This window comes from Dinoroseobacter sp. S124A, assembly GCF_049801015.1.
GTDB lineage: Bacteria > Pseudomonadota > Alphaproteobacteria > Rhodobacterales > Rhodobacteraceae > Dinoroseobacter.
This window is the reverse complement of the sequence record NZ_JBNAGD010000003.1, coordinates 111,621-167,653: the sequence shown is the minus strand read 5'-3', so window position 1 is coordinate 167,653 and position 56,033 is coordinate 111,621. Positions and strand designations below refer to the sequence as shown.

54 protein-coding genes (2 of these 54 cut by a window edge) are annotated in these 56,033 nt (G+C 64.0%); 33 read left to right on the top strand and 21 right to left on the bottom strand.

The features are described from left to right. Positions 1-249 carry the 3' portion of a Dps family protein gene (locus ACP15I_RS08635; protein WP_424974737.1) on the top strand. Its footprint begins 222 nt before the window's first position, so the window shows 249 of its 471 coding nt (coding positions 223-471); its start codon lies beyond the left edge, outside the window; the stop codon is at positions 247-249. 27 nt (positions 250-276) lie between these two features. On the opposite strand, the gene ACP15I_RS08630 is transcribed toward ACP15I_RS08635, so the two are convergent. Together ACP15I_RS08630 and hemP are read right to left on the bottom strand one after the other, a co-directional pair. Further along, positions 277-534 carry a DUF1289 domain-containing protein gene (locus tag ACP15I_RS08630; RefSeq protein ID WP_424966195.1) on the bottom strand — a complete coding sequence of 86 codons (258 nt, stop codon included), beginning with the start codon at positions 532-534 and terminating at the stop codon, positions 277-279. A gap of 8 nt (positions 535-542) precedes the next feature. Beyond that, on the bottom strand, positions 543-704 hold the full coding sequence (hemP, locus tag ACP15I_RS08625; RefSeq protein WP_424966194.1) for a hemin uptake protein HemP: 162 nt from the start codon (positions 702-704) through the stop codon (positions 543-545). Between the two features lie 128 nt (positions 705-832). Between hemP and ACP15I_RS08620 the strand changes: the two genes are divergently transcribed. Continuing rightward, on the top strand, positions 833-1,411 hold the full coding sequence (locus ACP15I_RS08620; protein WP_424974736.1) for a rhodanese-like domain-containing protein: 579 nt from the start codon (positions 833-835) through the stop codon (positions 1,409-1,411). Between the two features lie 17 nt (positions 1,412-1,428). Here ACP15I_RS08620 and ACP15I_RS08615 read toward each other — a convergent pair whose 3' ends face one another. Further along, positions 1,429-2,370, bottom strand: a complete 942-nt coding sequence (locus tag ACP15I_RS08615) for a quinoprotein relay system zinc metallohydrolase 1 (protein WP_424966191.1) — start codon at positions 2,368-2,370, stop codon at positions 1,429-1,431. Further along, positions 2,370-3,152, bottom strand: coding sequence for a quinoprotein dehydrogenase-associated SoxYZ-like carrier (locus ACP15I_RS08610; protein ID WP_424974735.1), 783 nt, complete (start codon positions 3,150-3,152; stop codon positions 2,370-2,372). The genes ACP15I_RS08615 and ACP15I_RS08610 overlap by 1 nt, the downstream gene beginning before the upstream one ends. A gap of 219 nt (positions 3,153-3,371) precedes the next feature. On the opposite strand from ACP15I_RS08610, the gene ACP15I_RS08605 reads away from it, so the two are divergent. Together ACP15I_RS08605 and ACP15I_RS08600 are read left to right on the top strand one after the other, a co-directional pair. Continuing rightward, positions 3,372-5,120: a sigma-54-dependent Fis family transcriptional regulator gene (locus ACP15I_RS08605; RefSeq protein WP_424974734.1), complete on the top strand. Its 1,749-nt coding sequence runs from the start codon at positions 3,372-3,374 to the stop codon at positions 5,118-5,120. Positions 5,121-5,270: 150 nt separating this feature from the next. After that, positions 5,271-7,070 carry an NAD(P)/FAD-dependent oxidoreductase gene (locus ACP15I_RS08600; RefSeq protein ID WP_424974733.1) on the top strand — a complete coding sequence of 600 codons (1,800 nt, stop codon included), beginning with the start codon at positions 5,271-5,273 and terminating at the stop codon, positions 7,068-7,070. A gap of 60 nt (positions 7,071-7,130) precedes the next feature. Here the strand turns inward: ACP15I_RS08600 and ACP15I_RS08595 are convergent, their stop codons facing one another. Next, positions 7,131-9,569, bottom strand: a complete 2,439-nt coding sequence (locus ACP15I_RS08595) for a GcvT family protein (protein WP_424974732.1) — start codon at positions 9,567-9,569, stop codon at positions 7,131-7,133. Positions 9,570-9,738: 169 nt separating this feature from the next. On the opposite strand from ACP15I_RS08595, the gene ACP15I_RS08590 reads away from it, so the two are divergent. Next, the gene (locus ACP15I_RS08590; protein ID WP_424974731.1) at positions 9,739-11,265 is read left to right on the top strand and encodes a trimethylamine methyltransferase family protein; all 1,527 of its coding nucleotides are present in this window, start codon (positions 9,739-9,741) and stop codon (positions 11,263-11,265) included. A 3-nt stretch (positions 11,266-11,268) separates the two neighbouring features. Here the strand turns inward: ACP15I_RS08590 and ACP15I_RS08585 are convergent, their stop codons facing one another. Continuing rightward, positions 11,269-12,213, bottom strand: a complete 945-nt coding sequence (locus ACP15I_RS08585) for a LysR family transcriptional regulator (protein WP_424974730.1) — start codon at positions 12,211-12,213, stop codon at positions 11,269-11,271. Positions 12,214-12,325: 112 nt separating this feature from the next. Beyond that, positions 12,326-13,084, bottom strand: coding sequence for a DeoR/GlpR family DNA-binding transcription regulator (locus ACP15I_RS08580; protein ID WP_424974729.1), 759 nt, complete (start codon positions 13,082-13,084; stop codon positions 12,326-12,328). Positions 13,085-13,314: 230 nt separating this feature from the next. Here ACP15I_RS08580 and glpD point away from each other — a divergent pair, with 230 nt between their 5' ends. The 7 genes from glpD (at position 13,315) to ACP15I_RS08545 (ending at position 20,942) form a co-directional block, all read left to right on the top strand. Continuing rightward, positions 13,315-14,901 carry a glycerol-3-phosphate dehydrogenase gene (gene glpD / locus ACP15I_RS08575; protein ID WP_424974728.1) on the top strand — a complete coding sequence of 529 codons (1,587 nt, stop codon included), beginning with the start codon at positions 13,315-13,317 and terminating at the stop codon, positions 14,899-14,901. A 13-nt stretch (positions 14,902-14,914) separates the two neighbouring features. After that, positions 14,915-16,003, top strand: a complete 1,089-nt coding sequence (locus tag ACP15I_RS08570; protein WP_424974727.1) for an ABC transporter ATP-binding protein — start codon at positions 14,915-14,917, stop codon at positions 16,001-16,003. Positions 16,004-16,015: 12 nt separating this feature from the next. Beyond that, positions 16,016-17,092 (top strand): ABC transporter ATP-binding protein, encoded by a 1,077-nt coding sequence (locus tag ACP15I_RS08565; protein ID WP_424974726.1) that lies wholly within the window; start codon positions 16,016-16,018, stop codon positions 17,090-17,092. Next, entirely contained in the window at positions 17,092-17,961 is an 870-nt protein-coding gene (locus ACP15I_RS08560) for a carbohydrate ABC transporter permease (RefSeq protein ID WP_424966177.1), read from the top strand. The genes ACP15I_RS08565 and ACP15I_RS08560 overlap by 1 nt, the downstream gene beginning before the upstream one ends. Before the next feature lie 3 nt (positions 17,962-17,964). Next, positions 17,965-18,849, top strand: a complete 885-nt coding sequence (locus ACP15I_RS08555) for a carbohydrate ABC transporter permease (RefSeq protein ID WP_424966176.1) — start codon at positions 17,965-17,967, stop codon at positions 18,847-18,849. Positions 18,850-18,870: 21 nt separating this feature from the next. Next, complete coding sequence (locus tag ACP15I_RS08550) at positions 18,871-19,143, top strand: DUF2160 domain-containing protein (protein WP_424966175.1); 273 nt, start codon at positions 18,871-18,873, stop codon at positions 19,141-19,143. 77 nt (positions 19,144-19,220) lie between these two features. Beyond that, entirely contained in the window at positions 19,221-20,942 is a 1,722-nt protein-coding gene (locus tag ACP15I_RS08545) for an ABC transporter substrate-binding protein (RefSeq protein ID WP_424974725.1), read from the top strand. A 182-nt stretch (positions 20,943-21,124) separates the two neighbouring features. On the opposite strand, the gene ACP15I_RS08540 is transcribed toward ACP15I_RS08545, so the two are convergent. Next, a complete protein-coding gene (locus ACP15I_RS08540) occupies positions 21,125-22,450 on the bottom strand; it encodes an amidase (RefSeq protein WP_424974724.1) in 1,326 nt (441 codons plus the stop codon). Positions 22,451-22,572: 122 nt separating this feature from the next. On the opposite strand from ACP15I_RS08540, the gene glpK reads away from it, so the two are divergent. Then, entirely contained in the window at positions 22,573-24,060 is a 1,488-nt protein-coding gene (glpK, locus tag ACP15I_RS08535; protein WP_424974723.1) for a glycerol kinase GlpK, read from the top strand. 228 nt (positions 24,061-24,288) lie between these two features. Here the strand turns inward: glpK and ACP15I_RS08530 are convergent, their stop codons facing one another. The 3 genes from ACP15I_RS08530 to ahcY form a co-directional block, all read right to left on the bottom strand. After that, positions 24,289-24,630, bottom strand: a complete 342-nt coding sequence (locus tag ACP15I_RS08530) for a DUF2853 family protein (RefSeq protein WP_424966171.1) — start codon at positions 24,628-24,630, stop codon at positions 24,289-24,291. 180 nt (positions 24,631-24,810) lie between these two features. Continuing rightward, positions 24,811-25,614, bottom strand: a complete 804-nt coding sequence (locus ACP15I_RS08525) for a PRC-barrel domain-containing protein (RefSeq protein WP_424966170.1) — start codon at positions 25,612-25,614, stop codon at positions 24,811-24,813. Positions 25,615-25,710: 96 nt separating this feature from the next. Beyond that, positions 25,711-27,099 (bottom strand): adenosylhomocysteinase, encoded by a 1,389-nt coding sequence (gene ahcY / locus ACP15I_RS08520; protein WP_424974722.1) that lies wholly within the window; start codon positions 27,097-27,099, stop codon positions 25,711-25,713. Positions 27,100-27,247: 148 nt separating this feature from the next. Here ahcY and ACP15I_RS08515 point away from each other — a divergent pair, with 148 nt between their 5' ends. After that, positions 27,248-28,219: a glycosyltransferase family 8 protein gene (locus tag ACP15I_RS08515; RefSeq protein ID WP_424974721.1), complete on the top strand. Its 972-nt coding sequence runs from the start codon at positions 27,248-27,250 to the stop codon at positions 28,217-28,219. A 4-nt stretch (positions 28,220-28,223) separates the two neighbouring features. On the opposite strand, the gene ACP15I_RS08510 is transcribed toward ACP15I_RS08515, so the two are convergent. Beyond that, a complete protein-coding gene (locus ACP15I_RS08510) occupies positions 28,224-28,529 on the bottom strand; it encodes an S-adenosyl-L-homocysteine hydrolase (RefSeq protein WP_424974720.1) in 306 nt (101 codons plus the stop codon). A 252-nt stretch (positions 28,530-28,781) separates the two neighbouring features. Here ACP15I_RS08510 and ACP15I_RS08505 point away from each other — a divergent pair, with 252 nt between their 5' ends. Beyond that, positions 28,782-29,372, top strand: coding sequence for an HD domain-containing protein (locus tag ACP15I_RS08505; protein WP_424966166.1), 591 nt, complete (start codon positions 28,782-28,784; stop codon positions 29,370-29,372). Then, on the top strand, positions 29,369-29,860 hold the full coding sequence (locus ACP15I_RS08500; protein ID WP_424974718.1) for an N-acetyltransferase family protein: 492 nt from the start codon (positions 29,369-29,371) through the stop codon (positions 29,858-29,860). The genes ACP15I_RS08505 and ACP15I_RS08500 overlap by 4 nt, the downstream gene beginning before the upstream one ends. Before the next feature lie 63 nt (positions 29,861-29,923). Here the strand turns inward: ACP15I_RS08500 and ACP15I_RS08495 are convergent, their stop codons facing one another. Then, positions 29,924-30,478: an ActR/PrrA/RegA family redox response regulator transcription factor gene (locus tag ACP15I_RS08495; protein ID WP_424966164.1), complete on the bottom strand. Its 555-nt coding sequence runs from the start codon at positions 30,476-30,478 to the stop codon at positions 29,924-29,926. A gap of 82 nt (positions 30,479-30,560) precedes the next feature. Then, positions 30,561-31,181, bottom strand: a complete 621-nt coding sequence (locus tag ACP15I_RS08490; RefSeq protein ID WP_424966163.1) for an SCO family protein — start codon at positions 31,179-31,181, stop codon at positions 30,561-30,563. A 101-nt stretch (positions 31,182-31,282) separates the two neighbouring features. Here ACP15I_RS08490 and regB point away from each other — a divergent pair, with 101 nt between their 5' ends. The 11 genes from regB (at position 31,283) to ACP15I_RS08435 (ending at position 46,326) form a co-directional block, all read left to right on the top strand. Next, positions 31,283-32,674 carry a sensor histidine kinase RegB gene (regB, locus tag ACP15I_RS08485; protein ID WP_424966162.1) on the top strand — a complete coding sequence of 464 codons (1,392 nt, stop codon included), beginning with the start codon at positions 31,283-31,285 and terminating at the stop codon, positions 32,672-32,674. Positions 32,675-32,728: 54 nt separating this feature from the next. Beyond that, positions 32,729-34,039: a PAS-domain containing protein gene (locus ACP15I_RS08480; RefSeq protein ID WP_424974717.1), complete on the top strand. Its 1,311-nt coding sequence runs from the start codon at positions 32,729-32,731 to the stop codon at positions 34,037-34,039. Between the two features lie 54 nt (positions 34,040-34,093). Then, positions 34,094-34,588 carry a tRNA (adenosine(37)-N6)-threonylcarbamoyltransferase complex ATPase subunit type 1 TsaE gene (gene tsaE, locus ACP15I_RS08475; RefSeq protein WP_424974716.1) on the top strand — a complete coding sequence of 165 codons (495 nt, stop codon included), beginning with the start codon at positions 34,094-34,096 and terminating at the stop codon, positions 34,586-34,588. Next, a complete protein-coding gene (locus ACP15I_RS08470) occupies positions 34,585-35,583 on the top strand; it encodes an aminoglycoside phosphotransferase family protein (protein ID WP_424974715.1) in 999 nt (332 codons plus the stop codon). Before tsaE ends, ACP15I_RS08470 begins: the two co-directional genes overlap by 4 nt. Then, positions 35,568-36,251 (top strand): nucleotidyltransferase family protein, encoded by a 684-nt coding sequence (locus tag ACP15I_RS08465; RefSeq protein WP_424974714.1) that lies wholly within the window; start codon positions 35,568-35,570, stop codon positions 36,249-36,251. Before ACP15I_RS08470 ends, ACP15I_RS08465 begins: the two co-directional genes overlap by 16 nt. Next, complete coding sequence (addB, locus tag ACP15I_RS08460; RefSeq protein ID WP_424974713.1) at positions 36,248-39,211, top strand: double-strand break repair protein AddB; 2,964 nt, start codon at positions 36,248-36,250, stop codon at positions 39,209-39,211. Before ACP15I_RS08465 ends, addB begins: the two co-directional genes overlap by 4 nt. Continuing rightward, entirely contained in the window at positions 39,208-42,573 is a 3,366-nt protein-coding gene (gene addA, locus ACP15I_RS08455; protein ID WP_424974712.1) for a double-strand break repair helicase AddA, read from the top strand. Before addB ends, addA begins: the two co-directional genes overlap by 4 nt. Positions 42,574-42,637: 64 nt before the next feature. Further along, entirely contained in the window at positions 42,638-42,958 is a 321-nt protein-coding gene (trxA, locus tag ACP15I_RS08450; RefSeq protein WP_424966155.1) for a thioredoxin, read from the top strand. Between the two features lie 151 nt (positions 42,959-43,109). Next, positions 43,110-43,667, top strand: coding sequence for an ATP-dependent protease subunit HslV (gene hslV, locus ACP15I_RS08445; RefSeq protein WP_424966154.1), 558 nt, complete (start codon positions 43,110-43,112; stop codon positions 43,665-43,667). Between the two features lie 78 nt (positions 43,668-43,745). Further along, positions 43,746-45,059 (top strand): ATP-dependent protease ATPase subunit HslU, encoded by a 1,314-nt coding sequence (hslU, locus tag ACP15I_RS08440; protein ID WP_424974711.1) that lies wholly within the window; start codon positions 43,746-43,748, stop codon positions 45,057-45,059. A 37-nt stretch (positions 45,060-45,096) separates the two neighbouring features. Further along, entirely contained in the window at positions 45,097-46,326 is a 1,230-nt protein-coding gene (locus tag ACP15I_RS08435) for an MFS transporter (protein WP_424974710.1), read from the top strand. On the opposite strand, the gene ACP15I_RS08430 is transcribed toward ACP15I_RS08435, so the two are convergent. From ACP15I_RS08430 to ACP15I_RS08420, 3 genes are read right to left on the bottom strand one after another with little or no spacing between them, the layout of a single operon-like run. Further along, positions 46,309-46,902, bottom strand: coding sequence for a Smr/MutS family protein (locus ACP15I_RS08430; RefSeq protein WP_424974709.1), 594 nt, complete (start codon positions 46,900-46,902; stop codon positions 46,309-46,311). The genes ACP15I_RS08435 and ACP15I_RS08430 overlap by 18 nt on opposite strands. A 1-nt stretch (position 46,903) precedes the next feature. Further along, on the bottom strand, positions 46,904-47,932 hold the full coding sequence (locus tag ACP15I_RS08425; RefSeq protein ID WP_424974708.1) for a murein transglycosylase A: 1,029 nt from the start codon (positions 47,930-47,932) through the stop codon (positions 46,904-46,906). Continuing rightward, entirely contained in the window at positions 47,929-48,594 is a 666-nt protein-coding gene (locus tag ACP15I_RS08420) for a Tim44/TimA family putative adaptor protein (RefSeq protein ID WP_424966149.1), read from the bottom strand. Before ACP15I_RS08420 ends, ACP15I_RS08425 begins: the two co-directional genes overlap by 4 nt. A gap of 106 nt (positions 48,595-48,700) precedes the next feature. Here ACP15I_RS08420 and ACP15I_RS08415 point away from each other — a divergent pair, with 106 nt between their 5' ends. Both ACP15I_RS08415 and secB read left to right on the top strand, forming a co-directional pair. Next, entirely contained in the window at positions 48,701-49,192 is a 492-nt protein-coding gene (locus ACP15I_RS08415) for an FxsA family protein (RefSeq protein WP_424974707.1), read from the top strand. Between the two features lie 57 nt (positions 49,193-49,249). Beyond that, positions 49,250-49,759, top strand: a complete 510-nt coding sequence (gene secB / locus ACP15I_RS08410; protein WP_424966146.1) for a protein-export chaperone SecB — start codon at positions 49,250-49,252, stop codon at positions 49,757-49,759. Between the two features lie 4 nt (positions 49,760-49,763). On the opposite strand, the gene dnaQ is transcribed toward secB, so the two are convergent. Genes dnaQ through ACP15I_RS08390 form a run of 4 tightly spaced genes read right to left on the bottom strand, consistent with a single transcriptional unit; the run spans position 49,764 to position 52,474 of the window. Next, positions 49,764-50,456: a DNA polymerase III subunit epsilon gene (gene dnaQ, locus ACP15I_RS08405; RefSeq protein ID WP_424974706.1), complete on the bottom strand. Its 693-nt coding sequence runs from the start codon at positions 50,454-50,456 to the stop codon at positions 49,764-49,766. Next, positions 50,449-51,045, bottom strand: coding sequence for a dephospho-CoA kinase (gene coaE / locus ACP15I_RS08400; protein ID WP_424974705.1), 597 nt, complete (start codon positions 51,043-51,045; stop codon positions 50,449-50,451). The genes dnaQ and coaE overlap by 8 nt, the downstream gene beginning before the upstream one ends. After that, positions 51,042-51,878, bottom strand: coding sequence for a shikimate dehydrogenase (locus ACP15I_RS08395; protein WP_424974704.1), 837 nt, complete (start codon positions 51,876-51,878; stop codon positions 51,042-51,044). Before ACP15I_RS08395 ends, coaE begins: the two co-directional genes overlap by 4 nt. After that, on the bottom strand, positions 51,875-52,474 hold the full coding sequence (locus ACP15I_RS08390) for a Maf family protein (protein ID WP_424974703.1): 600 nt from the start codon (positions 52,472-52,474) through the stop codon (positions 51,875-51,877). The genes ACP15I_RS08395 and ACP15I_RS08390 overlap by 4 nt, the downstream gene beginning before the upstream one ends. A gap of 382 nt (positions 52,475-52,856) precedes the next feature. Here ACP15I_RS08390 and ACP15I_RS08385 point away from each other — a divergent pair, with 382 nt between their 5' ends. From ACP15I_RS08385 to mnmG, 4 genes are all read left to right on the top strand, one after another. Further along, positions 52,857-53,294, top strand: a complete 438-nt coding sequence (locus ACP15I_RS08385; RefSeq protein ID WP_424974702.1) for a CopD family protein — start codon at positions 52,857-52,859, stop codon at positions 53,292-53,294. 131 nt (positions 53,295-53,425) lie between these two features. Continuing rightward, positions 53,426-54,697 (top strand): transcription termination factor Rho, encoded by a 1,272-nt coding sequence (gene rho / locus ACP15I_RS08380; protein WP_424966140.1) that lies wholly within the window; start codon positions 53,426-53,428, stop codon positions 54,695-54,697. A gap of 19 nt (positions 54,698-54,716) precedes the next feature. Further along, positions 54,717-56,006: a tRNA uridine-5-carboxymethylaminomethyl(34) synthesis GTPase MnmE gene (mnmE, locus tag ACP15I_RS08375; protein ID WP_424974701.1), complete on the top strand. Its 1,290-nt coding sequence runs from the start codon at positions 54,717-54,719 to the stop codon at positions 56,004-56,006. Between the two features lie 13 nt (positions 56,007-56,019). Beyond that, positions 56,020-56,033, top strand: the 5' end (the start) of a protein-coding gene (mnmG, locus tag ACP15I_RS08370) for a tRNA uridine-5-carboxymethylaminomethyl(34) synthesis enzyme MnmG (RefSeq protein WP_424974700.1). It continues 1,846 nt past the right edge of the window; only the first 14 of its 1,860 coding nucleotides appear in the window; its start codon is at positions 56,020-56,022; the stop codon falls past the right edge of the window.

Sequence of the window (56,033 nt, the reverse complement as noted above, 5' to 3'; positions counted from 1 at the left end):
GACGCCCATGCCGAAGGCACGCTGGCCGGGATGATCGCCCGCTCGAAAGTCGCCGAGAATGACGGTCACGGGGATGCGAAATCCATGATCGAAGCGATGAAATCCGCTCAGGAAACCCTGGCCGCGACCCTTGCGGGCTGTGGCGAGCTGGCCGCCGAGCATGGCGATACGCTGACCGAGGATCTCTGCATCGCGCGCGGTCAGACCCACGAGAAGTTTGCCTGGTTCCTGCGCGCGCATCTGCGCTGAACCCTTACCTTCTGGCGCGACGGGGCCTCAGGCTGCGTCGCGCACGGCCTGCACGGGCTTGGCCTTTTTCTTCAGACATTTCCGCATATAGACCGGCGCCCAATGCTTGTATTTGCCAAGCATCTTCTGCTGCTGGACGAGCATGGCCACAAAGGCCTCCCGATGACTGTCCTTCTTGAGGCTCTTGAACAGAGACTTCTGCGCCTTCGTCATCGAACACCCGATGCAATGACCTTGCCGCTTGAACTTGCAGACATCAATGCAGGGGCTGGGGGTCTTGGCCATGTCCGCTCCTATTTGGTGAGGATAAGCTTGCCGTTGCGCGTGATGCGGAGGGTATAGATCTGCTCATCAAGGCGCAGATAGGCGCGCAGATCGTCGCCCAGCATCTTGCGAACATCTATTTCCGGAATCCGGACAGGGCCTTCCGCGATTGTTGTCATTTCGATTTTCATGCCGGGGCTCTTGGGTTTGGAGGTGTTGGAGTCAAAGTTGACAGGTTTAGTCGGGAAAGTCAATTCCGACTCTTTTACTCAGTTGTCAGAAGCATGGTTTTGCCAGCCCGGGCGGTCTAGTTTGGGCCATGCTTCGGATCCTGCTGTGCCTTGCCCTGTATCTCGCCCTCCCCGCCCAAGCCGCGACCTATGCCGAGGCGCGGGACAAGCGGCCCGAACTCTTTGATCCGGACACCGGTTATCGCATCGGGCGGCAGCGTGCGCCGACCCCTTCGGACATCCCGCCGCCTGCGCAGCTGGTGGATACGGACACCGCCGCGGCCCTGATCGCCGAAGGTGCCTTGGTGCTGGATGTGTTCGGCGCAGCCCAATCGCGATTCGACGAGCTGGACGGGACATGGCTGGTCTCGAAGGAGCGGCTGAGCCTGCCCGGGGCGCTCTGGCTGCCCGAGACCGGGCGCGGACGGCTGAGCCCGACCATGCAGGCCTATCTCGAGACGAATCTGGCTGCGGCGATGGACGGCCAACCGGATCGCCCGATCGTGGTCTTCTGCATTGCCGATTGCTGGATGAGCTGGAACGCCGCCCAGCGGATCTCGGATCTCGGCTACGGGGCGGTCTACTGGTTCCGGCTGGGGACAGATGGCTGGCTCGACGAGGGCCGGAGGCTGGTGCCCGCCACCCCCGTTCCTGTCAATGTGGACTGATGGACCGCCGCCCGCGCCTAGTTCGCGCGGGGCATGACCTCCAGCTCGATGCCGGGATAGAGATGGGAAACCGAGCGATAGAACTCCTCCGGTTCCGAGCCCAGCCGCGCAAATTCCGCGGGGATCTCCAGATCCATCACCTCGATCATGTCGAGCCCCGAGGCCGCGGCACCCCGAAAGGTGTCCTCCAGCCAGCGCAGATAGGCGCGGGTCTGCGGGATCGCGGCACCGCCCCGGTCGAGGGGGCCATGCCCGGGCAGGACCGCCTCCGGCCGCAGCGCCTCGAGCGCATCGAGTGAGGCATGCCAGTCCGGCAGCTCCGCCGAGGGCGTGGTCGCCGCACGTTCATAGAACACCAGATCACCGGTCACGAGGATCCCCGTCTCGCGGTCGAGCAGGGCCAGATCCGCCGCCGTATGCCCCGAGAGCGGCAGCGCCTCGAACACGCGCCCGTCGATGGTGACATCCCCGCCCGCGATCACGTTGCGCGGCATGACCGGCTCGGTCCCGCGCATCCAATCGCCAAGGATCCGGTACATGTTGTCCGCAAAGGCGTCGGCATTCGCATTGGCCTGCTGAATCGTCTCGCCCAGCGCATGGATGGGCTTGTCGGCGAAGACCTGATTGCCAAAGAAGTGGTCTGGGTGATGATGGGTGTTCACCACCGCCGAAACCCCGCGCAGATCGAGCCCATCCGCCACGGATTTGAGCGCCTCGCCATAGCGCAGGCTCGCGCCCGTATCGATCACGATCAGCCCCGTCTGCCCTTGAAACAGAGCGCAATTCACGATCGCCCCACCATTCTGCATGGTAAAGTAATCGGTGCTGCCTTCGATCATCCAGACCCCGTTCGCCACCGATTGCGGGCGCAGGTCATAACTCAGGCGGCTTGCGGCGCGCGCCGGGCGCACCAGGGCCGCCGAGGCCAGAAGGCCCAGGCTCGTCCGTCGCGTGATCATCAGTGGGTCTCGGACGCCGTGAGCAGACCTTCGATCTCGTTGCCATTGTTGTCACGCCCATCCACATGGAGCGCGGCCGGCATGGTCGCGGGATCGAAATAGAGGGTGAAGGCAGGGTCCTCGTTCACCGGCTCCTTCAGTTCGAGATGGGCGAGGGTGTCACCCGCGTCGTTCTGAATGTCGAGCTTTTCGATGATGAAGACGGGGATATCCCCGGCAAGGCCCGTATCCATCGGGTGATCCACCACCATCCGGGCGCGGCCCGAGGCCGGCCAGATCTGGCCATGGATCTCGCCCAGCTTGTCGTACCAGTCCGCATTGGCATAGGCCGCGGCGGGCGCGGTGCAGCCGCCCCCTGCCGCGTCGATATAGGTCGAGCCCACATGCCAGGCACCGTCCGCCGTGCGCACCGAAGCCCGGATCGCCGTGGCCTGATCGATCTTGAACCGCAGGGAGATCTTGGCCTCCGCCTGCCCCGGGTAATAGGTCATGATATGGGGGATCGGGCCGTAATCGGCCGAGATGACGATCTCTTCGACATCGTCAAACGCCGTCGCATCCACCAGAAGGGGCACGTTCACCGTATCCTCCGCCTCTGCCGGGCCGCGCACGATCACCCGATCATCGAAGGAAATCACCGCCGGATCGCCCAGCAGGTTCTCCTGATGATAGTCCCACATGCCCGATTTCATCGGATCCTCGAGCGGCGTCTGGGACCCCGCGAGGGCCGTGGTGGCGGTCAGAATCGCGGCGGTCGTGGCCAGCGCGGTGATACGTGTCATAGGCTCTCCTCCCAGATCGTCCGGCATCAAAGCACATCTGATGCGCCCCGAAGCTGCACGACCGTAGCAAAAATCATGTCATCTCGCTACGCGCCGAAGGTCGGAGTTCACCGTCTCGTGAGCCCGCCCCCGGCATGCAGGGCACCCGCCACCAAAGCAGTGTCGCCTTGACGCGGCGTCCTTGCTAGTCTGGCCCGGGATTGGCGAGGGGAGGACGCCATGAGCGATCTGGCACATGTCACGGAGATTGACCGTGTCGTCAGCGGCAAGGCCGTCAGCAACGGGCGCGATGCGATCGTCACCGAAAGCTGGCGCCGCTGCATTGATACCTATGGCCTGAACCCGACCAGCGCGGATGCCCCCCATATCGTCACCGATACGCAATTGCGCGCCCATCGCGAGCAATCGGAACGGCTGATCGCCGTAGCGCGGTCCGGGTTGCAGGGGCTGTTCCGGCAGGTGGCCGGGCAGAATTACGTGCTGCTTCTGGCCGATGCGCAGGGGGTTTGTGTCGATTTCTTCGGCGATCCGCGCTTCGAGGACGAGTTGCGCCGGGCCGGGCTCTATCTCGGGTCGGACTGGTCCGAGGATCTGGCCGGAACCTGCGGCGTGGGCTCCTGCATCGTGACCGGCGAGGCGGTGACGATCCATCAGGACGACCATTTCGGCATCGCGCATACGCCGCTTTCTTGCACGGCGGCGCCGATCTACGACTCGCTCGGACAGCTATCGGCGGTGCTCGACATCTCGCTTTTGCGCTCGCCCGGCCCGAAATCGAGCCAGAACCTCGCCATGAGCCTGGTAAAGTCCTCGGCCCGACGCGTCGAGATGGCCAATCTGATGACCACGGCGCGGCGCGACTGGGTGCTGCGTTTCTCGACTTCGCCGGAATTCCTCGAGGTCGATCCCGAGGCCGCCGTGGCGCTGGACGGCTCCGGCCGGATCATCGGCATGACCCATGCGGCGCAGACAGTGCTCGGGGCCGAGGACCCGGCAACCCTGATCGGAACGCGGATCGACACGGTGATGGAGGTCTCGATCGATGACCTGCCGGACCTGATGCGCGGGCGACCCACCGAGGACCGGGTGCTGCGGCTGCGCGACGGGCGCGGCGTATTCGGCCACGCCATCGCCCCGCAAGCCCCGCGGATCTCGCGCCCTGCCGCCCCGGTCGAGGCCCTGCCGGGCCCGCTGGACAGTTTCGCGGGGCCCGATCCCGTGCTGACACCTCTGCTGCGGAACCTCGCGCAGCTTGCGCGGACCCAGGTCCCCTTGCTGCTGGAGGGCGAGACCGGCACCGGGAAGGAACGGCTCGCCCGGGCGATCCATCTTTGCGGCCCTCCGGGGCAGGGTTTCTTGGTGCTGCGCTGCGCCGGGCTGGTCGAGGCAAAGCTGCCCGAGACCGCGCAGGGCACGCTGTTCCTCAAGGGCGCGGCCGATCTCGACACGGCAGGGCAGGCGGCTGTGCTGAACCTGATCGAGGCACGCTCGGACCTGCGGGTGATCGCCGCCAGCACCGAGGATCTGGCCGGGGCGGTTCGCGCCGGGCAGTTCCGCGCCGATCTCTATTTTCGCCTCGCCGGGCACCGGGTCGAGATCCCGCCCCTGCGCCTGCGCCATGATCTCGACTGGCTGATCACCCGGATGATGCGGCGCTATTGCGCGCAAGAGCTCAGCCTCTCGCCCGCCGCCAAGGCGGAGCTGGCTGCCCGCCCCTGGCCCGGCAATATCCGCGAACTTCAGGCCGCGCTCGACGTGGCCGCCGCCGTCACCGAGGGACAGGTGATCGACCTGCCGGACCTGCCCGCGCCCGGTCTGATGGCGCGCCCCGACGCCCCGGAAGAGGACCTCCAGAGCCTGCTCGATGCGTGCAACTGGAACATGTCCCAAGCCGCGCGACGACTGGGCGTGAACCGGTCCACCGTGTTGCGCCGGGTGCGCAAGGCGGGGCTGACACCCCCCTCTTGAGGCGATGCGCGCCCTGTTGCGCGGTGTTGCGCGCGCAACGCCCCTGCCCGGCGCAGGGACTTTTTTGCGCCCATCCCCGGCCCGGGCATAGCCGTGGGCGGCACTTGTCGGGCAGGCTTGCCCCCGACAGCGCACAATCGGGAGGACGTGATGCTTGATACAACCGTGACAGACCAGACAGAGGCCTTCCTCGAAAGCTTCGGCAAGGCTCTGGCAGACGAGGATATCGCCGGGGCCGTCGAGATGTTTCAGGACGATTGCTACTGGCGGGACCTTGTGACCTTCACCTGGAACATCAAGACGGTCGAGGGCAAGGCGCAGGTTGAGGACATGCTGAAACACCAGCTGGCCACGACCAAGCCGCGCAACTGGCACGTGGCCGAGGGCGAGTTTGCCACCGAGGAAGATGGCGTGACCACCGCCTGGATCACCTTTGAAACCGATGTCGCGCGCGGCTACGGCCTGATCCGTCTGAAAGAGGGCAAGATCTGGACCCTGCTCACCACCATGGTCGAGCTGAAGGGCCATGAAGAGCCCAAGGGCTTTGACCGTCCCCTCGGCGCGAAACACGGGGCGGGCCGCAACCGCACCACCTGGGCCGAAGAGCGTGAGACAGAGCTGACCGAGCTCGGCTATTCGACGCAGCCCTATTGCGTGATCATCGGCGGCGGACAGGGCGGCATCGCCATGGGGGCGCGGCTGCGCCAGCTCGGCGTGCCGACGATCATCGTCGAGAAGAACGACCGCCCCGGCGACAGCTGGCGCAACCGCTACAAGTCGCTCTGCCTGCATGACCCGGTCTGGTACGACCACCTGCCCTATCTCAAGTTCCCCGAGAACTGGCCGGTCTTCAGCCCCAAGGACAAGATCGGCGACTGGCTCGAGATGTACACCAAGGTGATGGAGCTGAACTACTGGACCCGCACCACGGCGAAATCGGCCAGCTTCGACGAGGCGGCGGGCGAATGGACCATCGTGGTGGACCGCGACGGTGAAGAGGTCACCCTCAAGCCCAAGCAGCTTGTTATGGCCACGGGCATGTCCGGCAAGGCGCGGATGCCCGACTTCCCGGGTATGGAGAAATTCAAGGGCGACCAGCACCATTCCTCCAAGCATCCGGGTCCGGACGCTTACAAGGGCAAGAAATGCGTGGTGGTCGGCTCGAACAACTCCGCCCATGACATCTGTGCGGCCCTCTGGGAAGGCGAGGCCGATGTGACCATGGTCCAGCGGTCATCAACCCATATCGTGCGCTCGGACACGCTGATGGATGTGGGCCTCGGGGCGCTCTATTCCGAGGAGGCGGTGAATGCCGGGGTCACCACCGAGAAGGCAGACCTGATCTTTGCGTCCCTGCCCTACCGGATCCTGCACGAGTTCCAGATCCCCGCCTATGCGGAGATGAAGGAGCGCGACAAGGAGTTCTATGCCGGGCTTGAGAAGGCAGGCTTCTGGCTCGACTGGGGCGATGACGAGAGCGGGCTCTTCATGAAATACCTGCGGCGCGGATCGGGCTATTACATCGATATCGGCGCGAGTCAGCTCATCATCGATGGCGAGGTCAAGCTCAAGCGCGGGCAGGTCACCGAGGTGGTCGAGGATGGCGTAATCCTCGATGACGGGACCAAGCTCGAGGCGGATCTGATCGTCTATGCGACAGGCTACAACTCGATGAATGGCTGGGTCGCGGACCTGATGGGTCAGGACAAGGCCGACCAGCTTGGTAAGGTCTGGGGGCTCGGGTCGGACACGACCAAGGACCCCGGTCCGTGGGAAGGCGAGCAGCGCAACATGTGGAAGCCGACCCAGGTGCCGAACCTCTGGATGCATGGCGGCAACCTGCACCAGTCGCGGCATTACTCCCAGTTCCTGTCGCTACAGATCAAGGCCCGGATGGAGGGTATCCCCACCCCGGTCTATGGCCTCCAGGATGTCCACCACCTGTCCTGATGGCCCCGGCCGGTCCGCAGCAGACCCCTGCGGGCCGGCACCTTTTCGCGCCACCCGGGCTCAGGCCCGAACGCGCGCCATCTGCGGATCGTAAAGCCCCCGTTCGGTGATCTCGGCCGCGACCTGTGTGCCGAGCACATCCACCGTCAGCCCGGTCTCAGGCGCGCCGGGCTTGAGGAAGGCATAGGCCAGATTGGCACCGACCCGGTGGCCATAGCCCCCGGATGTCACTGTCCCCACGACCGCATCACCGCACATGACCGAGGCTCCGGGATGAGCCGCCGCATGGGGCGCATCAGCCCCGCCGGGCAGGCGCAGGGTCACGAGCCGGTGCCGCGCGGCCCCCTCCCGTGCCAGCAACGCCGCCTTGCCGATGAAATCGGGCTTGTCCGGCGTCACGAAACGGTCGAGCCCGGTCTCATAGGGGTCGAACTCCGTCAGGATATCCGCCTTCCAGTGCAGGTAGCCTTTCTCAAGCCGCATGGAGTCCACCGCCCGCGCCCCGAAAAGGCGCAGACCATGGGCCTCCCCCGCCGCGCGGAGGGACAAGTAGGCGGTGTAGAGGGACGCATTGGGCACATGGATCTCATAGGCCAGCTCCCCCGAGAAGCTTACCGCCATAACCGTCACCGGCGCGATCCCGACAAAGGCCTCGCGGACCGAGAGCCAGGGGAACCCTTTGGCCGACCAGTTCCCGCGGCTGACGGCGCTCAGCACCTCGCGCGCCTTGGGACCGGCCAGCACGAGGATCGTCTGGTCATTGGTCAGGCTGCGCAGCTGCACATCCTCATCCTTGCGCAGATTCTGGGCCAGCCAGTCCATGTCATGGAACTCCGCCGCCGCCGCCGAGCCGTACCAGATCCGCGCCGGGCCGCGATCCGTGGCAGGCAGACGGGCCAGCGTCGCTTCGGCCTTCACCATGCCGTGGTCATTGAGCAGATAGGTCAGGCCGACCCGCCCGTCCTTGCGCGGCATCCGCCCGCAGATCATCCGGTCAAGGAAGCTCTCGGCATCTGCCCCGGTGATCTCGATCCGGTTGAACCCGTTCACCTCGCACAGCCCGACGGCGGTCTGCACCGCGGCGACCTCCTCCGCGACCAGCGCCTCTGCCTCGTCAAACCGGAAGCTGTGGGTGATCTCGAACCCGGGGTCGGGTTTGAAAAGCTCCGCGCGCTCCCACCCGTTGACCACCGTGAATTCCGCACCTTCGGCCGCCAGCACCGGGGTGAGAGGCGTGGTCTTGGCCATGCGCCCCGCCGGGCGATGCTCGTTCGGGAAGTGGAAGCGGAACTCGTTCTGGTAATCCTCGATGGCTTTCAACGCGGTCAGCTCCACATTGGCATGGCCCGTGAAACGGCGCGGATCGAGACCCCAGGTGTCATAGACCGCCTCGCCATGGACGATCTGCTGGGCGAGCAGCCAGCCATGACCGCCCCCCTCGCCCAGACCCGCGCGCAGACCGATGATGCAGAACGCATTGCGCTTGCCGGGGATCGGACCGACCAGCGGCGCGCCGTCGATGGTGTAGGTGATCGGCCCGTTGACGACGGTGTGGATCCCGGCCTCCATCAGGGCGGGCATCCGTTCGAACGCGCCTTCGAGCACATCGGTGATCCGGTCCAGATCATCCGGGCAGAGCGCGTTGACGAAATGCGGGTCGATCCCGTCCATCCCCCAGGTCTTGCAGTCCTGCTCGTAGAAGCCGACAAGCAACCCGTTCTTTTCCTGCCGGCAGTAATAGTCACTGATCGGGCAACGCAAGAGCGGCATCCGATGACCGGCCTCGCGGATCGCGGGGATCTCTTCGGTGACGAAATACTGGTGCTCCATGGACATGACCGGGTGATGCACCCCCATCATCGCCCCCACCTCGTTCACCCGGTAGCCGCAGGCATTCACCACGATCTCGCAGGCGATGTCGCCCTTGTCGGTATGGACGGTCCAGCTGTCATCGGCGTGCTGGGTGAGCCCCGTCACCGGCGTGTTCCGGTACACTTCGGCCCCGGCCTTGCGGGCGCGCCGCGCCAGTGCCTGACACAGCTGCGCCGGGTCGATATCCCCATCGCTCGGATCCCAGAGCCCGCCCAGCAGGTTCTCGGTCGAGATCAGCGGGTGCCGCCGCGCGCATTCCGCCGCATCCAGCACCTCGAACTCGACCCCCATCCCCCGCGCCATGGAGGCGAAGTGTCGGTAGCCATCCATCTGCGCCTCGGTATTGGCGAGCCGGATGCCGCCATCCCCATGCTTGTAGTCGACCGGGTAGTCCGGATCATCGCGCAGCTCCTGGTAGAGGGCGATGGAATGGGACTTGAGGCCCACCATGGTCTGGGTCTGACCGAAATTGGTGACCTGCGCCGCCGAATGCCAGGTGGTGCCCGAGGTCAGCTCGTTCCGTTCCACAAGCACGACATCGGTCCAGCCCTCGCGGGTGAGGTGATAGAGGGTCGAGCAGCCAGCGATTCCACCGCCAATAACAACGACGCGGGTCTGGGTCTTCATGGTCAGGCCTTTCCGTTTTCTGCCCCTAAAGAGGAAAAACCACGCCCAAGGGTCAATCACAGACCGCAGTTTCGCCATTTTCGCAATTCTAGTTCCCGAAAATCGCAATCTGAAAAAACCGTATTGCCAGATTTGCCGGGCTGGCGTCCCATCGCCTCTAGGAGGCGCCATGGCTGACACCCGACAGAAATCCCGCAGATCCGGGCGCTCGGCCCGACTGGCCCAACGGGCCAAGCCGGTGGCGGTCAATCCGGCCCCACCCGGCGTGCCCGGTGGCGTTTATCGCCCGCTCAGCGACAGCGACATGGTACAGATCTATGGCACCGCCCTGCGGCTTCTGTCCGAGCTTGGCATGGGCGAGGTGCCGAAACGGCTCTGGGACGATCTGTTGGCCGCCGGGGCGGAGGATCTGGGCGGCGAACGGATCGGCCTGCCCCGCGCCCTTGTCGAGCAATGTATCGATACGGCGCCCAAGACCTTCACCCTCCATGCCCGTGACCCGGAACGCTCGATCGAGGTGGGCGGCGACAAGGTCTATTTCGGCACGGGCGGCGCGGCGGTGAACACGCTGGACATGGAGACCGGGCTCTATCGCCCCTCTACCCTCGCGGATCTGCATGATTTTGCCCGGCTGCAGGACAAGCTGGAAAACGTGGCCTGGTTCACGCGCTGCTGCGTGGCAACGGATGTGCCGGACAACCGCGATCTGGACATCAACACGGTCTATGCGCTGGTGAAGAACACCACCAAACCCATCGCGACCTCCTTCACCCTGGGCGAATACGTGGCACCGGCGGTCGAGATGCTGGACATCGCCGCGGGCGGCCCGGGCAAGTTTGCCGAGCGGCCCTTCCTCACGGCGCATATCAGCCCCGTGATCTCGCCCATGCGGTTCGGCGAAGACGCGATTGATGTGATCTACGAGTGCATCGCCCACAACATCCCCGTCAACTGCATCACCGCCGCCCAGGCCGGGGCCACCGCGCCCGCGACCATGGCCGGGTTCCTCGCCCAGTCCCTCGCCGAGACCTTGGCGAGCCTCGTGGTGGTCAACGTGATCGCGCCGGGCTTTCCGATGATCTTTTCGAACTGGCCCTTCGTGATCGACCTGCGCAGCGGGGCCTTTGCCGGGGGCGGTGGCGAGACAATGCTCTTGAACGCGGCATCGGCGCAGCTGTCGAACTGGCTCGACCTGCCCTCGGGCGTGGCGAGCTCGATGACAGATGCCAAGGCGATCGACGCGCAATATGGCTACGAAAAGGGCATGACCAGCGCGGCAGCGGCCCTTGCGGGCGGCAACCTGATCTATGAGAGCGCGGGCATGACCGCCTCGCTTCTGGGGGTGAGTTTCGAAGGCTTCGTGATCGACAACGAGATGCACGCCCTGACCTACCGCACCCTGCGTGGGGTTGAGGTGACCGAGGACAATCTCGGCTATGACGAGATCGTCGGCGCGGTGATGGGCGAGGGGCATTTCCTCGGCCTCGATCACACCTATCGCGCGATGGAGCGGGATTATCACTATCCCAAGCTTGCCGACCGCGCCCAGCCCAGCGCCTGGGCAGAGGAAGGCGCGCCCGATGCCTGGAGCCGGGCCAAGCTCACGGCCCAGAGCATCCTGGCTGAGCATCACCCGGCCTATCTGACCGAGGAGCAGGACGCGGCGATCCGCGCGACGTTCAAGATCCTGGACTAAGCCTCAGCCGGCGATCAAACGATAGCTGTCCTGAAGCCAGGGATAGGCCTCGACCGTGGGGGCGATGCGGTGCCGCACCAGCAGGCTGCGCACGGCGCTCGCCACGCTGCGGGCGACCTGTTCGGCCTGTGGATCTGCGACAAAGATCGAGATCCGCCGCGCGAACCCCTTGCGCGGAAAGGGCACCAGCCGCACATCGCTCTGGAACCGGCGGGTCCGGGCATAATTGCTCGGCGTGGTGATCGCCCAGCCATCCCCCTGAGCGATAAGGGCCATGATCGACGAGGTACTGTCGAACTCGAAGCTGGTCTCCAGATCCAGCCGCAAGCGCACGAGCTGCGCCTCGATCAGGCTGCCGAGGATGTGGGCGCGGTTGTAGCGCAGAAAGGGCAGGCCCGCGCTGCCATCGAGAAAGGCCTCGGGCGGCAGGGACAGGGAGGCGGGCACGGCCAGCACGAAAGGATCGCGCAGCACGGGAAACTCGACCACATTCGGCAGGGGGGTCTGGGGTTGGGTGGCCATGCCCATGTCCAGATCCCGCGTCCGCAACAGATCGAGGATCTCGTGACTGACCCGGGTCAGGTGGATGAACTGGCATTCGGGCAGCTGCGCGGCCAGCATCCGGGTGATCTCGGGGCCGATATCGGTCTCGAAATCGTCGATCATGGCAAAGCGCAGACGCCTCAGGCTGTTCGGGCTGGCCGCGGTCATCTCGGCTTGGGCACTGTCGAGCAGGCCCAACACCTCTTCCACCGTGCGCAGATAGGCGAGGCCTTGCGCCGTGGGCACCATGGGACGGCGACCATGGTCCACGAGCGGCACGCCCAGATGCGCCTCCAGCGCCTTGAGCTGGTTCGACACCGCGCTGACGGATTGGCCTGTCGCCTCTGCCGCGCCCTGCACCGTGCCGGACTGGACCACATAGCGAAACACGCTCAGCCATTTCATGGACGGGTAAGAGGCCAGCGCGGATCCCTCCGGTCAGATCAGGTGCCGGACCAAGATGCAGGAATTGGCGCGCCACGCAACCGCGCGCAGAGAGCCAAGCGGGCCAGACCGGTCAGGTCACCACGACCCGTGTGCCCGCATCCCGGCAAAGCGCCGTGCAGGCCGATGGAATGGCCTGATCGGTGAAGACCGCGTCCATATCGGCGAGCGTACCGATCCGCACCGGGGCCTTGCGGTCGAATTTCGAGGCATCGGCCACGAGAAACACCTGATCGCTGCGCCCGATGATGGCGCGGCTGACGCCGACCTCCTGCACGTCATAGTCGAGGATCTCGCCCTCTTCATGCAGGGCCGAACAGCCGATCACCGCATAGTCAAAGCGGAAATGGGCAATCGCATCGCGCGCGCGCTCGCCGATCAGGCCACCATCCGAGCGACGCAGATGGCCGCCAGTGACCACCACCTCGATCTCGTGATTGCTGGACAGGATGGTCGCGATATTGATGTTGTTCGTGACCACCAAGAGACCCACATGGTGCGAGAGTTCAGCCGCGACCGCCTCCGTGGTGGTGCCGATATTGAGGAACACCGCGCAGTCATTCGGGATCTCGCGGGCGCAGGCCCGGGCGATGTCCACCTTGGCGGACTGGTTGAGCTGCCGCCGTTCGGAATAGCCGATATTGACCGTGGTCGATGGCAGGATCGCGCCACCATGGACCCGTTCGAGCTGTCCGCTATCGGCGAGCTCGGACAGATCCCGGCGAATCGTCTGGGGCGTCACCCCGAAATGACCGACCAGCCCTTCGACCGTCACCTTGCCTTCACGCCGCGCGATATTGATGATCTCGGGCTTTCGGATGGTTTGCGGCATGGTCGGCTTTCCAGTCTGTCTTTCCAAGTTGTAGCGCGATTTTGCGCGTTTGCGCAAATTTCATGCGCGTTCTGCCGTGAAAACGAAGATCTACGGCCCGAAAAGAATCCCGAGAACACAGAGGTTTGCGCGATAACGAGCGAAAACGAACAAAAATTTCTTCCTTTCATGATCGGTTTTTGCCAGAAACGAAGAAAGTCTCTGGAAACAGAGCTGGGGGGAGAACCAGAATGAACACGTCGTTTGACCTGCTTGTCATTGGGGGCGGCATCAATGGATGCGGCATCGCCCGGGACGCGGCGGGTCGGGGTTTGAAGGTCGGCCTGGCCGAGATGAACGACATCGGGTCGGCAACCTCTGCGGCCTCCACCAAACTGTTCCATGGCGGGTTGCGCTATCTCGAATATTTTGAAATTCGGCTGGTGCGCGAGGCGCTGATCGAGCGCGAAACGCTTCTGCGGGCGATGCCCCATATCTCCTGGCCCATGCGCTTCGTGCTGCCCTATCACAAGAGCATGCGGTTCGATTCCTCGACACCGACCTCCAAGCTTTTGGGCGTACTGATGCCCTGGATGAAGGGGCGGCGCCCGTCCTGGCTGATCCGGGTGGGGCTGTTCCTCTATGACAATCTGGGCGGTCGCAAGATCCTGCCCGGCACGCGCAGCCTCGATCTGCGCAGCGCGCCCGAGGGCAAACCGCTCGATCCGAAATTTGAGAAGGCCTACGAGTATTCCGATTGCTGGGTCGAGGATTCGCGGCTCGTGGTCCTGAACGCCCGGGATGCCGAGGCCCGGGGCGCGTCGCTCCTGCTGCGCGAGAAGGTGGTCTCGGCCCATGTGGAAGACGGCCTCTGGCATGTGGCGCTGGAAAACACCGTCACCGGTGAGAGCCGTGTGGTCCACGCCAAGATGGTCGTGAACGCTGCTGGCCCCTGGGTGAGCGATGTCCTCCATGGCGTGCTCAAGAGCAATGCAAGCGATGGCGTGCGGCTCGTGCGCGGCAGCCATATCGTGACCAAGCGCCTGTTCGAGCATGATAAATGCTACTTCTTTCAAGGCTCCGACGGGCGGATCATCTTCGCGATCCCCTATGAGACGGATTTCACCCTGATCGGGACCACGGATGCGGATCACACGGATGCCTCGCGCAAGCCCGAGATCACGCCCGAAGAGCAGAGCTATCTGATCGCCTTCATCAACAAGTACCTCGCCAACCCGATCAGCGATGCGGATATCGTCTGGACCTATTCCGGCGTGCGGCCTCTCTATGATGACGGGGCAAGCACCGCGGCGGCGGCGACCCGGGATTACGTCCTCAAGGTCGATACCAGCCGCGGCGCGCCTGCACTGAACGTGTTCGGCGGCAAGATCACCACCTATCGCTGCCTCGCCGAGAGCGCGATGGAGGAGATCGGCAAGGAGCTTTCGGTGACCAAGGGGCCCTGGACCGCTGGCGTGCCCCTGCCGGGCGGGGATTTCCCCGTGGATGGCGTGGCCGATCTGGTCGCCGGTCTGCGCGAAAGCTTTCCCTTCCTGACCGAGCGCTGGGCGCTGCGCCTTGTGCGCGCTTACGGCGTCGAGGCCCGCGAGATGCTGGGCACGGCGCAGAGTGAAGCGGATCTCGGCAAGGCGTTCGGCGCGACCCTGACAGCGCGCGAAGTGGAATGGCTCATGGACAAGGAATACGCCCGCGAGGCGGCTGATGTCGTTTGGCGGCGAAGCAAACTGGGTCTGCGTCTGGACAGCGATGCCATCGCAGGGTTGGATGCCTGGATGACCGCACGGCTCAGGTCATCGCACGCGGCAGCGGCGGAATAAGGGGGGAGGCCGAATGACACTCGAACTCAAGACCGTGTCTAAGGTCGTGAATGGGCGGACGCATATCTACCCGACGGATCTGACGCTGCAAAAGGGCACGATGAACGTGTTGCTGGGGCCGACCCTGTCGGGAAAGACCTCGCTGATGCGGCTGATGGCGGGGCTGGATGTGCCCACCGAAGGCCAGATCATCTGGGAGGGCACGGATGTCACCGGCATGCGCGTGCAGGACCGGCAGGTCGCGATGGTCTATCAGCAATTCATCAACTACCCGTCCATGACGGTCTATGACAACATCGCCTCGCCCCTGCGGCTTCTGGGCAAATCGAAATCCGAGATCGACGCGGCGGTCCGCAAATCCGCCGACCTGATGCAGCTCTCGCCTATGCTGGAACGTAAACCGCTCGAGCTCTCGGGGGGGCAGCAACAGCGCTGTGCCCTTGCCCGGGCGCTGGTCAAGGATGCGGGGCTTGTCCTGCTGGATGAGCCGCTGGCCAATCTCGACTACAAGCTGCGCGAAGAGCTTCGAGTCGAGATCCCCAAGATTTTCGAAGAGGCCGGGTCGATCTTCGTCTATGCCACGACCGAACCCGAAGAGGCGCTTTTGCTCGGCGGCAACACCGCCGCTATGTGGGAAGGGCGCGTGACACAGTTCGGCCTGACCCCGGATGTCTATCGCCAGCCGGTGGATGCGACCACGGCCCGGGTCTTCAGCGATCCGCCCATGAACTTCCTCAAGGTGCGCAAATCCGGCGACAGCATCACCTTTGGCGACGGTCAGAGCGCCCGCGCCACGGGCCAGATGACCGGCCTCGCCGATGGCAATTACCTCGCGGGCTTCCGGCCCAACCACGTGGAGATCGTCTCCCACACCGAAGGGGCGATGGAGTTTGAAACCCGGCTGATCGTGACCGAGCTCACCGGGTCGGAAACCTTCGTCCATCTCGATCACCATGGCGAGAAATGGGTCGGGCTGGTGCACGGGGTCCATGACCTCGAACTGGGCGCGGCCCTGCAGGTCTATCTCGACCCGCGCCATGTCTACATTTTCCGCGAAGACGGCGCGCTGGTGGCCCCGGCGTCCTACGCGCAAGCCGCGTGAAGGAGCAGACAGATGGCCAAAATCACCCTGGACAACCTCGCCCATTCCTACCTGTCCTCGCCCAAGAGCGAGGATGACTACGCCCTCAAGGAGCTCAACCACGCCTGGTCCGATGGTGAGGCCTATGCCCTGCTGGGCTCGTCGGGCTGCGGGAAATCCACCCTTCTCAACATCATCTCGGGCCTGTTGGAGCCGAGCCAGGGCCGCATCCTGTTCGATGACCAGGACGTGACCCATGCCAGCACGGCGGATCGCAACATCGCGCAGGTGTTCCAGTTCCCCGTGGTCTACGACACGATGACCGTGCGCGATAACCTCGCCTTCCCGCTGAAGAACCGCGGCGCCAGCCCGCAATACATCGCCGAGCGCGTGCAGCAGATCGGTGCGATGATTGGGATGGAGGCGATGCTCGACAAGCGCGCCCGGGGCCTGACGGCGGATGCCAAGCAAAAGATCTCGCTCGGGCGCGGCATGGTCCGCGAGGATGTCAACGCGCTCCTGTTTGATGAGCCGCTGACCGTGATCGACCCCCATATGAAATGGGAGCTGCGGACCCAGCTGAAATCGCTCCACCACGAGTTCGGGCACACGATGATCTACGTGACCCATGACCAGACCGAGGCGCTGACCTTCGCGGACAAGGTCGTGGTCATGTATGACGGGCGGGTCGTCCAGATCGGCACGCCGCAGGAGCTGTTCGAGAAGCCCGAGCACACTTTTGTCGGCTATTTCATCGGCTCGCCGGGCATGAATGTCATCCCCGCCGCGATCGAGCGTAACATGGCCAGTGTCCATGGCGCCGAGCTGCCCCTCGCCAAGGCCTTTGCACCGCTGTCGGGCAAGGTCGAGCTGGGCGTGCGCCCGGAATACGTCACCCTGACCGAGGGCGAGGGCCTGCCGGTGCAGGTGCGCCGGGTCGAGGATGTGGGCCGCCACAAGATCATCCGCGCGGACCTGTTCGGGACCGAGATCAACATCGTGGCGGGCGAAGACACCGCGATCTCGCCGGACATGACCCGCGTCACCTTCGATGCGGATCACGTGAACGTCTATGTGGACGATTGGCTCAAAGAGGGGGAGGCGGCCTGATGGAAAAGACAGTCAACCAAAAGGCCTGGTTCCTGATCATCCCGGTGCTGCTGCTGGTGGCCTTCTCGGCGGTGATCCCGGTGATGACCGTTGTGAACTACTCGGTGCAGGACACGTTCGGGAACAACCAGTTCTTCTGGGCCGGGATCGAATGGTATGCCGAGATGCTCCAGTCCGAGCGGATGTGGAATGCGCTGGGTCGTCAGCTCATGTTCTCGGGCATCATTCTGGCCATCGAAATTCCGCTCGGGATCTTCGTCGCGCTCAACATGCCCAAAAGCGGGTTCTGGTCGAGCTTCTGCCTCGTGATGATGTCCCTGCCCCTGCTGATTCCGTGGAACGTGGTCGGCACGATCTGGCAGATCTTCGGCCGGGTGGATATCGGCTTGCTGGGCTATACGCTCGACGCGCTGGGGATTGAGTACAACTATACGCAGGACGTGCTTGCAGCCTGGGCCACGATCATCGTCATGGATGTCTGGCACTGGACCTCGCTGGTGGCCCTGCTGGCCTTTGCCGGGCTGAAATCGATCCCCGATGCCTATTACCAGGCGGCCAAGATCGATCAGGCGTCGCGCTGGAACGTGTTCCGCTATATCGAGCTGCCCAAGATGATGGGCGTTCTGATGATCGCGATCCTGCTGCGCTTCATGGACAGTTTCATGATCTATACCGAGCCATTCGTCGTCACCGGCGGTGGGCCCGGCAACGCCACGACGCTTTTGTCGATCGATCTGGTGAAGATGGCTCTGGGGCAGTTCGACCTCGGCCCCGCGGCAGCCTTCTCGATCATGTATTACCTCGTGATCCTGACGATCAGCTACGTGTTCTACACCGTCATGACCACCATGGACAAAAAGGAGGGCTGAGCGATGACCGACGCCACGAGCACTCTGAGCCCTGCGGCCAACAGCACCGCCGCCCCTGCAGCGGCCACCACCCGCCCCCGGCGGTTCCCGATCAAGGGATCGACCGTGGTCATGACGCTGTATCTCTTGTTCCTGCTCCTGCCGATCTACTGGCTGCTGAACATGAGCCTGAAGACCAATACCGAGATCCTGAACACCTTCTCGCTCTGGCCCAATGACCTGACCTTCGCGAATTACGCGACGATCCTGACGGATCCGGCCTGGTATATGGGCTATGTGAACTCGCTGATCTACGTGCTGATGAACACGGCGATCTCGCTGGCGGTGGCGCTGCCTGCGGCCTACGCCTTCAGCCGGTACTCGTTCATGGGCGACAAGCACCTGTTCTTCTGGCTGCTCACGAACCGCATGGCCCCGCCCGCGGTCTTCGCCCTGCCCTTCTTTCAGCTCTATTCCTCGGTGGGTCTGTTCGACACCCATATCGCCGTGGCGCTGGCCCATTGCCTCTTCAACGTGCCGCTCGCGGTCTGGATCCTCGAAGGCTTCATGCGCGGCGTCCCGAAAGAAATCGACGAGACCGCCTATATCGACGGCTACAGCTTTGGCAGCTTCTTCGTGAAGATCTTCATGCCGCTGATTTCGTCGGGGATCGGGGTGGCGGCATTCTTCTGCTTCATGTTCTCCTGGGTCGAGCTTTTGCTCAGCCGCACCCTGACCACGGTGGACGCCAAGCCGATCTCGGCGATCATGACCCGAACCCAAGGGGCCGCAGGGATCGATTGGGGCGTACTGGCCGCTGCCGGTGTGCTGACGATCATCCCGGGCGCGCTCGTGATCTACTTCGTCCGCAACTACATCGCCAAGGGCTTTGCCCTGGGCCGCGTTTAACTCAGCCGGGAGGGACCTGATATGGACTGGATGGCTTGGACCTGGCCGACGGCGATCTTCTTTATCTGCATTGCCACGATGCTCATCACGCTCACTGTGCTGGCCATCAAATTCCCCGAGACGCCCCGCAAGGGTGTGCTCGGGATGGAGACGACCCGCGGGGACCGTCTCTTCATCACGCTCCTCGGCTCGGCCTTTATCAATCTGGCCTGGCTGGGCGTGATCGGCGCCAATCAACCTTACGCGCTGATCGTCTGTCTGATCTATGCTGCGGCGGTGTTCCGCTGGGTATAGGGAGGAAACGGCACCCCACGGACATAGCGGGTCCGCGGGATGCCTCATAAGTCTTTGGTTTCCATAGGGAGGAAATGATGACCTACACGCTAAAATCAAGTACGGCGTTCGCGCTGGCACTTGGGATGATCGGGGCGCCGGCATATGCCGATATGGACGCGGCCCGCGCATTCCTCGATGCCGAGATCGGCGATCTGTCCGTCCTGTCCCGCGCGGATCAGGAAGCAGAGATGCAGTTCTTCGTGGATGCGGCCGCGCCGTTCCAGGGCATGGACATCAAGGTGGTCTCCGAAACCATCGCGACGCACCAATATGAGAGCGAAGTGCTCGCCCCCGCCTTCGAGGCCATCACCGGTATCAAGGTCACCCATGACCTGATCGGCGAAGGCGACGTGGTGGAAAAGCTGCAGACGCAAATGCAGTCCGGCGAGAACATCTATGACGCCTATATCAACGACAGTGACCTGATCGGGACCCACTGGCGCTACCAGCAGGTGCGCAACCTGACCGACTGGATGGCGGGCGAAGGCGCGGATGTGACGCTGCCGACGCTGGATGTGGATGACTTCATCGGCACCTCCTTCACCACCGGTCCCGATGGCAAGCTCTACCAGCTGCCGACCCAGCAGTTCGCGAACCTTTACTGGTTCCGCTATGACTGGTTCAACGACGAGAAGAACAAGGCCGACTTCAAGGCGGCTTATGGTTACGACCTCGGCGTTCCGGTCAACTGGACGGCCTATGAGGACATCGCCGAGTTCTTCACCGGGCGCGATCTGAGCCATCTGGGTGTCGAAGGCGAAGTCTTTGGCAACATGGATTACGGCAAGAAAGACCCGTCCCTCGGCTGGCGCTACACCGATGCGTGGATGTCCATGGCCGGAATGGGCGACGTGGGCGAGCCGAACGGCTTGCCCGTGGACGAGTGGGGCATTCGTGTGAACGAGAACTCCCAGCCGACCGGGTCCTGCGTGGCACGTGGCGGGGCGACCAACTCTCCGGCGGCTGTCTATGCCGTGACCAAGGCCATCGAATGGCTGCAGAAGTACTCGCCCCCGGCCGCCGCTGGCATGACCTTCTCCGAAGCCGGTCCGATCCCGGCGCAGGGGAACGTTGCCCAGCAGATGTTCTGGTACACCGCCTTCACCGCGGCCACGGTTGATCCCGACCTGCCCGTGATGAACGAGGACGGCACGCCCAAGTGGCGCATGGCCCCCTCGCCCCATGGTGTCTACTGGAAAGAGGGCCAGAAGATCGGCTACCAGGACGCTGGGTCCTGGACCCTGATGCAGTCCACCCCGGTGGATCGCGCCAAGGCAGCCTGGCTCTATGCGCAGTTCGTGGTCTCCAAGACTGTCGACCTGAAGAAGTCCGATGTGGGTCTGACCTTCATCCGCGAGAGCACCATCGACAGCGAGCACTTCACCGAGCGCGCACCGCGTCTCGGCGGTCTGGTCGAGTTCTACCGCTCCCCGGCACGGGTCGCATGGTCCCCCACGGGCACCAATGTTCCGGATTACCCGAAGCTTGCACAGCTGTGGTGGCAGAATATCGGTGATGCCATGTCCGGTGCGAAGACCCCGCAGGAAGCGCTCGACGCCCTCTGCGCGGATCAGGAGCGTGTGCTCCAGCGTCTCGAGCGCGCGGGCGTTCAGGGCGACCTGGGTCCGGTGCTGAACGAGGAGATGAGCGCCGATCACTGGTTCTCGCAGCCCGGCGCCCCCTACGCCAAGCTCGAGAATGAGGACGAAGAGCCTCAGACCGTCGCCTATGACGAGCTGATCAAGTCCTGGCAGTAATCCAGGTCTGACCGATCACGGGGCGGGCTGCTTTGGCGGCCCGCCCAATCCCGGCCCGGCGCAGGATGCGCACCAGAGAGCCGGATCAGATGATGAGATCTCCGCAAGCCCGCCCGATGCAGATGCCACAGCCCGCCTTTCCGCAGGATGCGCCGCGCGCGCAGGCTTGGCCCGGTCGCCGCTCAGAGCGTCTCGAGATATTCCGACACCCACATCGCCTTGGCCAAAAGCGCCTTATCCTCGCCGCGCCGTCCGACGAGCTGCACGCCCAGCGGCAGTTCTCCGTCGCCATGGGGCAACGGCAGGGTGATGCAGGGCGTGCCCATGAAGGTCCAAAGCCCGTTGAAGATCGAATCCCCCGTGCTTTCGAGCCCATGGGGGGCCGCGCCAAGCGCTGGCGGGCAGAGCAGGCAATCGACCTCGCCGAACACCTCCTCCAACCCGGCATAGAGCGGTTCGCGCTGGCGCAGGGCGGCGACGTAATCGGTGGCCGCCGTGGCCGCGCCATCATCCATCGCGTTGCGGGTCACTTCGCTCAGCAGGTCCCAGCCCGCGCTGCGGTACCGCCGGTAATGCCAAGCCATCTCGACGAAGTTGATCACGGCGCGCTGCTCGGCCACATGGGCAAAGCCCTCGGGCAGGGTGACGGGCACCGCGCCGAGATCGGCGGCCAGCGCATCGAGGCGGCTCTGCATTTCGGGGCTTGCACGCTCCCATTCCGGGGGGTGGACATAGCCAAAGACCGGGCGGCGGCTGGCCGCGCTCAGGACCGGCGCGCCCGCATCCTCGCGGATCCGGGCCGGATCACTGCCCTCGGTCGCAACCAGCAAGGCAACCGCGATGGCTGCATCCCGGGGATCGCGGGCAAACACCCCCAGCGTGTCGAGCGTATGGGATTGCATGCAGACCCCGTCGCGCGGGATGGCATCGAAACTTGGCTTCACCCCAACTACGCCGCAGAAGGCCGCAGGACGGATCACCGACCCGCCGGTTTGCGTTCCGATGGCCAGCGGCACCATGCCTGCCGCCACCGCTGCGGCGGACCCCGCCGAGGACCCACCGGGCGTGTGCGCCGGGTTATGGGGGTTGCGCGTGGCGGTCGGGTTCATGAAGGCCAGCTCGGTCGTCGTGGTCTTGCCCAGAATGACCGCCCCTGCCGCCCGCAGCCGCGCCGTGACCCAGGCGTCCGCCTCGGGGCGACGCCCCTGATCCGGCGGCGTGCCATTCGCGGTGGGCATGTCGGCGGTATCGATCACATCCTTCAGCCCGACCGGAATCCCGTGCAGCGGGCCGAGCGGAGCCCCCGCCGCGGCCTGCGCGTCGCAGGCTTTGGCCTGCGCCCGGGCGAGCTCCGGGTCGAGAAAGGCCCAGGCCCCGACCTCCGGCTCGCGGGCCGCGATGCGGGCGAGGCAGGCGTCGGTCAGCTCCAAGGCCGTCAATTCACCAGCGCGCAGCGCTTTTTGTAACTCAAGGAGGGTCAGGTCGGGGATCGTTTCAGGCGCTATCATGTCCGCAGTTGACTGCATTCTGTGCGATTTGGAAAGGATGAGAAATCACCCGGCCCGGATCGACAGACCGGGACCAAGCGCCTACACCTGAGCCTGCTTCAGCCAAGACCGGGGAGGGTCACGTGCGCCACATACTCGCCATTGATCAGGGGACCACATCGAGCCGCGCCATCGTGTTCGATGCACAGATGAAAATCGTGGCCTCCGCCCAGGAGGAATTCGCCCAGCATTATCCCGATAGCGGCTGGGTCGAGCATGACCCCGAGGACCTGTGGCAGACCGTGCTGCGGACCTGCCGCGGGGCGCTGGACAAGGCCGGGCTGAGCGCGGGCGACATCGCCGCCATCGGCATCACCAACCAGCGTGAGACCACGGTCGTCTGGGACAAGGCGACCGGGGCCGCGATCCACAACGCGATTGTCTGGCAGGATCGGCGCACCGCCCCCTACTGCGCCGAGCTGCGTGCCGCCGGGTCCGATGCGCTGATCACGGCCCAGACCGGATTGCTCGCGGATCCCTATTTCTCGGGGACCAAGCTGAAATGGATCCTCGACACGGTCGAGGGCGCCCGAGACCGCGCCAAGGCGGGCGAGCTTCTGTTCGGGACTGTGGATAGCTTCCTGATCTGGCGGCTAACCGGCGGCAAGGCCCATGTGACGGACGCGACCAACGCCGCCCGGACCATGCTCTACGACATCCACAAAGGCGCCTGGAGCAGCGAGATCTGCGCCCTTTTCGACATCCCCATGGGCATGCTGCCCGACGTGCTGGATTGCGATGCGGAGTTCGGTATCTGCGACCCTGAGCATATCGGCGCGGCGATCCCCGTGCTCGGCGTGGCAGGCGATCAGCAAGCCGCAACCATCGGACAGGCCTGTTTTAAGCCAGGTATGCTAAAATCGACCTATGGCACGGGCTGTTTTGCCCTGCTGAACACGGGCGATACGGCGGTGACCTCGACCAACCGCCTACTGACGACGATCGCCTACCAGTTCGACGGCAAGCCGACCTATGCGCTCGAAGGGTCGATCTTCGTGGCCGGGGCCGTGGTGCAATGGCTGCGCGACGGGCTGGGGATCATCGCCAGCGCGGGCGAGACCCAACCGCTGGCCGAGACGGCCGACCCCCATGACCCGGTGATCCTCGTGCCGGCGTTCACCGGGCTCGGCGCGCCCTATTGGAATGCGGAATGCCGGGGCGCGGTCTTTGGCCTGTCGCGCGGCTCCGGCCCGGCGGAGTTCGCCCGGGCCGCCCTGGAAAGCGTCGGCTACCAGACCCGTGACCTGCTGGAGGCGATGCACAAGGACTGGTCCGCCTCGGGCGCGCAACCCACCCTGCGGGTGGATGGCGGCATGGTGGCCAGCGATTGGGCGATGCAGTTTCTGGCCGATATCATCGACGCCCCCGTCGACCGCCCCGAGATTACCGAGACCACGGCCATGGGCGTGGCCTGGCTTGCCGGGCAGAAGGTCGGGCTGTTCCCCGATCGTGCGGGCTTTGCCGAGAACTGGGCGCTGGAGCGGCGGTTCGAACCGGCCATGGAAGCCGAAACACGGGACGCAAAGTACGCCGCCTGGCAACGAGCCGTGGCCGCAACGATGCAGGCTTGACGCGAAACGGTCTCTGAAACGGAAATGGAGGGCCCCAACCCCTTAGGACCCTCCACCGTACCCACATGTTACTCTGACGAGCGCACCACACGTGTATCTGATTAGGGTCCTACCATCCTGGCGGGACACCTGATCAATACTGCAAACGCAGCATAATCCCAAACACCAAGTGCCTAAGATTTGCTGCGCTTTTTCCGAAAACGGACCTGTGCCCGCAGGCGCGGCGGGTCAGCCGTAGACGGCTTCTTTCCCGAAATGCTTGGTCAGCATGTAATAGACGACCGCGCGGTACTTGTTGCGCTCGGACTTGCCATAGGTCTCGATGACCGAATTGATCCCGTCCATAAGCTCCGGCCCATCCGCGAGGCCCAGCTTCTTGATCAAGAAATTGGTCTTCACGGTTTCGAGCTCGCCATCCTGCGAGCTGGCAACGGTCGAGGCGTCGGAATCGTAGATCGACGGCCCGCAGCCAATGGTCACCTTGGTCAGCAGATCCATATCCGGATCCATGCCGCATTTGCTCTTCAGGTCGTCCGCGTATTTCGCAATCAGATCGTCGCGCTTGCCCATATCTCTGTCTCCCTGGGTATTTGACCGACATGCCTTCGGCCTGAGCCAGAGACTGGCAAGGCTACGTCAAAAAATAAACCCCCACTCGTCTCATGAGCGGGGGACATCCAAGGCGGCACAGCACCCGGAACGCAAAAGGGGCCCGGCATACACCGGACCCCTTGGCAAAATCAGCGTAAATTACGAGGCGCTGGTGAAATATGCCCCGGTCAGCAGGTCACCCAGGGGGATGTCATTGCTGATGTTCTCGGCTTCGGACTCGTCGTATTCCGGACGGGTCTTCAGAGCCTCTTCGGTGGCACCGGCCAGCATGAGGGTCTCGTCATCCTTCATGGAGAACTCTTCCAGCGGGACAGACACGGTGTACTCGCCCAGACCCAGGAAACCACCGATGCCGATGATGCCCATGGGCTTGCTTTCCGAACCGACCACGTAGTCGATCTCGCCGATCACATCGCCATCTTCGTTCACGACATTCATGCCGATGATGTCGGCAACGGTCAGCGTACCGGCATCGTCACCCCAATTCAGGTCCCAGTCGTTGGGCTCTGTCACCATGGTCGGTGCGGTGGCGGTTTCCACTTCGGTCTCGACATCGTTCGCCATGTCGCTGGCAGTGGTCTCGATCTCGGTTTCCGTCGACTCCATGGCGTTCTCGGCGTCATTCGCCATCTCGGTCACGGCAGCTTCGGCGTCTTCGGCGGCTTCGGACGTGGCGGTTGCAACATCGGACGCGCCCTCAGAGATCGCGTCACCGGCTTTCTCTGCCATGTCCTCGGCCTCGGCAGCGCCCTCGGAGATCGCGTCGCCGGTCGCCTCAGCCATATCCTCGGCATCGGATTTCATTTCAGCGACGCCTGCCTCGACTTCGGCCTTGGCCGCGTCATAGGTCGTTGCTTCGGTCTCTTTGTCCATCTCCGCAAAAGCGGCAGTGGTCATCAGCGCAGCAGCCGCTGCGGTCGAAAGAAGATGCTTAACAGTCATCATGGCCTCCATACTGGTGGTTGTTCGTGATGCTGTCTCAACACGCAAACGCCGCCGGAGTTTCATCCGACGGCGTTTTTCTTCGAAGAATCTTTTTTAGTAGCGGTAATGTTCGGGCTTGTAGGGGCCGTCGACGGTCACGCCGATATAGTCCGCCTGCTCCTTGGCGAGCTCGGTCAGCTTGGCACCGACCTTGGCCAGATGCAGCTTGGCGACCATCTCGTCCAGATGCTTGGGCAGAACATAAACCTCGTTCTTGTACTGGTCGCCCTTGGTCCAGAGCTCGATCTGCGCGAGCACTTGGTTGGTGAAGGAGGCCGACATCACGAAAGACGGATGCCCGGTCGCGTTGCCGAGGTTCAGCAGACGGCCCTGGGACAGCAGGATCATGCGATTGCCCGAGGGCATCTCGATCATGTCCACCTGATCCTTGATATTGGTCCATTTGTGGTTCTTCAGGGCCGCGACCTGGATCTCGTTGTCGAAATGGCCGATATTCCCGACGATCGCCATATCCTTCATCTCGCGCATATGCTCGATGCGGATGACGTCCTTGTTGCCGGTGGTGGTGATGAAGATATCGGCGTCTGCCACGGTATCCTCGAGCGTCACGACCTCGAACCCGTCCATCGCCGCCTGCAGCGCGCAGATCGGGTCGATCTCGGTGACCTTCACGCGCGCGCCCGCCCCGCGGAGCGACGCCGCAGAGCCCTTGCCCACATCGCCATAGCCACAGACCACGGCGACCTTGCCCGCCATCATCGTATCCGTGGCGCGGCGGATCCCGTCCACGAGGCTTTCCTTGCAGCCGTACTTGTTGTCGAATTTCGACTTGGTCACGCTGTCATTCACGTTGATCGCCGGGAAGGGCAGCTGGCCATCGCGCATCAGCTCGTAAAGACGGTGCACACCGGTCGTGGTCTCTTCGGAGACGCCCTTGATCTGGTCGCGCATCTTGGTGAACCAGCCGGGGCTGGCCGCCATGCGCTTGGCGATCTGTTCCTTGATGACGGCCTCTTCTTCCGATTGCGGGACGGCGATGATCTCTTCGCCCGCTTCGGCCCGTGCGCCGAGCAGGATGTAGAGCGTCGCGTCGCCGCCATCATCGAGGATCAGGTTCGGCCCCTCGGGGAACATGAAGGACTTGTCGAGGTAATCCCAATGCTCCTCAAGGCTCTGACCCTTGATCGCGAAGACCGGGATTCCCGCCGCCGCAATCGCCGCCGCCGCGTGATCCTGGGTCGAAAAGATGTTGCAGGAGGCCCAGCGCACATCCGCGCCCAGCGCCACCAGCGTCTCGATCAGAACCGCCGTCTGGATCGTCATGTGCAACGAGCCGACAATGCGCGCACCGCTCAGGGGTTTGCTTTCGCCATACTCTTCGCGCAGGGCCATCAGGCCGGGCATTTCGGTTTCGGCGATGTCCAGTTCCTTGCGACCGAACTCGGCGAGGGAGACGTCTTTGACGGTATAATCGAGCGACACCGGGATCATCCTTCTGCGTGCATCTGCGTTTGTTCCCGTCGCAGTAGCACCAGAGACCTTGAACAACAATGTCGGATCAGATTTGGGTTCAGTCGGCAGCGCCTTTGGCGCAAGCTACCCATAAGACCACAGAAGACCGGAAAACCACGTGACAGATGTCCGTCTGATTCAATCGAACGCGCCCGCCGCACACCGTCGCGCCATCGGGTTCTGCAGCGATACGAGATACCTGCCCTTCGCCGCCTTTGCCGCCAGCCAGATCGCGGCACTGCACCCGGAGCGATCATTCGACATCTTCATCGTCTCAAACGAGGCCCTGCCCGAAATCCCGGTTCTGGCCCGCCATGGTATCCGGCTGTTGCAGGTCGATATGGGCACGCGGTTTGCGGGGTTGCGGCTGGATGCGCGGCGCACCGAGGCGGTCTATCTGCGGCTCGCGCTTCCGGCCTTGCTCGCCGAGACCTATGACCGGATCCTCTATCTCGATTCCGACATCTACTGCGCCCGCGACGGGATAAGTACGCTGCTTGATGCGGACATGCTCGGATCCGCCGTGGCGGCAGTGCGCGACAATATCCAGTGGCGCACGCCCGGGCGGCAACCGGAACAGTATCGCAGGTTCGGTTGGCCAAGCGGTCCCTACTTCAACTCCGGAGTGACCATGATCGACACAGAGGCCTTCGGTCAGCAGGATCTCGAAGCGCGCTGCATTGCCTTTGGTCAAGAGCACAAGGACCGGCTGGTGGGTCACGATCAGACCTTGCTGAATTGCGTTCTGCGCGGCGCATGGGCCGAGATGTCGCCGCGCTGGAATTGGCAGTTCACCTGGGCGTCATCCCTCTTTGCACTAACCGAGGATGCGCGGATCCTTCACTTCATCGGGCCGAAAAAGCCGTGGCAGACCCATGACGGTGTGTTTCCCGGGTTCATCACCCGGGCCTTCCGGGATTTTCTGGCGACGCATTTCCCGGACAGATGCCCGGAGCCTACGGCGCAGACGCCGCTACAGGACCGAAGCAAGATGATGAAGTCCATGGGCAAGCACATGCTGTCCTGCCACAAGATGGCCGCTTACCTTGCGCGGTTTCCCGATGACATGGTGCTGCAGACGCCCGGTTGAGGGATCACCGCAGGACCGATCCGTCATAGCTCGCCATGATCTGGTCCGCCGCCGCGCCAGCGAGGCCCGTGCTCCCGGAATCGAGGGTGCAGGCCATGCCCGAGGGGCGATAGGCGACCAGGGTCCAGGTGCCGGTCTCTGCATTTTGCCACAGGACCATGCTGCCATCATCGGAGGTTTCCACCGGGCTCTCGCCATACCAGTCGATCAGACCGGCATCGAGCTCCCCTGCGGTCATGCAGGTATCAGCGCCCTGGGCCAAAGCCAGCGCGGGAGCAAAAAGGGCAGCGAAGAAAACACTCTTGAACATGACAACCTCCGATACTGAAACGCGCGACCTGAAAATCCGTTCCGAAATATGGCGACCTCGCGACGCCAAACACGCCGCCGCGAGATCGCGAACTACCAGGTCTGCAAGCAGACTCTGCACTCGTACCTGGGACAGCATGACAGCGTTTGCATGGCAGAACTATGAACTGGGTCACACAGACACGAGGAATTGAGCTTCGTGTCGGCCCGGCGTAGGACTGAGCCCAGCGCCGCAACCAATGAGACTTCAGACATGGCACCTCCCCGCGCTTGGCAACGGATGCTTTCGGGCCGCAGGCTGGACCTGCTCGACCCGACCCCTCTGGATATCGAGATCGAGGATATCGCCCACGGCCTCGCATTCGTGGCCCGGTGGAATGGCCAAACCCTTGGGGATTATGCCTATTCCGTGGCCGAGCATTCGCTTCTGGTTGAAACGCTTTACAGCCGGATGACCCCCAAGGCGCCGGTGCAATGGCGACTTGCCGCGCTGCTCCATGATGCCCCGGAATACGTGATCGGGGACATGATCTCGCCGGTGAAGGCCGCTGTGGGCCCGGGATATGCCGCGCTGGACGAGCGTTTGACCGCCGCCATCCACCTGCGCTTTGGCCTGCCCGGCCAGCTGCCGAAAACCGTGAAGGCCGCCATCAAGCGCGCCGACAAGGTGAGTGCCTGGCTCGAAGCGACTCAGATCGCCGGGTTCGCCGAAGCCGAGGCCACGAAGTTCTTTGGTCGCCCCAAGCCCGAGGTGATCGATGGTCTGACTCTGGAACTGCGACCGCCTGTCGACGTCCGCAACGCGTTCACCGCCCGGCATACCGCGCTTCTGGAGCAGCTATGAGCCTGACGGTCCGCCGCGCCGGGGCGCTCGACGTCCGCCCCATGGCCGACCTGTTGAACGCGATCATCCGCAAGGGCGGCACCACCGCCTTTGTCGAGGACGTCACCGGCGATACCCTGCTGGGCTGGTTCGCCCTCGCCCCGGAACGGTCTGTCTGGCACATCGCCGAGGATACCGGCGGCGAGATCCTCGGGTTCCAATCCATCGAGCCGCGCGGGTCTCTGCCGCCCGAGGCCTGCGATATCGCGACCTTCGTCAAGCTGGGTCAGACGGGCCTCGGGATCGGCAGCAAGCTCTTTGCGGCCAGCACCGAGGCTGCGCGCACTCTCGGCTATCGCTGGATCAATGCCACGATCCGCGCCGATAACGAGAGCGGCCTGACCTATTACCAGAGCCGCGGTTTCGAGGATTACGCCCGGCACAAGGATGTGGCTCTGGGCAACGGCCTCGTCGTGGACCGGGTCAGCAAGCGCTACGATCTGGACTGACCCGCCCGACAGGAGAAAAGGCCCGCCAGAGGCGAGCCGCTTCAATCCGTATCAGGCCGTGGTTCAGCGCGGGCTGCGCTTGGCAAGAATCCGCTGCAACGTCCGGCGATGCATGTTCAATCGACGCGCGGTTTCCGAGACATTCCGGTCGCAGAGTTCATAGACCCGCTGGATATGTTCCCACCGGACCCGGTCCGCGGACATCGGGTTCTCCGGCGGCGGCGGCAGCTCATCGGGCCGCGCCAGCAGGGCGGAGGTGATATCATTGGCATCTGCCGGTTTCGACAGGTAATCCGTCGCGCCGATCTTGACCGCGGCCACGGCCGTCGCAATGGCCCCGTAGCCGGTCAGCACCACGATGCGCGCATCCGGGCGACGTTCGCGCAGAACCTCGACCACGTCGAGCCCGTTGCCATCCTCGAGCCGCAGATCCACCACCGCATAGGCCGGGGGACGTGCCGTCGCGATGGCCTTGCCCGCCGCGACAGACCCGGCCATTTCCGGTTCAAACCCGCGTTTCTCCATCGCGCGAGCGAGGCGGCGCAGAAACGGTTCATCATCATCGACGAGAAGAAGGGACGCGTCAGGGCCGATGTCTCGGGCTGTCTGTTCGGTCATCTATCCCCCAGGGTTTGATTTGGTAATTATCTTTCGTTCATATTTCTCTAGTGTCATTTTGTCTCGGGGTCAAACCTCGACCTCAGGTTGAATGCTCGACGAAGCACGCTACCCGCTCAGCCATCTGCGTCGGGGAGGCTTCCCTGCGGAAAAAATCAGCAAAACCGCTCTCGGGCATCATCAGATAGGTGAAGGTCGAGTGGTCCACGAGGTAGTATTCCGGGTCGCCTTCCTGCTTGCGGTAATAGGTCTTGTAGGCCTTGGAAGCCGCCGCCACCTGCTCTGGCGAACCGGTCAGGCCGAGCATGTCGGGATGCATCGCGTCCGTGAAGTATCCGACCGCTTCGGGGGTGTCGCGCTCGGGGTCGATCGAGATGAAGACCGGCTGCACATCGATGCCCCGCTCCTGCAGCAGATCCACCGCCTCGGCATTGCGCGCGACGTCGAACGGGCAGACATCCGGGCAGAAGGTGTAGCCGAAATAGATCAGCGAGGGTTTGGTCAGCACATCCGCGTCCGTCACCGTCTCGCCGGTTTCCGAGACCAGTTCGAACGGTCCGCCGATCGAGGCCGTGCCCGTCGCCACCACGCTGCCGCGACACTGGGCCAGCGGATCATCGGGCGAGTTGAAGAAGGCCATATAGACCGTCCCGCCAATCAGAGCTGTCACAAGGGCTATGGCCGTCCCGGCATAGAGTTTCATCGAGCGCGTCTCCCATCCGTTCACATCGACTTCTCTTGTCTTCTTAGATGGGGAGGCTCTATGGTCTAGGTCCAGACACCTGTGACACTTCGACCGAGGGAATGACAGAGACCGCCACGCCTCCCGTTGTTCCAAAGGACCGCAGCACATGGGTCCGGCTGCGCACATTGATCCTGTTGCGCTGGCTGGCGATCACCGGACAGATCGTGACAATCGCGGTGGCCTCGCAGGTTCTGAACCTCACTTTGAATTACGGGTTGCTGTATCTCGCGATCGGCGCGTCCTTCATCGCCAATACCGTTGCGATGTTCGTCTACCCCGAGAACAAGCGGTTGTCGGAAAACGAGGCGATGCTGACGTTGATGTTCGACGTCTCGCAGCTGGCCTTCCTGCTCTATCTGACCGGCGGGCTGAACAATCCCTTTGCCCTGCTGATCCTGGCGCCGGTGACGATTTCCGCGGCGACCCTGCGGCTGCGTTCGACCCTGATCCTCGGGGTGGTGGCCATGTGTCTGGTGAGCCTTGTGGCCTTTTTTCACGTGCCTTTGCGGACAGAACAGGGCTTCATTCTGCGCATGCCTGAGGTGCTCGTCTTCGGGTTCTGGTGCGCAATCATCATCGGCGTGGTCTTTCTGGGCGCTTATGCCTACCGGGTGACGGGCGAGACGAATTCCATGTCCGAGGCTCTGCTGGCCACCCAGATGGCACTGGCCCGCGAGCAGAAGCTGACGGATCTTGGCGGGGTGGTGGCCGCCGCCGCCCATGAGCTCGGAACGCCCCTCGCGACGATCAAGCTGGTGAGCCAGGAACTCGCCGAGGAGCTGGATGATCCGGTGCTCAAGGAAGATGCCGAGCTGATCCGCGATCAGGCCGACCGATGTCGCGATATCCTGCGCTCCATGGGTCGGGCCGGGAAGGATGATCTGCACCTGAAGACCGCCCCCCTTGGCACCGTGGTCCGCGAGGCGGCAGAGCCCCATTCCCAGCGCGGCAAATCACTACATTTTGATGTCTCGCCCGCCCCGGGCGGCAGCAATCAGCAACCCACGATCCGCCGCCACCCGGAGATTATCCACGGGGTGCGCAACCTCGTGCAGAACGCCGTGGACTTTGCCGAGGCCAATGTCTGGATCGACCTGCATTGGACAGACGACGTGATCCTCGTACGGATCATCGATGACGGCGAGGGCTATCCCACGCACCTGCTGGGCCGGATCGGGGACCCGTTCGTGCGCAAACGCAAATCCGCCAGCGACCCGCGCCGCCCCGGTTACGAGGGGATGGGGCTCGGCCTTTTCATCGCCAAAACCCTGCTGGAGCGCACCGGGGCCGAGATGAGCTTTGCCAATGGCTCCGACCCGTTCCTGCCCAAGGAAGAGCGCCCCGTGCGCAGCGGTGCCATCGTCGAGGCGATCTGGCCGCGCGAGCAGATCGCCCTGCCGGAAACCAGCGAGAGCGTGGCCCTGGGCGAGAACCAACCCATCGAAGTTTAAGGGGGTGTTAACCATTGGTTGGCACAACTGTCTAAAACAATAGGCAGATTGTTGATGAATGGTATGGACTTCTCGCTTCTCGCGACGCTGCTGGCGGTCGCGTTCCTCACTGCGGCCTTCGCGCTCTATGTCCTGAACGTTCTCTCGCGGCGAGAGGCCGCGCGCCATGCCTCGCAGACCACCAGCGTCGAAACCGGCCCCATGGACCCAAGCCCGGAACAAGCCGCGGCCCAGCGCCGGGAGCTCGTGCAACTGCGCGCGACGGTGGAACATGTCCCACTCCTGATGTGGCGGCAGGACCGCGATGGTGCCCTGACCTGGGCGAACAAGCCATATATCGACCTGACCGAAACGGTGTTCCCGGATCGTGCCGGCAGCTGGCCGATGCCGCATCTGTTCAAACAGAAATCCCTAGCCCATCCCGACACGCCGGGGCAACGGCGGGTCTCGGTGGACATATCCGAAACCGAGAAACGCTGGTTCGAGGTAGAAGGCCACCGGGTGCAGGACGAGGTGCTCTATACGGCGACGCCGATTGACCTGACCGTCCGGGCCGAGATGTCCCTGCGCAATTTCGTCCAGACCCTGACCAGCACCTTCGCTCATCTGCAGGTGGGGCTCGCGATTTTTGACAAGCGGCGGCAACTGGTGCTGTTCAACCCGGCGCTCACGGATCTCACCACGCTGGAGCCGGAATGGCTCAGCGCGCGCCCGGGCCTGTCGGAAGTGCTCGACCGGCTGCGGGATCGCAACATGCTGCCGGAACCCAAGGATTACAAGGAATGGCGCAACCGCCTGACCGGGCTGGAGAAAGCAGCGACCAACGGCACGTTTGAAGAGACCTGGGCCCTGCCCACGGGTCAGAACTATCGCATTCTCGGGCGCCCGCACCATGATGGCGGGATCGCGCTGACCTTCGAGGATATCTCCTCCGAGGTGTCGCTGACCCGCCGTTTCCGCTCGGAGATCGAGCTGGGCCAGCGCGTGCTCGATACGCTCGAAGACGCGATCGCGGTTTTCTCCGAGAATGGCACGCTGGTGCTGTCCAACGCGGCCTATGGCCAGCTCTGGGATACCGAAGACGCCGATGGTGTGCTGCCGACCAGCATCGTGGATGCCTCGCGCACATGGCAGGATGCCTGCCAACCGACACCGATCTGGGGCGATATCCGCGATTTTGCCACCACGAGTCAGGGACGCTCCGATTGGGAGGATTTCGCCCGGCTGAATGGCAGCGGCCAGATCGTGCGCTGCCGCGTCTCTCCCCTGGCCCAGGGCATGACGCTGGTCAGCTTCAAACCGCTGGAGCCCGTGGCCGATCTCCTCGATCCGGCGCGGACCGAAGAGATCGCGCAAACCGCCTGACACGGGCAGACCGCGAAGGCTTGCAGCCGGGCGCGCACCGGTTACAACCAAGGTATGTCGCCCGCACCTTTCGCCACGATTTCCCTCCCCGATGAGGCCAGCACCCAGGCCTTCGGGGCCTGTCTCGCGCCGCTGCTCGGTGCCGGGGACAGTCTGCTTATGGTGGGCGAGATCGGTGCCGGCAAGAGCGTGCTCAGCCGCGCCATCATCCAGACCCGGCTCGCGGCGCTGGACCGGCTCGAGGATGTCCCCTCGCCCACATTCACCCTCGTGCAGACCTATGATCTGGGCTCGCTCGAGCTCTGGCATTGTGATCTCTACCGGCTCGTCGATCCCGGCGAGATCGATGCGCTCGGCCTCGATGACGCCTATGCCCGCGCGATCACCCTGATCGAATGGCCCGGCCGGCTGGGCGCGGACCTGCCGCAGAACGCCCTGGTCCTGGCCCTGCGCCCGGCGGATACGGGCGAGGGACGGACGCTGACCCTCACCGAGCTGGGGGGCAATTGGACCGCGCGGCTGGCCCCCTGTCTGAGGCAGGCCGCATGACGGATCGAGGCGCGGCCAAGCACGCTTTTCTGACCCGGGCCGGGTGGCAGGGCGAGATGATCCGCAGCCTTGCAGGCGATGCCTCGAACCGCCGCTATGACCGGCTGACCCTGGGGGACCGCCCGGTTGTTCTGATGGATGCCCCGCCCGAAACCGGCGAACGGGTTGCGCCGTTTCTCTCTGTTGCGCGGCATCTGGAGGGTCTCGGTCTGCACGCGCCTGCCATTCTCGCGGAAGATGAGGCGCAGGGATTCCTGCTGCTCGAAGATCTGGGCGATGGCCTCTATGCGCGGCTGTTCGAAGCCGATCCAGAGCAGCAGGTCCCGCTCTACCGCGAAGCGCTCGCCGTTCTGCGTAGCCTGCATGCGGGTGCGCCGCCGCCCCTGCCCGCCTATGGCACGCCAGAGATGGCCGAGGCCGCGACCCTTGCACCGATCTGGTATGCAGGCAGCGAGGACACCGCCCCCCTTGCCGCCGAAATGGCCGCGGCGCTGGCCGCGCTGGACTGGTCGCGATCGGTTCCGGTGCTGCGGGACTACCATGCAGAGAACCTGATCTGGTGCCCGGATGAGACCGGGCTGCGCCGGGTCGGCCTGCTTGATTTTCAGGACGCAGCCCTCGGGCATCCGGTCTATGACGTGGCCTCGCTCTTCTACGATGCGCGGCGCCACGTCCCGCCTGAGGTCGTGGCGGCGCTGCGCAGTGATGTGTTCGGTTGGTTCGCGAGTGATCTGCCCGGTTTCGATCATGCGGTGGCGGTCCTGACGGCACAGCGCGCCCTGCGGATCCTCGGGGTCTTCGCCCGCCTGTCCCTGCATTTCGACAAGCCCGGCTACGTGGACCTGATCCCCCGGGTCTGGGACCAATTACAGCACAGCCTGCAGCACCCGAGCCTCGGAACGCTCCGGTCTTTGGTAGCCGAAACCCTGCCGCCGCCCAGCGCGGCGCATCTGGACGACCTCAGGGCACGGGCCGGTTCATGCCCGACGCGGTGATGCTCTTTGCGGCGGGGCGCGGCACGCGCATGGCGCCCCTGACCGATCACATGCCGAAACCGCTTGTCCGCGTGGCTGGACGACCTCTGCTGGATCACGCACTGGATCTGGTGGCGGCGGCGAAGCTGCCCCGCTGCGTGGTCAATACCCATTACCGGGCGGCACAAATCGCAACGCATCTCGCGACCCGACCGGAGATCCGGATCAGCCCCGAACCCGAGGAACGGCTCGAAACCGGCGGCGGGTTGCGCGCCGCACTTCCCCTGTTGGGCCCCGGCCCGGTTTTCACCCTGAACTCCGACGCGGTCTGGTCCGACCCGGGCGCGCTGTCACAACTCCGCGCGGCCTGGGATCCGTCGCGCATGGACGCGCTCTTGCTGCTGATCCCGGCAGAGCGCACCCACGGGCATGCGGGCACCGGGGACTTCACCTGCGCAAACGATGGCAGACTTACCCGGGGCGGGCCGCTCACCTATACCGGCGCGCAAATCATCGCGCCCGATGGCCTCGCCGAGATCCCGGACCGGGTGTTCTCGCTCAACACGCTCTGGGACAGAATGGCCATGCAGGGCCGCCTTTGCGGGCTCGTCTATTCGGGCCATTGGGCAGATGTGGGCACACCCGAGGGGATCGCCATCGCCGAAACCATGCTCGCGACGCATCGATGACGACCAAGCCCCTCTTTCCGCCCGCTGATACCGCCCGTGTCTTTGGGGTGCCGATCGGCCTCGACTTCCCCAAGGCAAGCCTCGACGGGCTGCTCCACCGGCTGGCCGATCACCCGCCCGAGGCGCTGGCCCGGGTCGAAATCTTCGTGAACACCGCGCGGATGCAACGCCGTCTGACCGACGAGCTGAGCGCGCAGGGCCGCGCCGGGTTCCTGCCCCGTATCCGGCTGCTGACGGATATCGGGGCACGGGATCTGACACTGCCCAAGGCCACGTCCAGCCTGCAACGGCAGCTTGAGCTGAGCGCGCTGGTCGCCGAACTCATCGCTGCCGCGCCGGATATCGCACCCCGTTCGGCGCTGTTTGACCTGTCAGCCAGCCTCGTCCGGCTGCTCGATGAATGCGAGGGAGAGGGCGTGTCTCTCGACCGGCTGACCGGGCTCGATGTGGGCGATCTCTCGGCGCATTGGGAGCGCGCGCTGCGGTTCATCTCGATTGTCGCGCCATTTCTCGACAGCACCGCCGCGCCGCCGGGCCCGCAAGGACGCCAACGGCACGCGGTCCTGCGCCAGATCGCCCAGTGGGAGGCGCAGCCCTCGGACCACCCGATCCTGATCATCGGGTCCACCGGGTCACGGGGCACGACATCACTGTTGATGCAGGCAGTCGCGCGCCTGCCCCAAGGGGCGCTGATCCTGCCCGGCTTTGATACCGACCAGCCGGCCGCGGTCTGGCACCGAATGACCGACGCGCTCAGCAATGAGGATCATCCGCAGTTTCGCTATGCCCGCCTGCTTGCCGCGCTGGATCTGCGGCCCGAGGACCTGCCGCTCTGGACGACGGCGCCCGCGCCCGTGCCCGCCCGGAACCGGCTGACCTCGCTGGCCTTGCGCCCGGCGCCCGTGACCGACCAATGGCGTGCCGAGGGGCCGAGCCTCGGGGAGATCGCAGAGGCGCTGGAGGGGGTGACCCTGATCGAGGCGAGTTCCCAGCGGGAAGAGGCCCTCAGCATCGCCACCGCCTTGCGTGCCGCAGCCGCCGAGAACCGCCATGTGGCGCTGATCACGCCGGACCGCGTTCTGACGCGGCAGGTGACGGCGGCACTCGATCGCTGGCGGATCGTACCGGATGACAGCGCGGGCAAACCACTGATCCTGTCGGCCCCGGGGCGGCTTCTGCGACATGTGGCGGGGCTGATCGGGGCCGAGCTTGGGGCCGCGGACCTGCTCGTGGTGCTCAAACATCCGCTGACCCATTCCGAGCATCCCGAACGCGGGACCCATCTGCGCCACACACGGGAGCTGGAACTGCATTTACGCGCCGCGCCCGGTCTTGCGATCACCCCGGACACCCTGCGCCAATGGGCCGAGACCCCGCCTCCGGGCTCGAAAACCATCGATCCGACCCGTGGACCTTGGGTCGATTGGGTGATCGCAACGCTTTTCGATCTGGCCAAGACCCCGGCGCAGACCGTCGCCGCGCTGGAGGCTCTGCACCGGGCGCGCAGCGAAGCACTTGCCGCCGGGCCGAATGCTGTGGGGACGGGCGGGCTTTGGGACAAGGAAGCCGGGGCCCAGGCGCTCAAGGCGCTCGACCAGATCCGCGAGGCCGCAGAGGCTGGCGGCACGATCACACCCCGGGACTATGCGTCCCTGCTGGCTTCGGTCCTTGCGGCCGGAGAGGTGCGCGACCCGATTCAGCCCGATCCCCGGATCACCTTCTGGGGGACGCTGGAGGCGCGGGTGCAAGGCGCGGATCTTGTGGTGCTTGCGGGGTTGAACGAGGGCGTCTGGCCGGGGCTTCCCGATCCGGACCCGTGGATGAACCGGCGGATGCGGCATGAAGCCGGGCTTCTGGTCCCGGAACGGCAGGTCGGCCTTTCGGCCCATGATTTCCAGCAGGCCTTTGGCGCGCCGGAGGTGATCCTGACCCGCGCCACCCGGGACAGCGAGGCGGAAACGGTGCCGTCGCGATGGCTGAACCGGCTGACCAACCTGCTCGACGGGATCGGTCCCGAGGGGCAGACGGCCCTGGCAGCGGCCCGCGCCCGGGGGGATGCGATGATTGCCTGCGCCGGGCAACTGGATCGGCCGGACATCATGAACCCGGCGACACCGCGCCCCTCCCCCCGGGTCAAGCGCGCGCAAATCCGGCTCCGGATCTCGGCCTCGCGGGTCGAAACGCTGATCCGCGATCCATACCAGATCTATGCCAGCGATGTGCTGCGCCTCGCGCCGCTCCAACCGCTGGATCCCGGACCGACCCCGGCCCTGCGCGGGACCGTGTTCCATGGCATCATGGAATCTGCGCTCAAATCCCTGCCGGAGGGCGCCGAACTCACCGAGGCGCATCTGATGGAGACGGCGGACCGGGTGATCGGCGCACTGGTCCCCTGGCCCGAGACACGCCTGCAATGGACGGCGCGTTTTGCCAGTTTCGCCGGACCCCTCGCCGCCGAGGAACGCGCCCGACAGGCCACGGCCAGCCCCATCGCCTTCGAGATCCGGGGCGCGACCCAGCTCGGCAACGGCGTGACGCTCTCGTGCAATGCCGACCGGATCGACCGGGCCGAAGACGGCAGCGCGATCCTCTATGACTACAAAACCGGGCAGCTTCCCTCCGAAAAGCAGATCGACGCGCTGGTCAAACAGCTCCATCTCGAGGCGATCATCGCCGCCGCCGGCGATTTCGAGGATCTTCCCCCGCTGGACATTGCCCGGATCAGCTATCTGAGGCTGAACAAGGGATTGGGCGAGCGCAGCCTCGCGCTCACTCCCGACGAGATCGGCAAGGCGCGGGAGGCGTTTGTCGAGATCCTCGATGGGTTCCTCGCGGGCAGCCGCGGCTACACGGCCCGCCGGATGCCGCGCGACCTGAAACATGTCTCGGAATACGACCATCTCAGCCGGTTTGGCGAATGGGACCAGACCGACCTGCCCAGCCCGGAGGAGATGCCATGATCGCGCCTGACGACGCGAGCCTTGCGCAGATGCAGGCCGCCGATCCGGACTATTCCGTCTGGCTTTCGGCCAATGCGGGCTCGGGCAAGACCAAGGTTCTGACCGATCGGGTGGCGCGGCTGCTCTTGGAGGGGGTGCCGCCGGAGCGGATCCTCTGCCTGACCTATACCAAGGCGGCGGCGAGCGAGATGCAGAACCGGCTGTTTCGAACGCTCGGCGCGTGGTCGATGCTGGAGGATGGCGAATTGCGCGGCAAGCTGGGCGCGCTGGGGCTGCTGCAACAGGACCTGACCGAAGACCTCTGCCGCACCGCGCGGACCCTCTTTGCCCGCGCGATCGAGACGCCGGGCGGGCTGAAGATCCAGACGATCCACTCCTTCTGCGCGGGGCTCTTGCGGCGCTTCCCACTGGAGGCCGAGGTCTCCCCCCAGTTTCAGGAGATGGACAGCCGCGCCGGCGCCGAGCTTCTGCAGGCGGTGCTGCGCGACATGGCCTCCGGGCCGGATCAGGCTCTTTTACAGGCGATTTCACGGGATATCGACGAGACGACCCTTCCGGATCTGATCCAGACCCTGCTGAAACACAGGGCGCATTTCGAGGTCGCTCCGGACCCCGCGGCGATCTATGCCGCGTTGGACGTACACCCGGACGATAGCATGGAAGCACTGGTCGCGCGCACGCTGCTGCCCGGGGATAGCGAGTTGCTTGATCGGGTGGCGACGGCCTGCGCGTCGGGCACGGCCACGGATCAAAAGGCGAGCGGGAAACTCCGCGCGCTCCGCGCCCTGCCCGAGGGTCCGGCATGGCTCGAGGCGCTGGAGGCGCTCGTCCTCTTTGGCGCCAAGGCCAAATCCCCTTTCGGGGCCAAGATTGACGGGTTTCCGACCAAGGCCACCCGCGCGGCCCTCGGCTTGGACCAGGACGCGCTCAACGGGTTGATGGCCCGGATCGAAGAGGCCCGCGAGACGCGGCTGGCCCTCGGGTTGGCCGCGATGACCACGCGGATCCACGCCTTTGCCCATGTCTTCATCCGCCGTTATCAGGACGGCAAGCAGGCGCGCGGTTGGCTCGATTTCGATGACCTGATCCTGCGGGCCCAGGCCCTGCTGACCGATCCGGGCGTGGCGCAATGGGTGCTGTTCCGGCTCGATGGCGGGATCGACCATATGCTGGTGGATGAGGCGCAGGACACCGCGCCCGTGCAATGGGAGGTTATCCGTCTTCTGACCCGCGAATTCACCGCCGGTCAGGGTGCGCGCACGGACACACGGCGCACGATCTTTGTCGTCGGGGATCAAAAGCAGTCGATCTACTCCTTCCAGGGCGCGGATCCTGCCGGGTTCGACCGGATGCGCGGCCATTTCGGCACGGCCCTGGCGCAGGTCGGCACGCCGTTGGAAGAAAAGCTCCTGCTCTATTCCTTTCGGTCGTCCCGCGCGGTGCTGCAGCTGGTGGACCAGACCTTCGCGCTCTTTGCCCATCGCGGGCTGGGCAGCGCGTCGCAACATCTGGCCTTTCACCCGGATCTGCCCGGGCGCGTGGACCTCTGGCCGGCCCTGCCCAAGACCGAAACCGAGGAGGCCCGCCCCTGGACCGATCCGGTGGATCAACCGGCGCAGGACGATGCACGGCTCCTGCTGGCCCGAAAGATCGCGCGCGAGATCCGGGCCATGCTCGACCGCGGCACACAGATCACCACCGCCCGGGGCGAGACACGGCCCGTCACGCCCGGCGATATCCTGATCCTCGTGCAGCGGCGGTCCGAGATCTTTCACGAGCTGATCCGCGCCTGCAAGACCGAGGCCCTGCCCATCGCCGGATCGGACCGGCTGCGCGTGGGGGCGGAACTGGCGGTGCGGGATCTCATGGCGCTCCTGGCCTTTGCCGCCACGCCGGAAGACAGCTTGTCCCTGGCCTGCGTATTGCGCTCGCCCCTGTGTGGCTGGAGCGCGACAGAGCTCCACGCGCTGGCGCAACCCCGGCAATCGCCCTTCCTCTGGGCCGCGCTCCGAGACGAGGGCGACACCCGGGCCGAGACCGTCGCCTTTTTGCAGGACATTCGGGATCAGGCGGACTTTCTGCGCCCCTATGACCTGCTCGACCGGGTCCTCACCCGGCATGGGGGGCGCGAGCGGCTGATTGCGCGGCTCGGGGCCGAGGCCGAAGAAGGGATCGACGTTCTGCTGGCGCAGGCCCTGCAATACGAGCAGGCCGAGGTCCCGAGCCTGACCGGGTTTGTCAGCTGGTTCCGGCAGGACGATATGGAGATCAAGCGCCAGATCGATGCCCGTCGGGACGAGATCCGGGTGATGACGGTCCATGGGGCCAAGGGCCTCGAGGCACCCATTGTGATCCTGCCCGACTGCGCCAAGCCGAGGGGCAATCCCGGGCGGACGCTGATGCTGCCCCTGCCCGAGGGGCCGTTGGTCTGGGCGGGCAATGATGCCTCGCGCTCACGGACCTGTCAGAGCGTGGCGCAGGAACAGAAAGACCGAGCCGATGATGAGCGGATGCGGCTTCTCTACGTGGCGCTGACCCGAGCCGAGAGCTGGCTGATCGTGGCCGCAGCGGGCGAGACCGGCGCGGGCGCGGACAGTTGGCATGCCATGGTCAGCGCGGGGATGGGCGCGATGGAAAATGCGATGCCGCTGGCCACGCCCACCGGCGAAGGGCTGCGCGCGGCCCATGGGGACTGGCCCCTCGAAGGCGCCTTGCGGGTTGCGGTGGCCGAGACGCCCCGGCCCCCGGCCCCACCAGGCACGCCGCTCGCCCCGCCGCCACCGGCTTTGGCAAAGATCACACCGTCCCGGCTAGATGGGGCAAAGATCGTCGAGGGCGGCGATGCAGGACGCGACAAGGATGCGGCCATGGCGCGTGGTGATCGGATCCACCGTCTGCTCGAACACCTGCCTTCCCTGCCCCGTGCCGATTGGCCCGCCGCGACGACCGCCCTGCTGGACGGGGCCGAGGACGGCGGCGCCTGTCTGGCCGAGGCGCAATCCGTGCTCGACGCGCCAGCGCTTGCAGAGATCTTCGCCCCAGAGACCTTGGCAGAGGTAGACCTGACCGCACCGCTCCCCAGTCTCGGCGGTGGCCAGATGATCGGCACGGTCGACCGTCTGCTGGTGACGCCCGACCGGGTCCTCGCGGTGGATTTCAAGACCAACGCCGTGGTGCCGGACAAGGCCGAGACCGTGCCGCTGGGCCTTTTGCGGCAGATGGGGGCCTATGCCGAAGCGCTTGGCGCAATCTACCCGGACCGCGCCATCGAGACGGCCATCCTCTGGACCCGGACCGCAACCCTCATGCCCCTGCCGCACAAGCTGGTGATCGAGGCGTTGCAAACCAGAGCCTCTGCTTGACCTTTCCCGAGCTGGTTCCTACGTTCCGTCCCCGAGATATGCATCCCCCAAGGAGGGCACCGACATGGCCACTGTTGCCGTTACCGACGATACGTTCGACGCCGAAGTCACGAAATCCGACATCCCCGTTGTGGTGGATTTCTGGGCGGAGTGGTGCGGCCCCTGCAAGCAGATCGGCCCCGCCCTCGAAGAGCTCAGCGAGCAGTTCGACGGTCAGGTGAAGATCGCCAAGATCAACGTGGATGAGAACCCGAACTCCCCGGCGCAGATGGGCGTCCGCGGGATCCCGGCCCTCTTCATGTTCAAGGATGGCCAGGTCATCTCGAACAAAGTCGGCGCGGCCCCCAAGGCGGCCCTGCAAAGCTGGATTCAGGAAGCGCTCTGAACGCGCGCAGCCTGAACATGACACGGGTGAGGGCGCTTCCGGGCGCCCTTTTTCGTGCCCGATCCGCCGCGCTCGGCCACGACCGGGGACCCGGGACATTGCGAAACCGGGTCCGCACCCGCATATAAGACCGGCAAGGACGGAGGCCCCCATGGCAGACACAGATTTCCCCGGCTGGCACGGGACCACAATCATCGGCGTGAAAAAGGACGGCAAGGTCGTCGTTGCCGGCGATGGACAGGTCAGCCTCGGACAGACCGTCATCAAGGGAACCGCGCGCAAGGTTCGACGGCTGAGCCCCGGGGGCCATGACGTGGTCGCGGGGTTCGCGGGCTCCACCGCCGATGCCTTCACCCTGCTCGAACGGCTCGAGGCCAAGCTCGAGGCAACACCGGGCCAGCTGCAGCGCGCAGCGGTCGAGCTTGCCAAGGACTGGCGCACGGACAAGTACCTGCAGAAGCTCGAAGCGATGCTGATCGTGACCGATGGCACGCATCTGCTGGTGATCACCGGCGCGGGGGATGTTCTGGAGCCTGAGCACGACATTGCAGCGATCGGATCGGGCGGAAACTTCGCCCTCGCCGCCGCGCGGGGGTTGATCGAGACGGATCATGACGCCGAGGCCGTGGCGCGCAAGGCCATGCAGATCGCAGCCGATATCTGTGTCTATACCAACGGAAACCTCACCGTTGAGACGATCGAGGCCTAGGCCCCACACCGCCCCTCGGCTTGCGTTTTCCGCGCACATCCTTACCTAGCGAGCAGACTTACCGCAGGAGACCGCCCCGTGACCGACCTGACCCCCCGCGAAATCGTATCCGAGCTGGATCGCTTCATCATCGGGCAGAAAGACGCCAAACGTGCGGTCGCCGTCGCCCTGCGCAACCGCTGGCGCCGCAAACAGCTCAGCGATGATCTGCGCGAAGAGGTCTATCCCAAGAATATCCTGATGATCGGACCGACCGGCGTTGGCAAGACCGAGATCAGTCGCCGTCTGGCCAAGCTCGCCCGGGCCCCCTTCATCAAGGTCGAAGCCACGAAGTTCACCGAGGTCGGCTATGTCGGCCGCGACGTGGAACAGATCATCCGCGATCTGGTCGAAAACGCGATCACCATGACCCGCGAGCATATGCGCGATGAGGTCAAGGCCAACGCCCATAGCGCCGCCGAGGAACGGGTGATCGAAGCCATCGCCGGGACCGATGCCCGCGAAGCAACCCGCGAGATGTTCCGCCGCAAGCTGAAGAGCGGGGAGCTGGACGATACGATCATCGAGCTCGAAGTGGCGGACACCTCGAACCCCATGGGGATGTTCGACATTCCCGGTCAGCCCGGGATGGGCCAGATGGGTGGCGGGATGAATCTGGGCGATATCTTCGGCAAGGCCTTTGGCGGGCGCACCGTGCGCAAGAAGATGACCGTGGCCCAAAGTTACGAAGTGTTGATCGGTGAAGAGGCCGACAAACTGCTCGACGACGAGACCGTCAACCGCACCGCCGTGAGCTCGGTGGAACAGAACGGCATCGTGTTCCTTGATGAGATCGACAAGGTTTGCGCCCGGTCCGACGCGCGCGGCGGCGATGTCAGCCGCGAGGGCGTGCAGCGCGACCTGCTGCCCCTGATCGAAGGCACCACAGTCAGCACGAAGTATGGCCCGGTGAAGACCGACCATGTCCTGTTTATCGCCTCCGGCGCGTTCCACATCGCCAAACCCTCGGACCTCTTGCCGGAATTGCAGGGGCGGTTGCCGATCCGGGTCGAGTTGCGCGCCCTGACCGAGGCGGATTTCGTCCGGATCCTGACCGAAACCGACAACGCCCTGACCCTGCAATACACCGCCCTGATGGGCACCGAAGAGGTCACCGTCTCGTTCACCGAGGACGGTATCGCCGCCTTGGCCCGGATCGCTGCCGAGGTGAACCAGTCGGTGGAAAACATCGGTGCGCGGCGGCTCTACACGGTGATGGAACGGGTTTTCGAAGAGCTCAGCTTCACCGCCCCGGACCGGTCCGGTGACGAGATCTCGGTCGATGCGGCCTTCGTCGAGGAAAACCTCGGCGCGCTGACCAAGGATACCGATCTCAGCCGCTACGTGCTCTGAGCTTTCCTTTGCCTGCGCCCGGCCCTAAGGCTGGGCCATGGCGCATTCCGGATTCCTTCGCAGCAATGCCCGCTGGCTTGGCGCTGGCGGGTTGCTCGCGTTTTCCAGCAGCTATGGCCAGACCTTCTTCATCTCGATCTTCGCGGGCGAGATCCAAGCCAGCTTTAGCCTGAGCCACGGCGCATGGGGGGCGATCTATGCCAGCGGCACCCTTGCCGCGGCGGCGGTGATGGTCTGGCTCGGCGCGCTCACCGATCAACACCGCGCCCGCAGTCTCGGCCCCTGGGCCATGGGCGGATTGGCCTGCGCCTGCCTCGCCATGGCACTGAACCCCTGGGTCTGGATGCTGCCGGTTTTTGTCTTTGCCCTCCGGCTCAGCGGTCAGGGCATGCTCAGCCACATCTCGCGCGTGGCCATCGCACGCTGGTTCACGGCCACCCGGGGCAAGGCGATTGCCGTCTCTTCGCTTGGGTTTTCCATCGGGGAGGCACTGCTGCCGCTGATCTTCGTCGCACTTCTGACCGTCGCACCATGGCGGGAGCTTTGGGTTCTGACGTCGGCTCTCGCCCTGCTGACGATCCCGCCTCTGCGACTTCTCTTGCAGACGGAACGCACGCCGCAAAGCTTCGCGGCAACCTATGAAGCCACCGGGTTGGGCAATCGCCATTGGTCCCGGACCGAGGTGCTGCGCTCGCCCCTCTTCTGGGGACTTGTGCCCGGGTTGATCGCGCCGCCTGCCCTGATCACGGCGTTCTTCTTTCAACAGGTCCATCTGGCCGAGGCCAAGGGCCTGCCGCATCTGGAGCTCGTGGCGCTCTTTCCGCTCTATTCCGCCTTGTCGGTGCTGGCGATGCTGAGTACGGGTGCATTGATCGACCGGGTGGGGAGCATGCGGTTGATGCCGCTCTACCTCCTGCCCCTCGCGCTCGGATTTCTGATCCTCGCCGGTGCCCAGTCCATCTGGACCCTGAGCCTCGGCATCGGGTTGATGGCGGTGACTGCCGGGGCAAACAACGCCCTGCCCGCCGCCTTCTGGGCTGACAGTTTCGGGACACGGCATCTGGGTGCGATCAAGGCGGTGGCGACGGCCCTGATGGTCGTCGGGTCGGCCATCGGGCCGCTTTTCACCGGGTTCGGGATCGATGCCGGGTTCGGTTTTCCAACGCAAATGCCTTGGATCAGCCTCTATATTCTCGCCTCAATCCTGCTGCTGACCCTGTCTCTGCGCCGGTTGCAGGCCACGGCCGGGCTAGCGCGACCGACGTAGATAGACGTAATAGGCCCCGCCCCCGCCATGGCGGATATGGGCCTGACTGACCTGCAACACGACCGCGTTCAGCGGCGGGATCTGCAACCAGTGGGGCACCTGATGGCGCAACACCCCGAGACGTTCGGGAATGGGCCCGCCCGCATCGCGATCCTTGCCCTTGCCCGTGATCACCAGCACCAGCCGCTTGCCCTGCGCATGCGCCCCGAGAATGAAGCGGTTCAACGCCGGATGCGCCTGCGCGAGTCTCATCCCATGAAGATCGAGCCGCCCTTCGGGGCTGAGCTTGCCGCGCTTGAGCCGACCAAACGCCTTGCGATCCATCGCCACCGGCGCCGCGCGGATCTGATCGGCCATGCTGGGCGCGATATCATGGGTCATCCGGGTCTGAGCTTTTTCGCCAATCGAGAAGGGCGAAACAGGCTCTACAACAGGGGTTTTTGGGGTCCGCTTGGGCCGTTCGATATCGGTCGGTTTCGGCAGGGTCGTCCTGTGCAGCGGCGTTGCGGTCTCGGCCACGCGTTGCCACAGGGCCTCCTCGTCGGGGCGCAGTCGTCTGGGCGGGCGCTTGGACATCTCAATCCCCGCCTTCCACATAGGCCAGCGCCATTTCGATCGGCAGCAACACAACCATCCGGCCCGGATCACGGATGCGCCCGGCCTGCGCGCCCGCAGCCTCGCCGGTGCCGTAAAAAATATCGGCCCGCTGCGCGCCCTTGATCGCCGAACCGGTATCCTGCGCGACCATCAACTGATTGAGCGGCCGCGCTCCGCCCTTTTCAACCCAGACCGGCGCACCCAACGGCGTGAAGGCCGGGTCCACAGCGATAGAGCGCATCTCGGTGATCGAGCGGTTCATCGCGCCGAGCGGTCCGAGATAGGCCGGCACTTGCGAAACCTCGCGGAAGAACACGAAGGATTTGTTGTGGTGCAGAAGCCGCCGCCCATCCTCGCCATTGGCGCGAACCCAGTCCTTGATCCGGTCCGCCGAGACCTGATGTGGCTGGAACAGCCCACGGCGCACCAGCTCGCGCCCGACCGAGCTGTAATCATGGCCATTCTTGGCGGCAAACCCGACCCGCAGCACATTGCCATCGGGTAGGCGCAACCGGCCAGAGCCCTGAACCTGCAGGAAGAACACCTCTACCGGATCGCGCGCGTAAGCGATTTCGAGCCCGCGCCCATCGAGCAGACCACCCTCTTCAAGCTCCCCGCGCGTATGCCATGCCTGCCCGCGCGGCAGTTCGGGCGGTCGTCGGTAAAGCGGGTATTGGTACGGGCCTTCGCGCCGGAGCGATGCGCGCAATTCCGGTTCGTAGTAGCCGGTAAAAAGCGCCTCTTCCTCGCCGCCGATCAACACCGGCAAGAAGAGTGTCTCGAAGAACCCGCGTGCATCCTCGGTTTCGCGCGCAAGAGCGCAGATCGGGGCCCATTCCGGGTCCTTGAGGTCAACGCATGTCGTCCGAAACGCCTCGAGCGCGGCCATATGGCTGTCGACCGCCCAGCCGCTGAGGTCGTCAAACGACAGGAGTTTAACAGAAGCGCTCTGTGCCGCTGTGCCAATCATCAGAGACAGCCCGGCAAGCGCCGCGCCCAGTTGCCTCATTCCCCGGTCGCAACAAGCCGCCAGTTGGGATCGTCCGATCCCATGATCCGCGCAAAAGTCCAGGCGTCGCGCTGCCGCTTGATCTCGGTGCTGTCGCCCTCGACGATCTCACCGGCGGCATTGCGCACGGCAAAGACCAGCTCGGCCACATAGCGCACAGTGATCTCACCTTCAGAGGTGTCACGATCAAACGCCGCCTCCACAAGGCTGGTTTCGCGAACGCCGATAAACTCGGCCTCCACCGTCAGGCCCTGTTCGGCACGCTGGGAAATGACCTCGTCAAAGGCCTCGTAGAGTTCTTCGGACATGAAGTCCTGAACTTCGGAGATGTCCCCGTTCTCGAACGCCATGAGGATCCATTCATAGGCCCCCCGGGATCCGGCGAGGAACTCGCTCACGTTAAAGCCCGGCTCGGCCATCTTCATGGCCGCAAGCGCCTTGGCACTGTCGCTGCCATCGGGGACGTGGTCGGTGATGTCGCTGTCCGGTCCACCTTCGATCACCTCGAAATCGCGACGGGGTGAAACATCGCGCTCCGGCGCGTCCAGCGGCATCGGTTTCTTCTCAAACCCTTCGCGGGTGCCAAGAACGCTGCGCAGCCGGAGGATCAGGAAGACAGCGACTCCAATCAGTACCAGGATTTGGAGCATGTTTGAATTCATTGGATCCTCGCGCGGCGGTGTATCTATGGTATCTTGGGTCAGATTGCATATGTAAGGTCGAGCCGGTGGCAAGTCCACCTTCACCCCTGCCCCGGAGGAGCTTAAAATGTGGCTCTTTGTGCTCTTTGTGGCCGTGCCCTTGATCGAGATCGCCTTGTTCATTCAGGTCGGCGGGGCAATTGGCCTCTGGCCAACCCTCGCCGTGGTGGTGTTGACCGCGCTTCTGGGCACGACACTTGTCCGGTCCCAGGGGCTGCAGGCGATGAATGACCTGCGCGGATCCTTCTCGGAATTGCGCGATCCGTCCGAGGCGCTGGCCCATGGGGCGATGATCCTGTTCTCGGGCGCGCTTTTGCTGACGCCAGGGTTTTTTACCGACGCGGTTGGATTTGCCCTGCTGATCCCGCCCATACGGTTGGCGATCATGCGCTATGCGAAATCCCGCATCAATGTGCAGAAATTCGAGATGGGCGCGGGTCCGCAGCGACGGCAACCGGCCTCGGATCAGACCATCGATACGGAGTACACGGATCTTGACGTCGCCGAGCCCGGGCCGAGCGGCCCGTCGGGATGGACGAAAGACCCGAGCCGGGATTGAGGGGCCGCGCGCATCCTGATAGGAGCGGCTCCAATCAGATAACCCGACGAGGATTCCATGGCTGACGAAACCACGAACGGCGCCGCCGCTCCGCAAGAACAGCAGGCGATGCCGCAACTCAAGATCCTGGCGCAATTCATCCGCGATCTGTCCTTCGAGAATATCGCCGCGCAAAAGGGTCTGCAGGGCGATGCCCAGCCCGACATTCAGGTGCAGGTCAATCTCGACGCCAAAAAGCGTCCGGCGGACAACCAATACGAAGTCGCGATGAAGCTGAACATCACCGCCAAGACGAAAGACAGCGGTGACATGATTTTCGGGCTGGAGCTCGAATATGCAGGCGTGTTCCACATCGAGAACGTGCCGGATGAGCAGATGCATCCGTTCCTGTTGATCGAATGCCCGCGGATGATCTTCCCCTTCGTGCGCCGCATCGTGTCCGATGTGACCCGCGACGGTGGCTTCCCGCCGCTGAATCTCGACCTGATCGATTTCGTGGCGCTCTACCGTCAGGAACTCGCCCGTCGCGCCGCCGCCCAGCAGGCCGCGCCGACCGCGCAAGCCTAAGAGATCAGCGCGCTTTCATCCAAAGCGCGCCATTCCCAAGCTTCTCGACAAAGGCGGCGTGAGCCGCCTTTTCCGTGTCCGTAATCCGGGGCGGCAGCGGGTTTGGCCGCGCTGCGACCCTCTGGGACTGGGCATTGGCCCCTGCCCCACCGCTGGACGCGCGCGCGCCAAGCTCCAGGCCTGGCTGCTGACCCCCGATGAGCTCGAGGTACACTTCGGCCAGAATCTCGGAATCGAGCAAAGCGCCGTGTTTTTCCCGCGCCGAGTTGTCGACCCCAAACCGACGACACAGGGCGTCGAGCGAGGCCGGCGAGCCGGGAAACTTCTTGCGCGCGATCGCCAGAGTATCGAGGGCCTGATCCATCGGCAGGAGCGGGCGGTTAACCCAACCCAACTCTGCGTTGAGGAATTTCATATCGAAGGCCGCATTGTGGATAACCAGCTTGGCATCCCCGACAAATTCGACAAACTCATCGACAATCGCGGCAAAGACCGGCTTGTCGGCGAGGAACTCATCGCCCAGTCCGTGCACCTCGAACGCCGATTGCGGCATGCTGCGCTGCGGGTTGATATACTGGTGATACACCTTGCCCGTGGGCATGTGGTTAAAAAGCTCGACCGCGCCAATCTCGACGATGCGATCCCCTTCCGATGGCTCGAACCCGGTGGTTTCCGTATCCAGAACGATCTCACGCATCTTGGTTCTCCGACAGGTGTTGCATGACAGTGTCCACCCCCGCCTCGGCACTGTCCAGAGTCTCGGACGAAATCACGATATCCGCCCGGGCGCGTTTCTCGGCATCGGGGGTCTGTTTGGCGAGGATCGTGTCGAACTGCGCCTCGGTCATACCCGGGCGCGCGAGCACTCGCGCGCGTTGCGCTTCGGGCGAAGCCGAGACAACGACCACCAGATCCATCTGATCTGCGGATCCGGTTTCAAAGAGAAGCGGGATATCCAGCAGCACCGCTTTGGCGCCGGAGGCCTCGGCCTCTGCCACGAACGCCGCGCGATCCGCGGCGACGAGCGGATGGATGACGGCCTCGATGGACTTGAGGGCGCTCGGATCCCGGGCAATCTCGGTCTTGAGGATGCTACGATCCACGCCTTCGGCGGTGACTGCGCTGGGAAATAGGCGGCTAATCGCCTCCGCCCCGGCACCATCCGGACTGTAGAGACGGTGAACCGCCGCGTCCGCGTCCCAGACCGGAACGCCCCGCGCCGCGAACATGGCGGCGGTGGTGCTTTTGCCCATCCCGATGGAGCCGGTCAGCCCGATCTTGATCATTCGGCAAGAGCCGCTGCGCGGAGCTCTGGCGTGATTTCGGGGCGCAATCCGAACCACCGTTCGAACCCGGGCGCGGCTTGGTGCAGGAGCATGCCCAACCCATCCACGATCGGATTGCCACGGGACATGGCCGTGCCGAGAAGTTTGGTGATCAGCGGGCGATAGACGATGTCCGTGACAACCGCATCCCTCGGCAGCGCGTCGATGGAGATCGATAGCTCCGCCTGGCCCTCCATCCCGAGGGAAGTCGTGTTCACCAACGTCGTCGCGTCTTCGAGAACGTCCGAGACCCGATGCCAGTCGACAACCGTGACCCGGGGCCCGAAATCATGGCGCAGGCTTTCAGCCTTCACGCGGGTGCGGTTTGCCAGACGGATCTCGGGCGCTCCGGCCTCGAGCAGCGCCGAGAGGACACCGCGCGCGGCACCGCCCGCGCCCAGTACGACGATGGGACCCGTGCGGGGCGACCAGCCCGGGGCCCCGGCACGCAGGTTCTCGATGAAGCCATAGCCATCGGTATTATCCGCGTGAATCGTGCCATCCGGTTGGAATGTAATGGTATTAGCCGCGCCGATCAGCGCCGCTCGGTCCGAGACCCGATCCGCAAGTTCCAGCGCGCGCTCTTTGTGGGGCAGGGTGACATTCACCCCCTTGAACCCCAACTTCGGCAGGGCGCGAAACACCTCGGCCAGATCCTGACCCTGGACATGCAGCGGCACGTAATACCCATCGATCCCATAGGTCCGAAGCCAGTGGCCGTGCAGATGCGGCGACCGGGAATGCGCGATCGGGTTTCCGATCACGCCAGCTATGGGCACCTTGTGGTCTGTCATCCGTCGATCTCTCCCCTCAGGGTGAGATAGCTCAACAATTCCAACAAGGGGAGGCCCAAAACCGTGAAATAATCGCCATCGACCCGCGCAAAGAGCCGCGCGCCCTCTTCCTCGAGCTTATAGGCGCCGACCGCGTGCCGGATGCTGTCCCAGTTCCGGGCCACATAGGTCTTGATATAGTCAGCTCCGACCGGGCGCATGGTCAGGCGTACCTGCCCCACATGGCGCCAGACGGGCTTGCCCTCATGATAGATCACCGCGGCCGAATGCAGCCGATGAGTCTTGCCCGACAACATGGTGATCTGGGCCTCGGCCTCTTCCGGTGTCTCAGGTTTCGACAGAAGTGTCCCACCGATATCGAGCACCTGATCAGAGCCAATGACCAAGGCGTCAGGCGCGCGCCTCGCAACCTTCTCAGCCTTGAATTCCGCGAGGGCGTCGGCCACATCTCTGGGGGAGGCGCCTTCGGATTGCAGAGATTGCGTGATCATCTCTTCATCGATCCGGGCCGGATCCACACGCACGGGAACCCCGGCATTCTCCAGCAGCGTCCGCCGGATCTCGGATCCGGAGGCAAGCACGATGTTGACAGCCATGAGGATACCCCTGTGGATAGATTGGTCGCAGAATGTCCATGGTTTCTGCCCGTCAGAAGGTGTTCACGATCTGGTCCAAACACAAGTCGAATAACCACCGAGTCGTGCAATTTCCATCCCATGTGGGCGAGACACCACCGTGCGGGATCAAAACAGGTCTACTCCAGAATGATCCACAGATTTAGAGGAATTCCAGAGACGCCAAGCACTTGTTTTATCTGAATCAATTGGTTTCATCCACAGAACCGGGAAAACTCATCCCCAAGTGAACAACCCTGTGCATAATCAAAGAATTCGACTTATCCCCAGTACCTACATCATCATCATCTTTTCTTTTCTTTATATTTTATGAATAGAAGATCAGACCAATGAAGGAAGTCAGATGGACCTTTATCTCTGGATCAAGTCGCTTCACGTGATCTCTGTGATCGCCTGGATGGCAGGTCTGTTTTACCTTCCCCGGCTCTTTGTCTATCACGTGGAATCCGACGCGGTCACTGGTCAGACCAAGGAGCTGTTTCAGACGATGGAGCGCCGGCTGCTGCGGGCGATCATGAACCCGGCAATGATCTCGAGCTGGGTTTTTGGGCTCTGGCTGGTGATGACACCCGGTGTGGTGGATTGGGGGGCGATCTGGCCCTATACGAAGTTCGCGGCGATCCTTGGCATGACGTGGTTTCACATGTGGTGTGCCGGTCAACGCAAGCAGCTTCTGGCCGGTACTGCGACTGTGACGGGAACTGGTTACCGAAAGATGAATGAGGTGCCGACAGTGCTGATGCTGGTCATTGTGTTCTCGGTAATTGCCCGTCCATTCTGAACGCAGTGTCCAGAATGATTGACTCAGACCGCGCGCCGGTCTAGGACAGCCGCCAACCCTCCGTCCGGAGGCGTTCTCTCACTGAATACATATGATCTGCGCCCCATGTGGCGCCAGTATGGGATATCCCTATGACTCAAGAGCGTCTTGCCCTCGCTGACCTCAAAGCCATGAGCCCGGCTGACCTTCTCCCTCTGGCTGAAGAGCTGGAGGTCGAGAACGCGTCGACCATGCGCAAGGGCGACATGATGTTCGCCATCCTCAAGGAACGGGCCGAAGACGGCTGGGAGATTTCCGGCGATGGCGTGCTCGAAGTGATGCAGGACGGCTTCGGCTTCCTGCGCTCGCCTGAGGCAAACTATCTGCCGGGACCGGATGACATCTATGTCTCGCCCGAGAAGATCCGCCAGCACTCCCTGCGCACCGGTGACACCGTTGAAGGTGTCATTCAGGCTCCGCGTGAGAATGAGCGTTATTTCGCGATCACCTCGGTCAGCCAGGTCAATTTCCAGGACCCGGAAATGGCACGCCACAAGGTGAGCTTCGACAACCTGACGCCGCTCTATCCGGATGAGCGCCTGAAGATGGAGATCGAGGATCCGACGATCCGCGACCGTTCCGCCCGGATCATCGATCTGGTGGCACCGATCGGGAAGGGGCAGCGGTCGCTCATCGTGGCGCCGCCGCGGACCGGTAAGACGGTGCTGCTGCAGAACATCGCCAAGAGCATCGCCGCGAACCACCCGGAATGCTACCTTATGGTTCTGCTGATCGATGAACGGCCTGAGGAAGTCACGGATATGCAGCGGTCTGTGAAGGGGGAGGTTATCTCCTCGACCTTCGACGAGCCGGCCTCACGTCACGTGGCGGTCTCGGAGATGGTGATCGAGAAGGCGAAGCGGCTTGTCGAGCACAAGCGCGACGTCGTGATCCTGCTGGACTCGATCACCCGTCTTGGCCGGGCCTTCAACACTGTGGTGCCGTCCTCGGGCAAGGTGCTGACCGGTGGTGTGGATGCGAACGCCTTGCAGCGCCCCAAGCGCTTCTTCGGTGCTGCACGGAACATCGAAGAGGGCGGATCGCTGACGATCATCGCGACGGCTCTGATCGATACGGGCTCGCGGATGGACGAAGTGATCTTCGAAGAGTTCAAAGGCACGGGTAACTCCGAGATCGTCTTGGATCGCAAGGTTGCTGACAAACGTGTCTTCCCTGCGATGGATATCCTCAAATCCGGGACACGGAAGGAAGACCTGCTGGTCGATTCCAAGGATCTGCAGAAGACCTTCGTATTGCGCCGCATCCTGAACCCGATGGGCACCACGGATGCGATCGAGTTCCTGATTTCGAAGTTGAAGCAGACGAAGACAAACTCCGAATTCTTCGACTCGATGAACACCTAAATCGTACCGGGACACGGCTATGGACACGATCTTTGCGCTGGCCACGGCGCCGGGCAAATCTGGTGTCGCCGTGATACGGATCAGCGGTCCCAGCGCCTTGGTGCTGGGGCAGGCTGTTGCAGGGTCTTTACCCGCGCCGAGGTTCTCTGCCCTCCGTAATCTGACAGATCGGGACGGGGAGTTTCTGGACCAGGCATTGGTGTTGTGTTTTGCGGCACCGAATAGCTTTACCGGCGAAAACATCGTTGAATTTCAGATACATGGGTCGCAAGCGATCATCTCGGCACTGCTTGCGCGGTTGTCTGAGTTCGACGATGCCCGTCTCGCGGAACCCGGGGAGTTTACACGGCGAGCTTTGGAGAATGACCGCCTGGATCTTGCACAGGTCGAAGGCCTTGCGGATCTCATAGAATCCGAGACCGAGGCGCAGAGGAAACAGGCGCTCCGGACGTTCTCAGGACATTTGGGGGCAAAGGTCGAGGCATGGCGTGCCTCGTTGATCCGGGCTATGGCTTTGCTCGAAGTAACGATCGATTTCGCCGATGAAGAAGTTCCAGAGGATGTCTATCCGGAAGTTGGGGCGCTGCTGTCCGATCTGGCGCGGGACTTCCAGTCTGAGATCGATGGCAGCTACGTTGCCGAGCGAATTCGAACCGGGTTCGAAGTAGCCATTATCGGGGCGCCTAATGTGGGCAAGTCAACTTTGCTCAATGCGCTGGCCGGGCGGGACGCGGCGATTACGTCTCACATTGCTGGAACAACGCGCGATGTTGTCGAAGTTCGGATGGATCTCAAGGGTCTTCCGGTGACGATGTTGGATACCGCCGGTCTTCGAGAGACCGCAGATGAGATCGAGCAGATCGGCATCTCCCGCGCGCTGGAACGAGGATCCCGCTCGGACTTGCGCGTGATTCTGACCGAGGATGGTGCTTTGCCGATCGGGGTTGATGCACTCTCCGACGACCTCGTTGTTCATGCGAAAGCGGATCTTACGGCCGAGGTTACCGACCTATCGGTGTCGGGTAAGACCGGTGCCGGGGTGAGCTCTTTGATCGATGCCATACATGCGCGGCTCTCGGATCGCGCGATTTCGGTCGGAACAGCAACGCACGCGCGTCACAGGGTTGCATTCGAAAACGCTTCGACCTCCATTCAGTCTGCGCGCAGTGGAATTGCCAGTGACCTGCCGGTCGAGTTGGTGGTAGAAGACCTGCGTCAAGCAACCAGCTATCTCGAATCTCTCGTCGGACGCATCGGTATCGAAGATGTGCTCGGCGATATTTTCTCCAGTTTTTGCCTCGGCAAGTGAGGGAGTGTTTCACGTGAAACAAACCGA

Excerpts from the sequence above, each read along its gene's own strand:
- ACP15I_RS08630 (WP_424966195.1), bottom strand. The coding sequence starts at position 534 with ATGGCCAAGACCCCCAGCCCCTGCATTGATGTCTGCAAGTTCAAGCGG.
- hemP (WP_424966194.1), bottom strand. The coding sequence starts at position 704 with ATGAAAATCGAAATGACAACAATCGCGGAAGGCCCTGTCCGGATTCCG.
- ACP15I_RS08620 (WP_424974736.1), top strand. The coding sequence starts at position 833 with ATGCTTCGGATCCTGCTGTGCCTTGCCCTGTATCTCGCCCTCCCCGCC.
- ACP15I_RS08615 (WP_424966191.1), bottom strand. The coding sequence starts at position 2,370 with ATGATCACGCGACGGACGAGCCTGGGCCTTCTGGCCTCGGCGGCCCTG.
- ACP15I_RS08610 (WP_424974735.1), bottom strand. The coding sequence starts at position 3,152 with ATGACACGTATCACCGCGCTGGCCACGACCGCCGCGATTCTGACCGCC.
- ACP15I_RS08605 (WP_424974734.1), top strand. The coding sequence starts at position 3,372 with ATGAGCGATCTGGCACATGTCACGGAGATTGACCGTGTCGTCAGCGGC.
- ACP15I_RS08600 (WP_424974733.1), top strand. The coding sequence starts at position 5,271 with ATGCTTGATACAACCGTGACAGACCAGACAGAGGCCTTCCTCGAAAGC.
- ACP15I_RS08595 (WP_424974732.1), bottom strand. The coding sequence starts at position 9,569 with ATGAAGACCCAGACCCGCGTCGTTGTTATTGGCGGTGGAATCGCTGGC.
- ACP15I_RS08590 (WP_424974731.1), top strand. The coding sequence starts at position 9,739 with ATGGCTGACACCCGACAGAAATCCCGCAGATCCGGGCGCTCGGCCCGA.
- ACP15I_RS08585 (WP_424974730.1), bottom strand. The coding sequence starts at position 12,213 with ATGAAATGGCTGAGCGTGTTTCGCTATGTGGTCCAGTCCGGCACGGTG.
- ACP15I_RS08580 (WP_424974729.1), bottom strand. The coding sequence starts at position 13,084 with ATGCCGCAAACCATCCGAAAGCCCGAGATCATCAATATCGCGCGGCGT.
- glpD (WP_424974728.1), top strand. The coding sequence starts at position 13,315 with ATGAACACGTCGTTTGACCTGCTTGTCATTGGGGGCGGCATCAATGGA.
- ACP15I_RS08570 (WP_424974727.1), top strand. The coding sequence starts at position 14,915 with ATGACACTCGAACTCAAGACCGTGTCTAAGGTCGTGAATGGGCGGACG.
- ACP15I_RS08565 (WP_424974726.1), top strand. The coding sequence starts at position 16,016 with ATGGCCAAAATCACCCTGGACAACCTCGCCCATTCCTACCTGTCCTCG.
- ACP15I_RS08560 (WP_424966177.1), top strand. The coding sequence starts at position 17,092 with ATGGAAAAGACAGTCAACCAAAAGGCCTGGTTCCTGATCATCCCGGTG.
- ACP15I_RS08555 (WP_424966176.1), top strand. The coding sequence starts at position 17,965 with ATGACCGACGCCACGAGCACTCTGAGCCCTGCGGCCAACAGCACCGCC.
- ACP15I_RS08550 (WP_424966175.1), top strand. The coding sequence starts at position 18,871 with ATGGACTGGATGGCTTGGACCTGGCCGACGGCGATCTTCTTTATCTGC.
- ACP15I_RS08545 (WP_424974725.1), top strand. The coding sequence starts at position 19,221 with ATGACCTACACGCTAAAATCAAGTACGGCGTTCGCGCTGGCACTTGGG.
- ACP15I_RS08540 (WP_424974724.1), bottom strand. The coding sequence starts at position 22,450 with ATGATAGCGCCTGAAACGATCCCCGACCTGACCCTCCTTGAGTTACAA.
- ACP15I_RS08530 (WP_424966171.1), bottom strand. The coding sequence starts at position 24,630 with ATGGGCAAGCGCGACGATCTGATTGCGAAATACGCGGACGACCTGAAG.
- ACP15I_RS08525 (WP_424966170.1), bottom strand. The coding sequence starts at position 25,614 with ATGACTGTTAAGCATCTTCTTTCGACCGCAGCGGCTGCTGCGCTGATG.
- ACP15I_RS08510 (WP_424974720.1), bottom strand. The coding sequence starts at position 28,529 with ATGTTCAAGAGTGTTTTCTTCGCTGCCCTTTTTGCTCCCGCGCTGGCT.
- ACP15I_RS08505 (WP_424966166.1), top strand. The coding sequence starts at position 28,782 with ATGGCACCTCCCCGCGCTTGGCAACGGATGCTTTCGGGCCGCAGGCTG.
- ACP15I_RS08500 (WP_424974718.1), top strand. The coding sequence starts at position 29,369 with ATGAGCCTGACGGTCCGCCGCGCCGGGGCGCTCGACGTCCGCCCCATG.
- ACP15I_RS08495 (WP_424966164.1), bottom strand. The coding sequence starts at position 30,478 with ATGACCGAACAGACAGCCCGAGACATCGGCCCTGACGCGTCCCTTCTT.
- ACP15I_RS08490 (WP_424966163.1), bottom strand. The coding sequence starts at position 31,181 with ATGAAACTCTATGCCGGGACGGCCATAGCCCTTGTGACAGCTCTGATT.
- regB (WP_424966162.1), top strand. The coding sequence starts at position 31,283 with ATGACAGAGACCGCCACGCCTCCCGTTGTTCCAAAGGACCGCAGCACA.
- ACP15I_RS08480 (WP_424974717.1), top strand. The coding sequence starts at position 32,729 with ATGAATGGTATGGACTTCTCGCTTCTCGCGACGCTGCTGGCGGTCGCG.
- tsaE (WP_424974716.1), top strand. The coding sequence starts at position 34,094 with ATGTCGCCCGCACCTTTCGCCACGATTTCCCTCCCCGATGAGGCCAGC.
- ACP15I_RS08470 (WP_424974715.1), top strand. The coding sequence starts at position 34,585 with ATGACGGATCGAGGCGCGGCCAAGCACGCTTTTCTGACCCGGGCCGGG.
- ACP15I_RS08465 (WP_424974714.1), top strand. The coding sequence starts at position 35,568 with ATGCCCGACGCGGTGATGCTCTTTGCGGCGGGGCGCGGCACGCGCATG.
- addB (WP_424974713.1), top strand. The coding sequence starts at position 36,248 with ATGACGACCAAGCCCCTCTTTCCGCCCGCTGATACCGCCCGTGTCTTT.
- addA (WP_424974712.1), top strand. The coding sequence starts at position 39,208 with ATGATCGCGCCTGACGACGCGAGCCTTGCGCAGATGCAGGCCGCCGAT.
- trxA (WP_424966155.1), top strand. The coding sequence starts at position 42,638 with ATGGCCACTGTTGCCGTTACCGACGATACGTTCGACGCCGAAGTCACG.
- hslV (WP_424966154.1), top strand. The coding sequence starts at position 43,110 with ATGGCAGACACAGATTTCCCCGGCTGGCACGGGACCACAATCATCGGC.
- ACP15I_RS08435 (WP_424974710.1), top strand. The coding sequence starts at position 45,097 with ATGGCGCATTCCGGATTCCTTCGCAGCAATGCCCGCTGGCTTGGCGCT.
- ACP15I_RS08430 (WP_424974709.1), bottom strand. The coding sequence starts at position 46,902 with ATGTCCAAGCGCCCGCCCAGACGACTGCGCCCCGACGAGGAGGCCCTG.
- ACP15I_RS08425 (WP_424974708.1), bottom strand. The coding sequence starts at position 47,932 with ATGAGGCAACTGGGCGCGGCGCTTGCCGGGCTGTCTCTGATGATTGGC.
- ACP15I_RS08420 (WP_424966149.1), bottom strand. The coding sequence starts at position 48,594 with ATGAATTCAAACATGCTCCAAATCCTGGTACTGATTGGAGTCGCTGTC.
- ACP15I_RS08415 (WP_424974707.1), top strand. The coding sequence starts at position 48,701 with ATGTGGCTCTTTGTGCTCTTTGTGGCCGTGCCCTTGATCGAGATCGCC.
- secB (WP_424966146.1), top strand. The coding sequence starts at position 49,250 with ATGGCTGACGAAACCACGAACGGCGCCGCCGCTCCGCAAGAACAGCAG.
- dnaQ (WP_424974706.1), bottom strand. The coding sequence starts at position 50,456 with ATGCGTGAGATCGTTCTGGATACGGAAACCACCGGGTTCGAGCCATCG.
- coaE (WP_424974705.1), bottom strand. The coding sequence starts at position 51,045 with ATGATCAAGATCGGGCTGACCGGCTCCATCGGGATGGGCAAAAGCACC.
- ACP15I_RS08395 (WP_424974704.1), bottom strand. The coding sequence starts at position 51,878 with ATGACAGACCACAAGGTGCCCATAGCTGGCGTGATCGGAAACCCGATC.
- ACP15I_RS08390 (WP_424974703.1), bottom strand. The coding sequence starts at position 52,474 with ATGGCTGTCAACATCGTGCTTGCCTCCGGATCCGAGATCCGGCGGACG.
- ACP15I_RS08385 (WP_424974702.1), top strand. The coding sequence starts at position 52,857 with ATGGACCTTTATCTCTGGATCAAGTCGCTTCACGTGATCTCTGTGATC.
- rho (WP_424966140.1), top strand. The coding sequence starts at position 53,426 with ATGACTCAAGAGCGTCTTGCCCTCGCTGACCTCAAAGCCATGAGCCCG.
- mnmE (WP_424974701.1), top strand. The coding sequence starts at position 54,717 with ATGGACACGATCTTTGCGCTGGCCACGGCGCCGGGCAAATCTGGTGTC.